Annotated in this window: 39 protein-coding genes; 20 read left to right on the plus strand and 19 right to left on the minus strand. The window is 69.9% G+C overall.

Annotation, left to right across the window (positions count from 1 at the left end; genetic code table 11):
* A partial coding sequence (locus tag ABZ717_RS21515) for a helix-turn-helix domain-containing protein (protein ID WP_358513290.1) occupies nt 1-420 on the minus strand: 420 nt, incomplete at its 3' end.
* A 17-nt stretch (nt 421-437) separates the two neighbouring features.
* On the opposite strand from ABZ717_RS21515, the gene ABZ717_RS21520 reads away from it, so the two are divergent.
* A complete protein-coding gene (locus ABZ717_RS21520; RefSeq protein ID WP_358513292.1) occupies nt 438-2,084 on the plus strand; it encodes an FAD-binding oxidoreductase in 1,647 nt (548 codons plus the stop codon).
* Nucleotides 2,085-2,138: 54 nt separating this feature from the next.
* Here the strand turns inward: ABZ717_RS21520 and ABZ717_RS21525 are convergent, their stop codons facing one another.
* Nucleotides 2,139-2,813, minus strand: a complete 675-nt coding sequence (locus ABZ717_RS21525; RefSeq protein WP_358513294.1) for a hypothetical protein — start codon at nt 2,811-2,813, stop codon at nt 2,139-2,141.
* A gap of 91 nt (nt 2,814-2,904) precedes the next feature.
* Nucleotides 2,905-3,813 (minus strand): hypothetical protein, encoded by a 909-nt coding sequence (locus ABZ717_RS21530; protein WP_358513296.1) that lies wholly within the window; start codon nt 3,811-3,813, stop codon nt 2,905-2,907.
* 242 nt (nt 3,814-4,055) lie between these two features.
* Between ABZ717_RS21530 and ABZ717_RS21535 the strand changes: the two genes are divergently transcribed.
* Nucleotides 4,056-6,599 (plus strand): ATP-binding protein, encoded by a 2,544-nt coding sequence (locus ABZ717_RS21535; RefSeq protein ID WP_358513298.1) that lies wholly within the window; start codon nt 4,056-4,058, stop codon nt 6,597-6,599.
* Nucleotides 6,580-7,257, plus strand: a complete 678-nt coding sequence (locus tag ABZ717_RS21540; protein WP_358513300.1) for a response regulator transcription factor — start codon at nt 6,580-6,582, stop codon at nt 7,255-7,257. Before ABZ717_RS21535 ends, ABZ717_RS21540 begins: the two co-directional genes overlap by 20 nt.
* A 44-nt stretch (nt 7,258-7,301) precedes the next feature.
* Here the strand turns inward: ABZ717_RS21540 and ABZ717_RS21545 are convergent, their stop codons facing one another.
* Nucleotides 7,302-8,222, minus strand: a complete 921-nt coding sequence (locus ABZ717_RS21545; protein ID WP_358513302.1) for an aminoglycoside phosphotransferase family protein — start codon at nt 8,220-8,222, stop codon at nt 7,302-7,304.
* Between the two features lie 253 nt (nt 8,223-8,475).
* Nucleotides 8,476-9,153, minus strand: a complete 678-nt coding sequence (locus tag ABZ717_RS21550) for a CbiX/SirB N-terminal domain-containing protein (protein ID WP_358513304.1) — start codon at nt 9,151-9,153, stop codon at nt 8,476-8,478.
* An 844-nt stretch (nt 9,154-9,997) separates the two neighbouring features.
* On the opposite strand from ABZ717_RS21550, the gene ABZ717_RS21555 reads away from it, so the two are divergent.
* The 3 genes from ABZ717_RS21555 to ABZ717_RS21565 all read left to right on the plus strand — a co-directional run bounded on the left by ABZ717_RS21555 (nt 9,998) and on the right by ABZ717_RS21565 (nt 12,668).
* Nucleotides 9,998-10,810 carry an aminoglycoside adenylyltransferase domain-containing protein gene (locus tag ABZ717_RS21555; RefSeq protein WP_358513306.1) on the plus strand — a complete coding sequence of 271 codons (813 nt, stop codon included), beginning with the start codon at nt 9,998-10,000 and terminating at the stop codon, nt 10,808-10,810.
* An 86-nt stretch (nt 10,811-10,896) separates the two neighbouring features.
* On the plus strand, nt 10,897-11,454 hold the full coding sequence (def, locus tag ABZ717_RS21560) for a peptide deformylase (RefSeq protein ID WP_358513308.1): 558 nt from the start codon (nt 10,897-10,899) through the stop codon (nt 11,452-11,454).
* Between the two features lie 257 nt (nt 11,455-11,711).
* The gene (locus ABZ717_RS21565) at nt 11,712-12,668 is read left to right on the plus strand and encodes a hypothetical protein (protein ID WP_358513310.1); all 957 of its coding nucleotides are present in this window, start codon (nt 11,712-11,714) and stop codon (nt 12,666-12,668) included.
* A 77-nt stretch (nt 12,669-12,745) separates the two neighbouring features.
* On the opposite strand, the gene ABZ717_RS21570 is transcribed toward ABZ717_RS21565, so the two are convergent.
* Genes ABZ717_RS21570 through ABZ717_RS21580 form a run of 3 tightly spaced genes read right to left on the minus strand, consistent with a single transcriptional unit; the run spans nt 12,746 to nt 16,253 of the window.
* Nucleotides 12,746-13,993, minus strand: coding sequence for an MFS transporter (locus ABZ717_RS21570; RefSeq protein WP_358513312.1), 1,248 nt, complete (start codon nt 13,991-13,993; stop codon nt 12,746-12,748).
* 32 nt (nt 13,994-14,025) lie between these two features.
* Nucleotides 14,026-14,844: an alpha/beta fold hydrolase gene (locus ABZ717_RS21575; RefSeq protein WP_358513314.1), complete on the minus strand. Its 819-nt coding sequence runs from the start codon at nt 14,842-14,844 to the stop codon at nt 14,026-14,028.
* Nucleotides 14,845-14,864: 20 nt separating this feature from the next.
* On the minus strand, nt 14,865-16,253 hold the full coding sequence (locus tag ABZ717_RS21580) for a CPBP family intramembrane glutamic endopeptidase (protein WP_358513316.1): 1,389 nt from the start codon (nt 16,251-16,253) through the stop codon (nt 14,865-14,867).
* Between the two features lie 182 nt (nt 16,254-16,435).
* Here ABZ717_RS21580 and ABZ717_RS21585 point away from each other — a divergent pair, with 182 nt between their 5' ends.
* Nucleotides 16,436-18,583 carry an elongation factor G-like protein EF-G2 gene (locus ABZ717_RS21585; protein ID WP_358513318.1) on the plus strand — a complete coding sequence of 716 codons (2,148 nt, stop codon included), beginning with the start codon at nt 16,436-16,438 and terminating at the stop codon, nt 18,581-18,583.
* A 6-nt stretch (nt 18,584-18,589) separates the two neighbouring features.
* Here ABZ717_RS21585 and ABZ717_RS21590 read toward each other — a convergent pair whose 3' ends face one another.
* On the minus strand, nt 18,590-19,309 hold the full coding sequence (locus tag ABZ717_RS21590; RefSeq protein WP_358513320.1) for a M48 family metallopeptidase: 720 nt from the start codon (nt 19,307-19,309) through the stop codon (nt 18,590-18,592).
* A gap of 84 nt (nt 19,310-19,393) precedes the next feature.
* A complete protein-coding gene (locus ABZ717_RS21595; protein WP_358513322.1) occupies nt 19,394-21,322 on the minus strand; it encodes an amidohydrolase in 1,929 nt (642 codons plus the stop codon).
* 481 nt (nt 21,323-21,803) lie between these two features.
* On the opposite strand from ABZ717_RS21595, the gene ABZ717_RS21600 reads away from it, so the two are divergent.
* Nucleotides 21,804-22,970 carry an acyltransferase family protein gene (locus ABZ717_RS21600; RefSeq protein ID WP_358513324.1) on the plus strand — a complete coding sequence of 389 codons (1,167 nt, stop codon included), beginning with the start codon at nt 21,804-21,806 and terminating at the stop codon, nt 22,968-22,970.
* A gap of 60 nt (nt 22,971-23,030) precedes the next feature.
* Here the strand turns inward: ABZ717_RS21600 and ABZ717_RS21605 are convergent, their stop codons facing one another.
* The gene (locus ABZ717_RS21605; protein WP_358513326.1) at nt 23,031-23,954 is read right to left on the minus strand and encodes a CDP-alcohol phosphatidyltransferase family protein; all 924 of its coding nucleotides are present in this window, start codon (nt 23,952-23,954) and stop codon (nt 23,031-23,033) included.
* Between the two features lie 244 nt (nt 23,955-24,198).
* Between ABZ717_RS21605 and ABZ717_RS21610 the strand changes: the two genes are divergently transcribed.
* Nucleotides 24,199-25,638: a GuaB1 family IMP dehydrogenase-related protein gene (locus ABZ717_RS21610; RefSeq protein ID WP_358513328.1), complete on the plus strand. Its 1,440-nt coding sequence runs from the start codon at nt 24,199-24,201 to the stop codon at nt 25,636-25,638.
* 63 nt (nt 25,639-25,701) lie between these two features.
* Here the strand turns inward: ABZ717_RS21610 and ABZ717_RS21615 are convergent, their stop codons facing one another.
* Entirely contained in the window at nt 25,702-26,478 is a 777-nt protein-coding gene (locus ABZ717_RS21615) for an endonuclease V (RefSeq protein ID WP_358513330.1), read from the minus strand.
* 87 nt (nt 26,479-26,565) lie between these two features.
* Nucleotides 26,566-27,402 (minus strand): M23 family metallopeptidase, encoded by an 837-nt coding sequence (locus tag ABZ717_RS21620; RefSeq protein WP_358513333.1) that lies wholly within the window; start codon nt 27,400-27,402, stop codon nt 26,566-26,568.
* 191 nt (nt 27,403-27,593) lie between these two features.
* Between ABZ717_RS21620 and ABZ717_RS21625 the strand changes: the two genes are divergently transcribed.
* The 4 genes from ABZ717_RS21625 to ABZ717_RS21640 are packed head-to-tail and all read left to right on the plus strand — an operon-like array spanning nt 27,594 to nt 31,492.
* Nucleotides 27,594-28,292 (plus strand): ATP-binding cassette domain-containing protein, encoded by a 699-nt coding sequence (locus ABZ717_RS21625; protein WP_358513335.1) that lies wholly within the window; start codon nt 27,594-27,596, stop codon nt 28,290-28,292.
* A 52-nt stretch (nt 28,293-28,344) separates the two neighbouring features.
* Nucleotides 28,345-30,387, plus strand: a complete 2,043-nt coding sequence (locus ABZ717_RS21630; protein ID WP_358513365.1) for a YhgE/Pip domain-containing protein — start codon at nt 28,345-28,347, stop codon at nt 30,385-30,387.
* 12 nt (nt 30,388-30,399) lie between these two features.
* Nucleotides 30,400-31,044: a TetR/AcrR family transcriptional regulator gene (locus tag ABZ717_RS21635; RefSeq protein WP_358513337.1), complete on the plus strand. Its 645-nt coding sequence runs from the start codon at nt 30,400-30,402 to the stop codon at nt 31,042-31,044.
* Between the two features lie 43 nt (nt 31,045-31,087).
* Nucleotides 31,088-31,492: a DUF3592 domain-containing protein gene (locus tag ABZ717_RS21640; protein ID WP_358513339.1), complete on the plus strand. Its 405-nt coding sequence runs from the start codon at nt 31,088-31,090 to the stop codon at nt 31,490-31,492.
* Between the two features lie 3 nt (nt 31,493-31,495).
* Here ABZ717_RS21640 and ABZ717_RS21645 read toward each other — a convergent pair whose 3' ends face one another.
* Nucleotides 31,496-32,596: an antibiotic resistance protein VanZ gene (locus tag ABZ717_RS21645; protein ID WP_358513341.1), complete on the minus strand. Its 1,101-nt coding sequence runs from the start codon at nt 32,594-32,596 to the stop codon at nt 31,496-31,498.
* Nucleotides 32,597-33,054: 458 nt separating this feature from the next.
* Here ABZ717_RS21645 and ABZ717_RS21650 point away from each other — a divergent pair, with 458 nt between their 5' ends.
* The 5 genes from ABZ717_RS21650 (at nt 33,055) to ABZ717_RS21670 (ending at nt 38,156) form a co-directional block, all read left to right on the plus strand.
* Nucleotides 33,055-35,604, plus strand: a complete 2,550-nt coding sequence (locus ABZ717_RS21650) for a nitrate- and nitrite sensing domain-containing protein (protein ID WP_358513343.1) — start codon at nt 33,055-33,057, stop codon at nt 35,602-35,604.
* A gap of 2 nt (nt 35,605-35,606) precedes the next feature.
* Nucleotides 35,607-36,047 (plus strand): roadblock/LC7 domain-containing protein, encoded by a 441-nt coding sequence (locus tag ABZ717_RS21655; protein WP_358513345.1) that lies wholly within the window; start codon nt 35,607-35,609, stop codon nt 36,045-36,047.
* Nucleotides 36,048-36,055: 8 nt separating this feature from the next.
* Entirely contained in the window at nt 36,056-36,490 is a 435-nt protein-coding gene (locus ABZ717_RS21660) for a DUF742 domain-containing protein (RefSeq protein ID WP_358513347.1), read from the plus strand.
* Nucleotides 36,471-37,055, plus strand: coding sequence for an ATP/GTP-binding protein (locus tag ABZ717_RS21665; protein ID WP_358513349.1), 585 nt, complete (start codon nt 36,471-36,473; stop codon nt 37,053-37,055). The genes ABZ717_RS21660 and ABZ717_RS21665 overlap by 20 nt, the downstream gene beginning before the upstream one ends.
* A gap of 153 nt (nt 37,056-37,208) precedes the next feature.
* Entirely contained in the window at nt 37,209-38,156 is a 948-nt protein-coding gene (locus ABZ717_RS21670) for an oxygenase MpaB family protein (protein WP_358513351.1), read from the plus strand.
* 67 nt (nt 38,157-38,223) lie between these two features.
* Here the strand turns inward: ABZ717_RS21670 and ABZ717_RS21675 are convergent, their stop codons facing one another.
* Nucleotides 38,224-38,934 (minus strand): TetR/AcrR family transcriptional regulator, encoded by a 711-nt coding sequence (locus ABZ717_RS21675; RefSeq protein ID WP_358513353.1) that lies wholly within the window; start codon nt 38,932-38,934, stop codon nt 38,224-38,226.
* A 110-nt stretch (nt 38,935-39,044) separates the two neighbouring features.
* Here ABZ717_RS21675 and ABZ717_RS21680 point away from each other — a divergent pair, with 110 nt between their 5' ends.
* The gene (locus ABZ717_RS21680) at nt 39,045-40,475 is read left to right on the plus strand and encodes a DHA2 family efflux MFS transporter permease subunit (RefSeq protein ID WP_358513355.1); all 1,431 of its coding nucleotides are present in this window, start codon (nt 39,045-39,047) and stop codon (nt 40,473-40,475) included.
* Nucleotides 40,476-40,478: 3 nt separating this feature from the next.
* Here the strand turns inward: ABZ717_RS21680 and ABZ717_RS21685 are convergent, their stop codons facing one another.
* The 4 genes from ABZ717_RS21685 to ABZ717_RS21700 form a co-directional block, all read right to left on the minus strand.
* Nucleotides 40,479-41,231 carry a decaprenylphospho-beta-D-erythro-pentofuranosid-2-ulose 2-reductase gene (locus ABZ717_RS21685; RefSeq protein ID WP_358513357.1) on the minus strand — a complete coding sequence of 251 codons (753 nt, stop codon included), beginning with the start codon at nt 41,229-41,231 and terminating at the stop codon, nt 40,479-40,481.
* A gap of 29 nt (nt 41,232-41,260) precedes the next feature.
* On the minus strand, nt 41,261-42,619 hold the full coding sequence (locus ABZ717_RS21690) for an FAD-binding oxidoreductase (protein WP_358513359.1): 1,359 nt from the start codon (nt 42,617-42,619) through the stop codon (nt 41,261-41,263).
* A complete protein-coding gene (locus ABZ717_RS21695) occupies nt 42,616-43,494 on the minus strand; it encodes a decaprenyl-phosphate phosphoribosyltransferase (protein WP_358513367.1) in 879 nt (292 codons plus the stop codon). The genes ABZ717_RS21690 and ABZ717_RS21695 overlap by 4 nt, the downstream gene beginning before the upstream one ends.
* A 175-nt stretch (nt 43,495-43,669) precedes the next feature.
* Nucleotides 43,670-44,584, minus strand: a complete 915-nt coding sequence (locus ABZ717_RS21700; RefSeq protein ID WP_358513361.1) for a DUF3068 domain-containing protein — start codon at nt 44,582-44,584, stop codon at nt 43,670-43,672.
* Between the two features lie 159 nt (nt 44,585-44,743).
* Here ABZ717_RS21700 and ABZ717_RS21705 point away from each other — a divergent pair.
* Nucleotides 44,744-45,961 (plus strand): acyltransferase (locus ABZ717_RS21705; RefSeq protein WP_358513363.1); only part of this gene is annotated, 1,218 nt, incomplete at its 3' end.

Below are 45,961 nucleotides of genomic sequence, written 5' to 3' on the forward strand. Positions count from 1 at the left end.
GCCGTCCGCGATGGCGGGTTCGACCAGTTCGAGGGCGGCCTTGTGGCTACTACCGAGCCGGTGGAAGGTGTAGGTGGCCAGGAGTTCCGGTTCGGTGTCGATGATCCGGCCGACGAGGGGGTGGGCGAGCATCGCCCGGGCGGCCCCGGTGGCGTGTCGCACCAGGCCCGAGCGGACGCTCTCCTCGGCGACGTCGCTCCCGGCCGCCATCTCCTCGGCGATGAGGATGTGGCGGAGTTCGCGGGTGAGCAGGTCCGCGACGAGCGCGGTGACGTCGGGCCAGCGGCGGTACACGGTGGGCCGGCTGACCCCGGCGCGGCGGGCCACGTCGGTCAGGGTGGTGCGTCGTACACCGAACGACTCCACGCAGGCGCGGGCCGCGTCCAGGATCTCGTCCTCTACGTTACGTTTTGACGCCATGTGTAAAACTGTAGAGCATGACCCACGATGCGCAAGACTCCCCCGCCGGAACGACCGACGCCACCGGGAGCACCGACACCGCACCGGAGATGAGCTGGTTCGCCTGGGGCGACCCCGGGCGGGCCACCCGATTGGACCCCGGAACGCGCGACCTCATCACACAGGTCCTGCGCACCCGCACCGAGGACATGCCCCCGGTCCCGGAGGAGGACGTCGTCCTGCCCCCGACCCGCCTGGACGAACGTCTCCGTGACGCGTTCGCAGAGGTCGTCGGCGCCGAACACGTGCGAACCGACGGGCCCACCCGGCTGCGTCGCAGCGGCGGCAAGAGCACGCCCGACCTGCTCGCCCGCCGTTCCGGTCGGACCGACCTCGCGCCCGACGCGGTGCTGTCACCCGCCGACCACGAACAGGTGGAACGGCTCCTGGCGCTGTGCTCGGCCGAGCGCGTGGCGGTGGTCCCCTTCGGCGGTGGCACCAGCGTGGTCGGCGGCCTCACCCCGATCCGCGGTGACTTCCGGACGGTCGTCTCCCTGGACCTGCGACGGCTCGACCGGTTGGTGTCCCTGGACACCACCTCCCTGACCGCCGTGCTGAGCGCCGGTGTGCGCACCCCGCACGCCGAGGCGATGCTGGCCGAACACGGCCTGACCCTGGGACACATGCCGCAGAGCTACGAGTACGCCACCATCGGCGGGTACGCCGCGACCCGCTCCAGCGGCCAGGCCTCCTCCGGTTACGGCCGGTTCGAGGACATGGTCGTGGGCATGCGGGTGGCCACACCGCGCGGCACCCTGGAGTTGGGAGGGCCGCCCGCCTCCGCCGCCGGCCCCGACCTGCGTCGGCTCATGGTGGGTTCGGAGGGCACCCTGGGCGTGATCACGGAGGTCGCCGTGCGCGTGCGGCCCCGACCCGAACGCGTCCTGGACGAGGCCTGGTCCTTCCCCGATTACACGACCGGCGTGGCGGCGCTGCGCACGCTCGCCCAATCGGACGTGCGCCCCACCATGGCGCGGTTGTCCGACGAGACCGAGACGTTCGTGAACGCCGCGTTGGCCGGTCGTGAGGCCACGCCCGGCTGCCAGGCGGTGTTGGGCTTCGAGGGCACCGACTCCGACGTGACGGCGCGCGCGGCCGCCGTGCGCGAGGTCATGGTGGCGGCCGGTGGCACCCCGTTGGGGTCGGCCCCGGTGGCACACTGGCGCGAGACCCGGTTCACCACTCCGTACCTGCGCGACTCCCTGCTGTCCGCGGGCATCCTCGCCGAGACACTGGAGACCGCGGCGACCTGGAGTGACCTGGAGACGCTCTACCGGGCCGTGGTGGACGCCCTGACGGGCGCGCTGGACGACGACGTGAGCGGCGTGGTGGTGCTGTGCCACGTCTCGCACACCTACCCGACCGGGGCGTCCCTGTACTTCACGGTGGCCACGGGTGCGGGCGAGGACCCGTCGGCGCGCTGGGCCGAGGCCAAGCGAGCGGCTTCGGACGCGATCGTCGCCAACGGCGGCACCATCACCCACCACCACGCGGTGGGCACCGACCACCGGCCCTGGATGACGGACGAGTTGGGCCCGCTCGGCGCCGACGTGCTCCGCGCGGTGAAGTCCGCGCTGGACCCGGAGGGCGTGCTCAACCCCGGCAAGCTCATCCCCGACGCCTGACCCCGCTCCCGCGGGACCGGTGAGCCCGGAGCGGGTGGGGCCCCTCGCGGGGCCCTACCCGCCCAGCCGTTCGGTGACCTCGACGGCCAGGTCCTCCAAGGCGTCCAGGTCCTCCACGGGATCCACCGGACCATCCGTGCGGTGGAAGAGGCTCACCCGCGCGTTGTCGAACGAGTACTCCAGGGAGGACCACAGCTCGTCGGTCCCTTCCTCGTCCACCGGTCCGGACGCCGTGGCGTATCCCCCGTCGCCCACCGACAGAGAACGCCACTCCACCGCGCGCATCGGCGGGTCACCGTACTCCGACTCGAAGTCGTCGTCCTCACGGGCCAGTCGTCCTTGGGCGACGGACTCCCGCATGCGGCGCACGCTCTCCTCCTCGGCGGGGTCGTACAGCACCACCTGGAGGCTGAAGTGCGCGGTGTCACCGTCGACGTCGTCGGCCGCCTCGCAGTGGGCGACCTTGAGCACGTCCTCTTCCTCCACCGTGTCCCGGATCTGGCCGCCCAACTCGATCTCCCCCGCCCCGGGCAGACGTTCGGCCAGATCCACCGGGAGCAGGTCGGCGCAGTCCCCGGGCAGGGAAACGCCCTCGTCCCGGGTGTCGTTCGACCACACGTACAGCCCGCCCAGGGCCAGTGCCACCGCCGCGCCGACGCCGGCCAGGGCGAACGGAAGGCGGCGGCTCCGCTCGGGTGAGCGGCCGGATTCCGGAAGGGGCGTGTTCACTCGTGGGTTCCGTCTGTCTCGGTGGTCGGTCGGGATACTCGTTCGGTGGGCCCGGAGTTCGAAGACCCTCGGACCCGCCGAACGGAGGGGGTCACTTCTCGGCGACCCTCGAAATACGGCTTTGCAGGTCGGACGCGCTGCTCTCGATGGTGGCGTACACGGTCTCGATGTCGACACCGCCACTGTTCGTGCCGATCACGACCGCGCCGGCCGCGTTGCCCGACAGGAACACGCTCGCGCCGAAGCCGCCGCCCTCACCGAACTCGCCACCGTCCATGATCGAGACCACGGTCATGCCGCGTTCACCGATGCTGCTCTCGTCCCACAGAACCTGCCCCTCGGGGCCGTAGTCCAGGTCGAGGTCGCTGACCACACCCGGTTCGGTGGCATCCGCTCCGAACTCCTCCGCCGGGTCGAACTCCTCCTCCAGGATCTCCTGGAGCTGTTCCTCGGTGTCGGGGTGCTCCATGTCGAAGAGCTCGACGTGGAAGGAGACCATCAGGTCACCGGACTCGCCCTCACACGACATCTCACCGTAGGAACCGTCGGACGAGCCGCCCTCCGGGTCGAAGCCACCGTCGAAGGAGGGCATCGGACCGAAGTCGGAGTCCTCCAGCGAGTTGCCCTCGAACACGAGTGCGCAGTCGTCGGGCATGGAGACGTACTCACCACCGGAGGCCGCCCACGCCGCGATCCCGCCGATCGCCGCGATCAGTACGACCGCGCCGATGGCGCCGCCGACGATCAGACCGGTCTTCTTCTTGGGCTGCTCCGGGCCGCCGGGACCCTGCGGCCCGTACCCGGGCGGCGGACCCTGCGGCGGGTACTGCCCGTGCCCGGAGGGCGGACCTTGTGGGGGCTGCTGCCCGTACCCGGGCGGCGGGCCCTGTGGCGGATACTGCCCGTATCCGGGCGGCGGACCCTGCGGCGGCTGTCCGGGTTGTCCGGGTTGTCCGGGGAATGGTCCCTGCGGACCGGGTTGGGGCGGGGGCTGACCCATGGGGGAACCTCGTCGTCCTCGTGTCGGCTGTCGTGATCCGGAATGTTCCGGGGGAACTCCAGTCTTATCCGACACGGGAGACAGCCGGCCCCATACCGACGGTGATCACCGTCATTGGCCGGAACAGGCCGATGTCCCGACCGAGCAGGCGCGCTCGCCCTCCAGGACGAGCCACCCGCCGCGGGTTCCCCGCACGCGGATCATGGCCGTTCCCGCACCCCGCGCCCCCGAACCCGTCGACAATGGGTGGCGTGAAAGGACGACTCCGCATCCACCTGGGTTCGGCACCCGGGGTGGGCACCACCCACCACGCCCTGACCGAAGCCCGTCGCCGGGCCGAACGCGGCACCGACATCGTGATCGGCGCGGTGCACACCCACCGCAGAGTCGACACGGCGGCCCTGCTGCGTGGGCTCGAAACCGTTCCCGAGCACACCTCGGGGGCCATGGACACCGCCGCCGTCATCACCCGCGCCCCCGAACTCGTCGTCGTCGACGACCTGGCCAGGCCCAACCCACCGGGGGCGCCCAACCCGACCCGCTGGCAGGACGTGGAGGAGCTGCTCGTCGCCGGAATCGACGTTCTCTCCACCGTCGGCATCCACCACCTGGAGTCGCTGTACGACGTCGTCCACCAGATCACCGGGGTGCGCCCCGAGCACACCGTGCCCGACCGGGTGGTGCGTTCGGCGGAGGAGATCGAACTGGTCGACGTCACCCCGCAGGAACTGCGCCGACGTATGGCCCGCGGCGACCTGCACCCCGCCGAACGAGTGGACGCCGCCCTCGCCGACTTCTATCGCGAGGGCAACCTGGCGGCGCTGCGGGAACTGGCGCTGCTGTGGACCGCGGACCGGGTGGAGGAAGGACTCTCCCGGTACCGGGGCGAGCACAAGATCCGGGACACCTGGGAGGCCCGGGAACGGGTCGTCGTGGCACTGACCGGCGGACCCGAGGGAGAGACGCTGATCCGACGGGCGGCACGGGTCGCCGACCGGTCCCGCGGCGGTCGTCCGCAACCCAGCGATCTGATCGCGGTGCACGTGATCCCGCCCAGCGGCCTGGGAGAACGACCCACCGGAGAACTCCTGCGCCAACGTCGACTGCTCGCGGAACTGGGCGGCACCTACCACCAGGTGGTGGGGACGGACGTGCCGTCGGCGCTGTTGGAGTTCGCCCGGGGCGCGCACGCCACCCAGATCGTCCTGGGTTCCTCCCGCAGGCGCGCCTGGCAGTACGTGTTCGGTCCGGGTGTGGGCGCGATAGTGGCCCGCGAGTCCGGCGACATCGACGTGCACATCGTCACACACGAGGAGGTGGGCGGCGGCCGGTGGCTGCTGCCCGCTCCGGGTCGGGGGCTGAACGAACACCGCCGCGTGTGGGGATGGACGCTTTCGTTGATGGCTCCGCCGCTGGTCACCCTCATCCTGGCGCTGCCGTTCTTCTCGGAGGTCGGCCCCGCCTCCGACCCGCTGTTCCTGCTGCTCATCACGGTGGTGACCGCCGCGGTGGGCGGTCTGCCTCCCGCGATCGCCTCCGCGTTGTGGAGCGCGGTGCTGCTCACCGTGCTGTTGTCACCGTTGCACGACAGACCCTCGGTGTCGGTCGACAACTTCCTGGCGATGACCGCGCTGCTCCTGGTCGGGTCCCTGGTGGCGGTGATGGTGGAGATGGCCGCCCGCCGCTCGGCGCAGGCGGTGCGCGCCCGCGCCGAGGCAGACGCCGTCGCGGTGCTGGCCGCGAGCGTACTGGCCGGGAACGAGCCCCTACAGGCGCTGCTGCGGCGGATCCGGGAGACCTTCGGACAACGTTCGGCGACCCTCCTGGAACGGTTGGACGACGACCGTTGGCATCCGGTGCACAGCGTGGGCGCCCCGGCGTGTGACTCACCGGAGGACTCGGACGCGTTGGTTCCGGTGTCCGACAGCATCGTTCTGGCGTTGCGGGGCCGGGTCCTGCCCGCCGCCGACCGCGGGGTGCTCGGCGCGTTCGCCACCCACGTGGGCATCGCCCTGGAACAGCAGCGCCTGGCCTGGGACGCGGCGGAGGCCCGCGCCCAGGCGGCCGGGAACCGGATGCGCACCGCGCTGCTCGCGGCGGTCTCGCACGACCTGCGCACCCCGTTGACCTCGATCAAGGCGAGTGTGTCCAGCCTGCGCGCCACCGACATCGAGTTGTCCGACGAGGATCGGTCCGAGCTGCTCGAAACCGTGGAGGAGTCGGCGGACCGGCTGAACCGGCTCATCGGGAACCTGCTGGACATGAGCCGGGTGCAGACCGAGAGTGTGATTCCGCGCCTGCGGCCGGAGAACCTGGACGACGTCCTGTCGGCGACCCTGCTGGGGATTCCGGGCGATTCGGTGGTGGTCGACGTGCCCCACGAACTGCCTCGGGTGCGGGTGGACGCGGGGCTGTTGGAGCGGGCGATGGCCAACGTGGTGACCAACGCGGTGCGCTACAACCCGGCCCCCGGCTCCCCGGTGCTGGTCTCGGCCAGCGCGCACGAGGGGTACGTGCAGTTGCGGGTGGTGGACCGGGGCCCGGGGGTGTCGGACGAGGCCAAGCAGCGGATGTTCGAGGCGTTCCAGCGGTTGGGCGACGCGCCCCAGGGCACGGGCGTGGGTCTGGGGTTGGCGGTCGCCCGTGGTTTCGTTGAGGCGATGCACGGCACCCTGGCCCCCGAGGACACGCCGGGCGGCGGATTGACGATGGTGATCACGTTGCGTGCGGTGACACCGGTTGACGAGGAAGACGAGAGGCGGGCCGATGCGGGTCCTGGTCGTTGACGACGACGTGCAGATCATCCGCGCGATGCGGATCAACCTGCGAGCCCGAGGTTATGACGTGGACACCGCCAAGGACGGGGCGAGCGCGCTTCGCCTGGTGGAGGACCACCTGCCCACGGTGGTGTTGCTGGACCTGGGACTACCGGACATGGAGGGTGTGGAGGTCATCCAACGGCTGCGCGGGTGGACACAGGTGCCGATCATCGTGCTGTCGGCCCGGCATTCGGCCGGTGAGAAGGTGCGCTGCCTGGACCTGGGCGCGGACGACTACGTGACCAAGCCGTTCGGGATGGACGAGCTGCTGGCCCGAATGCGCGCCGCCGAACGCCGTGCCGTTCAGGTGGAGGAGGCCCCGATCGTGCGGACCGAGGCCTTCGAGGTGGACCTGGGCGCCAAGCGGGTGCTGCGCGACGGCGCAGAGGTGCGCTTGACCCCCACGGAATGGCACATCCTGGAGATCCTGGCCCGCAACGTCGGCCGCCTGGTGAGCCAGCGCCATCTACTGCACGACGTGTGGGGACCCGCCTACCAGAACGAGACCAACTACCTGCGGGTGTACCTGGCCCAGCTGCGTCGCAAGCTCGAACCGGACCCCTCCCGCCCTCGCCACCTGATCACCGAGGCCGGCCGCGGCTACCGCCTCGAACGCGACACCTGACCGCCCCCTGGACGCGCGTCCCCGAGTCCGGTGCGGCGGGGGTGTCAGGCGGGCACGTGGCACAGGTTCATGAGCAGCTCGAACTCGGGTGTTCCGACCTGACCGCGGTTGGCCTTGGCGACCGCCATGCACGGAGCGAACGCGCGCGCCCACTCCAGCAACCGGTCGCCGTCCACCTCCATGGTCTGGGAGAGCACGCTCACGCGGCGCTCCACCTCGGCCATGTCGGTGGCCTTCCACAGGGTCCAGTCGACGGCGTCCACGGCACCGTCGCCCAGGCAGGCGTGCGGGTCCAGGACCACCAGTCCCCGTGGGCCGCCGTCGATGACGTTGCCCGGGTGCAGGTCACCGTGGAGGGGGACGACGTCGACGTCACCGTTGGCGAGGTCACGGCCCTGGGCACTGGCTCGGTGCATCAGGGCGGCGGGCACGATCTCGGCCGCCGGTCCCTGCAGGCGCTCTCGGCTCCACCGGTCGAAGAGGAACTGCACGCGCGCGGTGAGCGGGCGCAGCTCCGCGCGCTGGTCCGGGCTCACCTCCACGCCGTGCAGCCGCGCGATGAGACCACCGATGGTCTCCATGGGCGGGACCACGCCGCCGGCGGCGACCGTGTCGCCCTCCACACGTTCCATCAGGATGGCACCGTGACCGGCGTCGAGCGCCCACACGTCGGGCACCCTCCGAGAAGCACCCCACATGCGCAGCAGACCCGCCTCGGCCACGGCCAGACCGCTGTCCGGGGAGAGCTTCAGGACGCCCTCGGTGTCGTCGGCGCGACGAACGTAGAGGACGACGGAGGTACGGCCGTGCGGAGCCGGTCCCTCCACCGTGAGTCGCCACTCCGCCGCCAGTCTCTCGACGACCGAGGGCAGCCCGGCCAGCCAGTCGACGACGTGGCCGCCGAAGCGCCGTATCAGCCGACGGCGTTGCCGTTCGTCGACGAACCGCGCTGTGACGTCGTTCATGGATCCACCTTAGATTCGGCCCCCTCGACACTTGTCGAGGTCCGAGCGCCGAGCCGCCGCGTCCGCCCTGCTTCAGGAAGGGAGCCGCCCGGACCGTCGCCGCACCGCGTGGGTGTCGACACGGCGGCGGGGAGCATGCCGCGGGCACGGGGAGTTCCCGCCCCTGAGGCATATACCCATCTCGACGGTCCGGGTAACGGAAATCTCGACGCTTCGTATTCTTTTCGTCATCGAGGGTGTTCGTCCGTGCACGTCAGGTGAGGCGGCCCTTGGCGGCCCGGTGCTGGGCCAGCAGGGTGTCCACGACCAGGTCGGACGGCCACAGCGGCGCGGTGAGGGCGGTGACGTCGAGCTCGCGGAGCAGGTCGAAGTCCGGTCCCTCCACCAGGTGCCAGGCGGCGACGGCGACGCGGTCGCGCCCGTCACGACGCAGTCGGTCGACGGCGTCGTGGACCGACGGCGCCCAGGTGCGCAGGTAACCGACCTGGACCGGGGAATCGAGGCGCCTGCTCAACATCCGGGCCACGTCCATGACCACCTGGCGTTCCTCGGCACCGGTGGTGCCGTCCGCGGCCAGGACCACACCGTCCTCGGCTCGCCGACCGGACTCGGCGAGGCGGCCGGCCAGGTCGGCGACGATCGAAGGGACCGCACCGAGTGGCGTGGTCCGGCAGGAGTCCTCCAGCCGGGTGAGGTCGAGCCGGGAGAACATGTGGGAGCTGGCGACGTCCCCACCGGCGACGAAGGCGGGGACCACCACCTTGGGTCCGCTCACGGAGCGGATCCTCTCGTCGACCTCGGCGGGACTTCCGAAGGCCGCCGTGACGGGCACCTCACCTCTTTCGGCGACCGCTTCGGCCAGCCCGCGCAGGGCCTCCCGGCGCTGCGCGTCACTCGAATCATCGGCTACGAGGACCATCGTGGGGACCATCCATGGCTCCTTGGAATCGCTTCATGAACCGCCGTTGCCCACCGAACGTAATGAGGTGTGGTTTCAGGGAGGTTCTCCGGTGTTACGCCGCGAAGAACAGTGAGCAATGGCTGCTATGGTTATCACCAGGGGATTCATTGGTGAACCATAACAATCCTCTAAAACCGACGCCCTGTCCACTTCCGGGAAAGTGACGCCGGTCGCCCCCTCTCCACCCGGGCGACCCACGGATCACCCATCCGAACCCCTGACAACAGGGATGATCTGCGGCAACACCTTTGTTCCGGGAAAAACCCGTCGATCCGCCAATCGCCGGAAGTTGTCGAACACCACACCCCCTCACCCACGGGCGACGGCGAACACAACTTCAGTGGGGACTTCTCCAGAGAAATCACCACATGTCCGCGCAAATGCAAATGCACGGCACATTTGCACGTGCCAGGGAATGCTCGGGGAAATTCCATCGGCCCGGGGACCTGCGATCACGCTCGGTGCGCACGCCGCCGGCACCCCGTACCCCCCCGAGAACCGCCACGCGCCCGCCCGAGACGAGCCAACTTCGACTACCACGCGTGAAAGAGCCGTGTCAAGGGTGCGAACTCCCCCACACCCCCATACCCGCACACCACTTGACGTGGGGAGACAGGGTGCGAGTCCGGTGTCATCACTTGCCAACCCGCCCCGACGCCGGCCACACTTGAACTCGACGGGGTGACTCCCCAGGGCCTCGATCGCCCCCGGTCCACCTCCGTCGCCGCGAGCCGGCGCCGCCGACAGGTGTACCGTCGCATCCCCCACATCCGTAACGCCTCGCGTCCGCAGAGCCGTCCAGACTGGAGTGAGCATGGCCGTCCACCCTCGGGTGCAGACGCTGACCCAGGCCTTTCTCGCCAATGCCGACCAAGAGGCCCCCGGTCTCGTCCAGGGCCTGTACCTGACCGGCTCGGTCGCTCTCGGCGATTTCCGCCCGCACACCAGCGACGTCGACTTCGTCATCGTCACCGAACGCCACCCGGTGGGGGAGGAACTCGACGCGCTGCGCCGCATCCACCACCGGACCAGACACCAGGTGTCCGCTCCGCAGTTCAACGGAATCCACGTCACCTGGGGCGAGCTGGGACGCGACCCCTCCGAGTGCGGCCCCGTCCCCTCCGTCATCAACGGTCGTTTCCGCACCCGCGCGAGCGCCGACGTCAACCCGGTGACCTGGCACGTCCTGGCCGAGCGCGGCGTCACCGTCCGCGGACCCCACCCGGCCGAACTGGACGTTTGGGACGAACCCGAGAGCCTGCGCACCTGGTCCCTGGGGTCGTTGGACGAGCAGTGGCGCCGCTGGCGGGAGAAGGCCGGGCGCCTGGTCACCCCCCGCGGATTGGCCGTCCTCGGCTCCCTCGCCCCGTCCTGGAGCGTGCTCAGCGTGAGCCGCCTGCACTTCACCCTCAAGACCGGCGAGATCACCTCCAAGTCCGGCGCGGGCGCCTACGCACTGCACGCCTTCCCCGAGCGCTGGCAGCGCATCGTCAACGAGTGCCTACGGGTGCGTCGCGGCGCCCGGTCGCCCTCCCTGTACGAGAGCGCGCTGGCCCGTCGTCGCGCCGCCCTGGACTACATCGAGATGGTCCTGGACGAGTCCTTGCGCCCCGGTCTGGTCACCTGAGCCAGGGCGCCCCTTGAGGCACCTTCCACGCCGTGGTCCTCTCCCTCGGTACCCCTCGGTCATGCCCCACGACTATTCTGGGTCGTATGACCATGCGCCCCATCGTCCGATTCGGCGATCCAGTCCTCGTCACCAAGACCACCCCCGTCACCACCTTCGACCAGCGCACGGAGAAGCTGGTGCGGGACCTGCTCGACACCGTCGACGCTCCCGGACGGGCCGGGGTGGCCGCCACCCAGATCGGCGTGGGCTCGCGGGTGTTCAGCTACGCCGTCGAGGATCGCATCGGGTACGTGATCAACCCCGAGATCGTGGAACTGTCCGAGGAACTCCAGGACTGCGACGAGGGCTGCCTGTCCATCCCCCGCCTCTGGTACCGCACCGAGCGCGCCCAGAGGGCCGTGGTCAAGGGCGTGGACCTGCGCAACGAGCCGATCACCGTGGAGGGCACCGGGCTCATGGCCCAGTGCCTACAGCACGAGACCGACCACTTGGACGGCATGCTCTACATCGACCGGCTCTCCCCCGAGGACCGCAAGCGGGCGCTGCGCGACATCCGTCATTCGGATTGGTTCCTGCCCGCGGAGAAGCCCGCGCCGACCACCGCGGTGCGCCTGCCCAGCGCCTTCGGCGGCAATTCCTGACCCTCGCTTGACCCGCCTCGGGGCCACTCCGGCCCCGGGGCCGCTCCCCTACCGGCCGGTACGTGCCGTTGTGGTCGTACTCCCCGGGTATCTTCGGACAGACCCCGCTCTCTCCTCCTCATCCTCACGAGTCAACTCACAGTGCACATAACACCACGATCTCGTATGGTCGGCTGAGGCACCTCTGCCCCTCCCGTGACGGAAGACGGACCGTCCTCGGGCATGGCCGACGCCCTCAGACCATCGCCGGAGCCCACATGACTTCCACTCCTCGCAACGCCTCACGACGCGCCCTGCCACTGGCCGCCGCCACCGTCGGCGCCGCGACCCTCCTGAGCCTGTCCGGGGTGGCCCACGCCGACCCCGACGACGTGGACATCGACGAACTGACCGAGCGCGCCGAAGAGCTGGAGGAGTCCTACGACGGCGAACTGCTCCAGTTCACCGAGATCAAGGACCGGGTGGACGAGGCCGAGGAGACCCTCGAAGAACTCGAAGGGCGCCTGGAAGGCTCGCGGACCGGGGTGTCCGCCATCGCCGCCGCCCAGTACAAGAGCGACGGCTTCGACCCGACTCTGCAGATCGTGTTCTCCAGCGAGCCGGAGGAGATGTTCGCCGACGCCGCGACCGTCAGCTACCTGGGCGAGAGCCAGGCCGAGGAGATCACCGACCTCATCGACCTGCGCGACGACCAGGCCACGGTCACCGAGGAGCTCCAGGGCGAGCTGGCGGAGGCCTCCGACCTCATCGACACCCTTGAGGAGGAGCGCGAGGAGGTCACCGAGCGCATCGCCGAGTACGAGGCGGAGCAGGTTCCCGAGACCCCCGGCGACGGCACCATCCCCGACAGCGCCCGCGGCGGCGGTTGGGACCAGACCCAGCCCCGGATGGCGGCCATCCGCGACGAGATCATCATGGAGTTCGGCGCGCCCTTCCCCGTGGGCTGTTTCCGCCCCAGCGCCGACGACCACGGTGATGGCCGGGCCTGCGACTTCATGATGAGCGCCAACGGCGCCTCCCCCTCCGAGGCCAACCGTCAGCTGGGAACCCAGATCGCCGACTACGGCATCGCCAACGCCGACCGACTGGGCATCAAGTACATCATCTGGGAACAGCAGATCTGGCAGTCGACCTCACGCCAGTGGACGTTCATGAACGACCGCGGCGACCTGACCCAGAACCACTACGACCACGTGCACATCAGCTCATACTGATCATTTCTTAGCGGCGCAGACCCCCGGCTTCAGCCGTGGGGAGGAAGTCAACGGATCGTTCGCACGCCCCATGCCGGTCAGCGGGATCGGCGAAGGGCCAAGGGGACGACGGCGGCGAGGGCGACGGTGACCACCGCGAACGCCGGCCCGTAGCCGAGCAGCTGGATCACCAGACCCAACCCGACGGAGCCCGCGCCGGTGCCGGCGTCGTATCCGATGTTCCACACCGCGCTGGCCCGGCCGTGTCCGGTGGGACCGGCCCGCTCCAGCATCACGGTGACGGTCTCGTTCTGTACCGCGCCGAAGCCCAGACCGAACAGGGCGGCGCCCGACAGCACCAGCGCGGCCGTCATCACGCCGGGGGCCGCGTCGCCGTTGCTCCACAGACCCGCCGCGAGCAGCCCCATGCCCAGCACCGCGACGATCGCTCCGGGCAGCAGCAGGATCGTGCGGCCGTGCCGGTCGAACAGCACCCCGGCGGTCCAACGCCCGGTCACCAACAACAGCGCGTACCCGGCCAGCAGGGCGCTGACCAGCCAGGCCGACTCCTCCAAGGGGATGGCGAGGAAGGTGACGATCCCACTGGCCGCCGAGGACAGCACCAGCATCAGGACCAGCGGCGCGGCCAGGGCGGCGAACAGGGGCAGGCCACGGGGTGCCGGCCGCGCGTCCTGGGGGGCCTCCCCCGCGTAGCGGAGCACGGCCCGGTTGCGGCCGCCGTCGGCGAACAGGATCCCCGAGGACAGCGCGGCGGCCACCACTCCGCAGATCCCGGTGAGCCAGAACGCGGTGTCGAAGCCGAACTGCAGGGCGAGCGCCACCCCACCGGGCAGGATGACGACCTGTGGCAGTCCCACGGCCAGACCGTAGTAGCCGGTGGCCCTGCCGACCTGGGCCGGGGGCACCAGGCGGGCGGCCAACGCGGTGCCGGCCACGCTCACCATGCCGAACCCGACACCCCGAACCGCCGACACGGCGATGAGCGGGCCGAGGTCGGTGGTGAGGGCGAACAACGGCGTTGGCAGGCCCATGATGAGCGCGCCGACCGGGAACGCCCACTGGTAACCGGCGGCCCGATCCAGCAGCCAGGGCATGCCCAACTGGGTCAGGACCGTGGTGAGCATGAAGACGGCCGTGGTGGCCCCGGCGCCGAACTCGCCGGCGCCACCACGGGAGGCCCACAGGGGTACCAGCGGTAGCACCGCCGCGAAGCCGCACAGGCCCACCGCCGTGGCCAGGATGAGGAGCGTGAATCCGCGGCCCCTCAGCCCAGGGATGTCAGCGGAGGAGGTGACGCTCCCAGAGGGAGAACCGGATCGGATCATCCCCCCTTTGTACCGGGGTCGACACGTACTGTCTAAACACCCTCTTCGTCCCGGTTCGCTCCGTCGCTCCGTTCGTGGAGCCGTTCGTCGAGCCATTCGCGCAGACGGGACACGAGGTCGGGATCGACCGCCCGTTCGGCGTGCCCCATGCCGGGGATGATCCACAGGTCCTTGGGGTGGCGCGCCGCGTCGTAGATGGCCGTGGCGTGGGTGACGGGGAAGTAGGCGTCGGAGTCGCCGTGCACCACCAGCAGGGGCGCGGGCGCGACCTGGCCGGCGATCTCTCGCGGTTCGGCCGGGATGGGGTTCCAGTGCCGGTCGGTGACCCTGACCTTGCGGAAGCGTCGGAGGATGGCCCTGCCCAGCGTTTTCTCGATGGCCAGGTGAAGCAGGCGCATGGCCCGGGTGCCCCGGTAGTACCAGCGACTGGGGCCGCTGACCGAGACCACCGCGGTGCTTCCGCCGTAGATGGCGGCGTGGCGGATGGCCACGGCCGCGCCCATGGAGAACCCGACGGTGGCGATCCGGTGGTAGCCGAGCTCGCGCAGTCGACCCACGACGGCCTCCAGGTCGTGGATCTCGGCGTTGCCGACGGTGCTGTGTCCCCCGGAGCCGTGATGCCCTCGGAAGTCGAAGGTCATGACGTCGCCGACGGACATCAGTCCCTCGGCGATGCCCCGGGTGGGCGGGCTCTGATGGCTGCCGGTGAAGCCGTTGGCCAGGACGACGGCGGTGGTGCGGGGTTCGATGCCGCGCAGCAGCACGGCGTCGATTCCCACCCCGTCGGAGGTGGTGAGTCGGTAACGGTGCTCCCGCGAACGTGCGGTGTGATGGTCGGTGGTGTCGGACACCGTTCCATCGTGCCCGATCATCACCGGCCGGTCGGTCCCGACCCCGGTGTGTCGTCCCCGGGCCGATAGCGCCGATCGATCCACTCGTCCGGGTGGAGTCGGCGTCCGTCCTGGTCACGACCGGCCCCCGGATAGGGGGTCGGGTCGTCGGAGAGGAAGTCGCCGGGGACGTGCCCGGGCGGGGGTGGAGGGGCGCCGTAGGGAGTGCTCGGTGGCGGGCCCTGCCGGTAGGGCGGTTGGGGCTGTTGTGGCTGTTGGGGCGGCAGAGGCGGCTGCGGGGGTCCGGGCCTCCCGGGCCAAGGCTCCTGATGGGACGGCGCGCCATAGGGGTTGCCTGGAACACCGGGAGGCGGACCCTGCGGAGCGGGCGCTCCGAGAGGCCCGGGGTTCCCGAACGGCGGGGTACCCGCGGGCGGACCCTGTCCCGGCGTCACCCCGGTGGCCTCCTGGGGTTCCGCCGCGCCCTCGACCGCCTCGAACTCGCCGGTGTACCCCTCCTCGCACTCGTCGTCGTAGTAGTCGTCCTCGTAGGCGGCGTACTCGTCGGCCTTGGCCAACTCCGAGGCCGGTGGGAAGACGATCGAGCGCAGGTTGAGGGCGACGTGTACGAGGATCGGCACGACCAGACTGCCCGTGCCCAGGTACAGGATGGTGAAGAGCGTGCCGGAGAAACCGGCACTGACCAGCCCCCACCAGCCCTGGTAGAGGTGGGCCAGGGAGAACAGCACCACCGACAGGACCGCGGCGATCCACAGCGGTACGTCCATGCTCGCCACCAGGACGATGAACAGTCCGCGGTAGAGCAGTTCGGCGAACACACCACCGGTGACGGCCATGCCCGCGGCCAGGGCGCGTTCCTTGGTGGTGCGCGGCAGCAGCAGGTACTGGCGACGACCCGGGTCGGGCAACGTCATGGGCTTGGCGGGCGCCCGGCGGCCGCGGTGACCACGGTGGCCCCTGCGCCCGCGCGACTCCTCCGAGGCGTCGTCGCCGCTCCCCTTCTTCCTGTTCCTCTTGCCGAGCGCCGGCAGCTTCCCAAGGGCCGGGAACCGCTCCTTGGTGGGCATGCCGTTGACCAGTAGCCAGAAGGCGAGCAACGCCACCAGGCCACCGAGGGCACCACCCACGATCGGACCCCACGCGTCGGGGAAGCGAAGCCCGAGGTCCACCGGGTGCAGCTCCGGCGAGGTGAGCACCACCGCGAGCACGAGCACGCCCCACAGGATGTGGACGCCCATCGTGACGGCGTACAGCAGTTCCAGGGCGCGGCCGTCGCCCTCGCGGCGGGACAGCCACGAGAACGCGCGTCTCCCGAGAAGCGGCTCACCGACCGCAGCGAAGAACAGGAGCAGGACCGTCAACAGGGTCCCGGTGAGACTGAACTGGGGAAGGATCTCCGACCAAGGCACGGGGCATAGCCTAGAAGACCATCTCGGGTCATAGCGCCCCGAAGTCTCCATCCGTGGATGATCATCGGTCCTCCCCTTGTGATCAGGCCGGTGAACCGCGACCGTAGAGAGTGTCACAGGTCACACTTTCGGTGGTGGCTCTGGAGACCACCACCCGGACCCCGAAGGGCTGGGTAGCAGGGATGGTAGATCGAGCCGTAGCAGCACCGAGGGCCGACCGGCCCCAGAACATCCGCAACGTCGCCCTCGTCGGCCCGACCGGGGCCGGCAAGACGAGCCTGGTCGAGGCGCTCCTCCTCACCGCCGGGGAGATTCGACGCCCCGGCAGCGTGGAAGAGGGCACGACCGTCAGCGATCACGACGACGTCGAGATCCGCCGCCACCGGTCCGTGCACCTCACGGTGAGCCCGGTGATGGTGGACGGGGTCAAGGTGAACCTGCTGGACACCCCCGGATACGCCGACTTCATCGGGGCGATGCGCGCCGGCCTGCGCGGCGCCGACGCCGCCCTGTTCGTGATCTCCGCCCTGGACGGGGTGGACGGCCGCACCCGACTGTTGTGGCGCGAGTGCGCCGCCGTGGGCATGCCGCGAGCGGTGGCCGTCACCAAGATCGACCACCCGCGCGCCGACTTCGAGGGCGTGGTCGCCCAGTGTCGAGAGTCCTTCGGTTCGGGGGTGCACGCCGCCTACGTCCCCGCGTTCGAGGGCGATGGTGACCGACGCTCGCTCGTGGGCCTGTGGGGACTGGTCTCCGAGCGTTACTACGACTACTCCGATGGGGGCGGGCCCGGGTCCGCCCCCATCTCGCGTCTCGCGCCGGACCGGTTGGTCGAGGCCGCGGGGCCGCTCCGCGAGACCCTCGTCGAGGAGGTCATCACCGAGAGCGAGGACGAGGCGCTCATGGAGCGCTACATGGAAGGGGGAACCCTCGACCCGGACCTGCTCATCGCGGACCTGAAGCAGGCGGTGGCGGCGGGCGGGTTCCATCCGGTGCTGGCGCTCAGTCCCACCCGTGGCGTGGGGGTCCGGGAGCTGCTGCGCGAACTTCCGCTGTCCTGCCCCGATCCACTCCGGCGTCCCTTTCCGACGGTGGTCCGGCCGGACGGGCGCCCCGTGGAGGGGTTGTCCTGCGACCCGGACGGCCCTCTGGTGGCGGAGGTCCTGAGCACCACCGGCGACCCGTACGTGGGCCGGATGAGCCTGGTCCGGGTGTTCTCCGGCACCCTGACCCCGGATTCCGCAGTGCACCTGCACGGCCACGGAATGGGTTCGAGCCTGGGCCGCTCTGACGAGCTCGACCGCACCGGCGACGACGCGCGGATCGGCGCATTGTCGGTTCCGTTGGGCCGCGAGGCCCGCCCCGTCGACGCGGTGATCGCCGGTGACCTGGGCACGGTCGCCAAGTTACCGGCCGCGCGCACCGGCGACACCCTCTCCTCGCCGGAACTCCCGCTGCGGGTGTCCCCGTGGGCGTTCCCGGATCCGATGATGCCGGTGGCGCTCACCGCCGCCTCCTCTTCGGACGAGGACAAGCTCTCCCGGGCGGTGTCCCGACTGGTGGCCGAGGACCCCTCGCTGCGGGTGGAGGTCGACCCCGAGACCCACCAGATGGTCCTGTGGAGCCTGGGGGAAGCGCACCTCGACGCGGCCCTCGATCGGTTGGAACACCGGGACGGCGTGCGGGTCCGCACCGACGACATCCGCGTCCCGCTCCGGGAGACGTTCTCCATGCCCGCCCAGGGCACCGGCCGCAACGTGAAGCAGAGCGGTGGCCACGGTGAGTTCGGGGTCTGCCGGATCCGGGTGGAGCCGCTGGAGTCCGGTGCGGGGTTGGAGTTCGTCGACCGGATCGTGGGCGGTGTGGTGCCGCGCCAGTTCATCCCATCAGTGGAGAAGGGCGTGCGCGCACAGATGGCCGAGGGGGTGGATGACGGCCACCCGCTGGTGGACCTGCGGGTCACGTTGTACGACGGCAAGGCCCACTCGGTGGACTCCTCCGACATGGCCTTCCAGAAGGCTGGGCGTCTGGCCCTTCGCGACGCCGCCTCGACCTGTGACCGCACGGTGCTGGAACCGGTGGACAGCGTGACCGTGGAGGTGGACGAGGCCCATCTGGGAGCGGTGCTCAGCGACCTGTCGGCCCGGCGTGGCCGGGTGGTGGGCACCGAGGCGGTCGACGGCGGCCGGGTGAGCGTCCGGGCGCAGGTCCCGGAGTTGGAGATCGTGCGCTACGCGGTGGAACTGCGGTCGGTCTCGCACGGCACCGGCGAGTTCACCCGCGACTACCTCCGCCACGAACGTCTGCCCGATCACATACGCCGTCGTTAGGGCGTGTCAAAGGACGCGGCCGGGTCGGGTGCGGTCGGCCAGGGCGTCGAAGCGGAACGTGTTGACCGGGTGGCTGGAGAGCAGGTTGACCAGCATGACGAAGAACCCGGTGTCGGTGTGCGCGCGTGCGGCGATGTCGTCGAAGTCCACGTCCCGGTACAGGTACTTGCCCGCGGCCAGGATCCGCAGCCCTTGGACCCCTTCGGGGCAGTACTCGTAGGCGTGGTTGTCGGCGGTGTACTCCTGGGCGCGTCCCAGGGTGCTGCCCACCCCGGGGATGATGTTGGCGACCGAAACCCCGAACTGCCGCCAGAACGACGTGTGTCCGGCGGCGATGTGGCCCACCTCGTGACCGATCACGAAGCGCAGCGCGTCCGGGTCACGGGCGCCCACCTCGAACAGGTCGCTGTTGACGGCGACGTAGCGGCGGAACCCGTGGCCGGACGCGAACGCGTTGACGACGCCGTTGCCGAGCACCACGTAGGCGTCGGGCACCTGGTGCATGCCGAAGCGTTCGGCGGCCTCGGTCACCATCCGGTACGCCTCGGGGAACTGTTCCTCGGTGATGCGCACCCCGTTGACCCGCTGGCGGGCGTAGAGCTGGCCCCGCACGAAGTACACCAGCGCGGGGATGCTCAGCAGCAGCAACGGCTCGTTGGGGTCACCGGACAGGGCACGGCTGACCGCGCCCGCGATGGTGAACAGCGTGACCAGGACACATCCCATCAGAATGGGTGTTTCCCGGTGATGTCGCAGGGACCGGCGCACACGGGGGTCACCCCATCGCCACGGGATGGCCCCCACGCGCGGTCAGTACCGGTACTGGGAGCCGGGCCGATCGTCGTCGACCCCGGGGGGCGGGGGTGCGTCGTGTGCTCCGCCCGCCGGAGGCGGACCGCCGTAGGCCGGACCGGCCGGGGGACCGGAGGGCGGCGGAGGCGCCCCCTCCTCGTCCATGAGGGCGGCCATGTCCGCGGACAGGGTCGACTCCTCTCCCCTGCCACCGTGCCACTCGTCGCGCGGCTCCCGATCCTGTTCGCCCATGACCGCGCCCATGTCGGCGTCGGCGGTGGACTCCACGGCGGGCTCGTCGGGCGCCGGCCAGGACGAGGCGAGGAACGCGCTGTCGTAGGCGTCGTTGCTCTCACCGAACGGCGATCCCGTGGGGGGCGGTCCGGTGAGCGGGTCCGACCCGCTCTCGGAGGGCGGCGGGAAACCCGCATAGGCGTCCTGCGGCCCCGAGGGCACAGCCATGTATCCGTCCGCCACAGGGTCCGGGGCGGCGTAGCCCCCGGAGGAGGCCATGCTCTCGCCGCCGCCGGTGTGGGCGCGCGGGTCCGCCGCCTCGGTGGGAGCGGGTCCGGCGAAGGCCGGTCCGGCCGGAACCTCGGTCGGCGGCAGGCTCGGCGTCGACGGGTTCTGGTTGTCGCTGCCCAGGTAGGACAGGGCGGCCACGGTCATCGCGGCGAGCCCGGCACGCAGCGTGGGTTCGCGGGCCGGCGAGAAGAACGGCGAGTGGTTGCTCGGGACGTTGCCCATCTTCTCGTAGGGCGTGTCACCGGGGGCCGCCTCCCACACGTCGTGCGGGGTGGCGCCCACGAACCAGAACACGTACGGGATGGGCTGCGGGTCCTCGGGCAGACCGAAGCGGCAGAAGTCCTCGGTGGCCGGGGAGGGATCCGGCAGGTGGATGACGTACTCCTCGCCGAAGTAGGCGAGGTGCGCGGAGGCGACGTCGGAGGTGCTCGTCGGGTCGTTGTGGGTGACCCCACTGCCCTGGAAGCGCTCGACCCGGGGTTCGCGGCCGGCGCCGGAGGCCGCGGCCTCGGCGCGCACGATCCGCTCGATCGCCTGTTCCAGCTGCTCGGTGACGTTCTCGTTCAGCGCCCGGGTGCTGATCTCCAGGTACGCCTCGTCGGGGATGATGTTGGCCTTGGTGCCGGCCTGGATCCTGCCGACGGTGAGGACCGCCATCTCGCTGGGGCTGATCTCTCGGGAGACCACGCCCTGGAGGCGGCTGACGATGTTGGCCGCGATGAGCACCGGATCGACGGTGGTGTGCGGTTGGGAGGCGTGTCCGCCCTCGCCGAAAACGCGCACCCGGTAGGCGTTGGCGGCGCCGAGGATGATGCCGGCGCGGTGGGAGATGAGTCCTGCGGGCTGCGGGCCGAGGTGCTGGCCGAGGATGACGTCGGGGCGCCCGAACCGGTCGTACAGACCGTCGTCGATCATGCCCTGGGCGCCGTCGAGGGTCTCCTCACCCGGCTGGGCCACGATCATGAGGGTGCCGGCCCACTCCTGGCGGGTCTCCGACAGCAGGTCCGCGACACCGACCAGGCAGGCGGTGTGCGCGTCGTGGCCGCAGGCGTGCATGACGGGCACCTCGACGCCCTCGTCGTCCACAGCCTTGGCCGTACTGGCGTAGGGCAGCCCGGTCTTCTCCTCCAGGGGAAGCGCGTCCATGTCGGCCCGCAGCATCACCGTTGGCCCGGGGCCGTTGCGCAGGATGCCGACCACACCGGTTCCGCCGACGCCCTTGTGGACCTCGTAGCCGGTTCGGGTCAGCCATTCCGCGACGACACTGGCGGTGCGCTGTTCGGAGTGTGAGAGCTCCGGGTTCTTGTGCAGATCGACGTAGACCCCCTCCACGAGCGGGAAGATCTCGTCGAGGAGTCTCATGACCACGCTTCCGTGCTGAGCGGCACGGTTGGGGTCCACCGCGTGCGGCACGGTTTCCACCGCCTTCTTCGTTCTCGTCCTGGCAGAGGCTGCAAGGGGAACAGCCGCCTTCCTGCACCTTATCTTTGGGAGGGTCGCGGATTCACACCGGCGCGTCCCGTCCATAGGTCCGATGATGGGCACCTTGGGTGCACCGGTAAGTGCCATGGGTTAGGGTCTGCACACGGTAAGCCATCTCCGGTCCGCCTCCGCGCGGGCCCGTCGGGGCCCGCCCCACACCGCTTTCGGGGGATGCGACCGGCTCTGTGAACTTTTGCCGGATTCGTGCGAACCACTGGCGGACATGTGCATGTCTCAGTAAGGTAACGGATCATGTTCGCCGACACTCCTTCGGTGCCCCCGACGCGCGCCACGCGGCACCGGACCGGCCGGTCTCCCGCAACACCTGGCAGGTCGGTGCCCTCCCCCCGACCGACGAGTCCGGGGCGACGAAGAACAAACCCCACATCCCCGTACGACGGAGTCCCTAGTGGCCTCATCCTTGACCAGTCCGACGACCCCGCGAGCGAAGGGGGACCGGCGCGGCGCGAGCTCTGGTTCACCGAACGCCCGTCCACCGGAGAACGCGCCCGGTCGTGACGCCCGTCTGGACAACGCCAAGTTCATCCTGATCGCCCTGGTCGTCATCGGCCACGCGATCGAACCGCTCAGCGACTACAGGCCCTCCAGTGCCCTCTACTACTGGATCTACTTCTTCCACATGCCCGCGTTCATCATGATCAGCGGCTACCTCTCGCGGTCCTTCGACGCGTCGTCGAAGCGAGTGGAGAAGCTGTTCCTGTCGTTGGCGGTGCCCTATCTCATCTTCTGGACCCTGCACCAGACGTTCTACGCGGTCGAGCGCGGTGGTCTTCCCGACACCCTGTCGATCCTCAAGCCCACCTGGACCCTCTGGTTCCTGGTGGCGCTCTTCGTGTGGCGGCTGACCGTTCCGGTGTGGCAGCGGTTGCGTTGGCCCGTGGCCATCTCCCTGGCCATCTCGCTCTTCGCCACGACGACGGACCTGGGCACCACCCTGTCCGTGGGTCGTGTGCTCAGCCTGCTGCCCTTCTTCGTGCTGGGACTCAGCCTGCGCCGTGAGCACTTCGCCCATCTGGACCGGCTCTGGGTACGAATCTGCTCCGTGGTGGTCATGTTGGTGACGGCCGTCCTCGCCGTGCCGGTCTCCGACCGCTTCAGCCGGGACTGGCTGTTCTGGCGGGACAGCCTCACCGACCGCGACATCGATCCCCTCATGCCGAGCATCCTCATCCGGATGATCTTCATGGCCATCGCACTGGCCATGACGTTCGCGATGCTCGCGCTCACCCCCAAGCGGCGCACCTGGTTCACGTCGCTGGGCGCCTACACCCTGTTCGTGTACCTGGGTCACTCCGTGATCCTGCTCGTGCTCAAGGCGTCCCCCTGGCACGACGTGATGTCCGGAGCCGTGGGCCTGGCCACCACCGTCGCGCTCGGCGCCGGGATCACCCTGCTGTTGTGCACCCCTTGGGTACGCAAGGCCATGGGGTGGGCGGTCGAACCCCAACTCACCTGGCTGCTCCGTCAGGACGACAAGGGGCTCGCCGGAGCGAAGGCCGACGCCGCCCGCGCGGCACCTGAACCCGGACCCGAGGAGAAGAACCCGGCCCCCAAGACCTCGGTCTAAAAGATACGAAAGAAGGGGCGGTGCGCACCGCCCCTTCTTTCATGCCGGAAGGTCCCGGGCTCAGTCCTCGGTTCCGGCCGAAGGAGCCGCGGTGAGTTCGCGACGACGCACCTCGAAGCGGCGCGTCTCCTTCCACAGCCGCAGTACCAGGACCACCTCGAAGAGGGCCAGAGCCAGGACGGAGAAGACCGCCACCGGGATGATGAGGCTGTTCAGCGGAGTGAAGAACGCCACGATCACGGTGATCGGGGCGACCACGCACAGGAACATCTCGAACTCGATGCCGCTGAACAGGTGCGGACGCACGCGGTGCCGCATCAGCAGGCCGCGGGCCCGCGGGTACAGGCCCTTGGACGACGCGGAGGTCGCCTTGCTCTCGGACTCGGCGGACTCGTCGTCCTCGGGATCGGCGGCCTGGGAGGAGGTCGCGTAGTCGTGCACCCGGTCGGCGTCACCGGAGGCGATCGCCAGGGCCTGCCTCATGGACTTGCGGGTCTTGGCGACCTGGGAACCGTTGAGGTAGCGCAGCAGGTCGAAGAAGACCACCACGGGCGCGACGATCAGGTAGGCGGGGTCGTCGGTGATCAACCACTGCCCGATGAGCAGCGTCATCACGCAACCGAAGAAGCGGATGCGGTCGAAGACGAAGTCGACCCACGCCCCGAAGATCGAACCGTTGCCCTTCAACCGGGCGATCTTGCCGTCCATGCAGTCCAGCACGAAGCTCAGGTGGAACAGCAGGGCGCCGGCCACCAGCCAGATCCACCCGGTGTCACCGGCCCAGATCGGAGCGAGGAAGCACAGGGCGGAGAACAACCCCAGTACCCCGGCGCCCAGTGTGAGCTGGTTGGGGGTGATGTTCGTGCGGTTCGCCGTCCACACCACCAGCCGGCCGGCCAACGGGTCGACCAGGAAGACGGTCCACCAGGCATCCTTGGCCTTGTAGGTCTCTTCCTTGACTTGCGCGAGAGTGAAACGCGACATGCTGGATTTCTCCTGAAGGGATCTGGTGTCCCCTGCGCCCACCGGCGGCGGCGTCGTGTCACCGGCTCCGGGCATGGGTCAGGCACCGAGTCGAGGTGGGAATCGAGTCATCATTACAGACGGAGGTACCTCCAAGGTAGTCGGTCACGGCATACTTGAGTCGTAAGAGGGGGATCAACAGGGTGCCGCCGGCGCCTAACGGCGGAGTGGTCCACCCCCTTCGGTCTCGACCGAGGTAGAGGCATTGCGTTTTCTCAACGACCAGGTTCCCGATCAGGACCTGACGTACAGCGACGTGTTCATGGTCCCGGGCCGCAGCGCCGTGGGTTCCCGTCTCAGCGTGGACCTTTCGTCGCCGGACGGTACGGGGACCACCATCCCGTTGGTCGTGTCGAACATGACCGCGGTGGCCGGTCGGCGCATGGCGGAGACCATCGCCCGACGCGGCGGGATCGCCGTCATCCCACAGGACATCCCCATCGAGGTGGTGTCCGATGTCATCTCTTGGACCAAGCAGCGGAACCTGGTCTACGACACCGCCATCACCCTCAACCCGACGAGCACCGTCGGCGAGGCCCTCAACCTGCTGCCCAAGCGGGCGCACAACGCGGTGATCGTCGTCGACGACGACCGGCGTCCGCTCGGTGTGGTCACCGAGGCCGACTGCGCGGGCGTGGACCGCTTCGCACAGCTGCGCGACGTGATGTCCGACGAGTTGCTGACCATCCCCGCGGGCACCGAGCCCCGTGAGGCGTTCGGCATACTGCACGACTTCCGCCACCGGTTGGCCCCGGTCGTGGACGAACAGGGCGCCCTGGTGGGTGTGCTCACCCGCACCGGCGCGCTGCGCTCCACGCTGTACACGCCGGCCGTGGACTCGGAGAACCGGCTCCGCGTGGCCGCCGCCGTGGGCATCAACGGCGACGTGGCGGGCAAGGCCGCCGAGTTGCTGGCGGCGGGCGCGGACACGCTGGTGATCGACACCGCGCACGGCCACCAGGAGAAGATGATCGCCGCGATCGAGAAGGTCCGCGCGCTCTCTCCGAACGTGCCGATCGTGGCGGGCAACATCGTCACCGCACAGGGCACCCGCGACCTCATCGAGGCCGGCGCCGACATCGTGAAGGTCGGCGTGGGCCCGGGTGCGATGTGCACCACCCGGATGATGACCGCGGTGGGCAGGCCGCAGTTCTCCGCCGTGCTGGAGTGCGCGGCCGCCGCCCGTGACATGGGCGGACACGTGTGGGCCGACGGCGGTGTGCGCCACCCGCGCGACGTCGCGCTCGCCCTGGCCGCCGGCGCCTCCAACGTCATGGTGGGCTCGTGGTTCGCGGGCACCTATGAGTCTCCGGGCGACGTCCTGCGCGACGCGCAGGGCCGCCAGTACAAGGAGAGCTTCGGGATGGCCTCGGCCCGCGCGGTGAAGCTGCGCACCGCCGAGGACTCGCCGTTCGAGCGGGCCCGCAAGGCCCTGTTCGAGGAGGGCATCTCGACGGGTCGGATGTACCTGGACTCCGAGCGTCCGGGTGTGGAGGACCTCGTCGACCAGATCATCGCGGGTGTGCGCAGCTCCATGACGTACGCGGGCGCCACCTCGCCGGCCGAGTTCCACGAGCGTGCCGTGGTGGGCGTGCAGAGCGCCGCCGGCTACAACGAGGGGCGCCCCGTGGAGAACGGCTGGTAGACCCCGGCCACGGCGGACGACGAAGGGGGGAGGGGCTTCGGGCCCCTCCCCCGCTTCTCGTGTTCAGGCGCCCGTCGTCCCGCCCTTGGCCTTGTACTCCTTCCGGTACGCCCCGCACATGCGGTCGGCGTGCCGGATGGGTTCGGGGATGCGGTACTTGGGTGACATCCGCAGGATGAGGTCGGCGGCTCCGGCCAGGTCCACCCGGTGGCCCACGGACACGTACACCGGCTTGGTGCGGCTCCGGGTGCGCAGGGTGCGGCCGATCACCTCGCCGCCTTGTTCGGCGAGGGTCTCGGTGTCCTCGACGAGTTCGGAGCGTCCGGCCACCATGGGGGTCCAGGAACCACGTTCCTCGCCGGGCAGGGTGTTCCGTCCGTAGAGCACCGTCTTGGCGGAGCCGACCACGCGGGCGTCGAGGAGGACGCCGAGGTGGCTGGCGATCCCGAAGCGGCGGGGGTGGGCCAGGCCGAAGCCGTCGCTGACGAAGACGTCGGGGGTGACGTTCAACCCCTCGATGGCCTTGAGGACCGGCGGCAGCTCACGGAAGGCGAACAACCCGGAGATGTAGGGGAAGGAAGGGGTGTCGGCGACCAGGGAGGTGTCGACGACCTCCAGGGTGCGTGCGTCGAGGACCACCGCGGCGGCGGCGAGTTCGGTGTCGCCCACCCCGTAGCTGACGTCCAGGCCACAGACCAGTTCCACCGCGTCGGCGTCGAGTGGTTCGGAGCGCACGCGGTCGGCGAGCGACCGTTGGCGGGCCACCGCCTCCTTGGGGTCCATCGGCCAGTTCTCCGGGTCGTCCAGTGCCTTGGCCGCCCGTTCGGCGATCTCCGTCATCGGTCCCCCACCATCTTCCGCCTGTCTGCCAGGCGCAGTCTAGGCCGTACACCTCGGGCCATGCCCCCGTACACGGCCCGAGGTGGATCAGTGCGCGGCGCGTTCCACGGTGAACGGCTCTCCGTTCGCAGGGACCCCCACCCCGGCCCAGGTGAAGGGGAGACCGCCGGCCCGGTCCGGGTCGGCGTGGTCCATCAGTTGGAAGTGCAGGTGCGGTTCGGAGGAGTTGCCGGAGTTCCCGCACTCGCCGATCTTGTGGCCCGCGACGACGTGGTCGCCCTCCCGCACGGCGACGGAACCCTGCCGAATGTGGGCGTAGGCGGCGTACACACCGTCGCCCAGGTCGAGGATCACGTGGTTGCCGAGGATGCGACCTGGTCCGCCCAGGGCTCGGACGAAACCTTCCAGGAAGAGGTAGAGCAACCCCGGATAGGAGTTGCGGCTGAGGTGGTCGCGCTGTCCGTCCGAGGTGTGCACGACCGTGGCGTCGGCGACGGCGAACAGGGGCGCCCCGAAGGACGGGAAGTCGGCGGCCGGGCGCATGACCGGCCGCCAACCGTCGACGATCGGGCGACCGGAGTCGATGAGGATGTCGATCGCGAAGGTCTGCCCGAGGCCGTGGGTGCCGTGGCTGGGCACCTTGTCGGAGGGTCCGTTGAGTCCGGTCCACTCGCCCTCCACCGGTGGCGCGACCTCGATGGGGGGCAGGTCGATGCGGCGCGAGGTCCGTCGTCCGGCGAGCGCCCCGCACGCCATCGCGGCGAGGTAGAGGGCGAGCGCCGGCACGGCGACCAGGAAGCCCGCGTAGCCGGGGATGGGCGCGCCCAGGTTCGACGCGATGACCAGCACGAACACCACGGCCGTCAGCACGAAGAAGATCCGTGTCAGCACGGCACCCGTCTTGCGCAGCCTCACTTCGTTCATGGCCCCTCCTTGTCTCGTCCGCCCTGTCCACAGGATTACGCAATTACGTATCTATTGCAATAGATACGGGAAAACGAGTGAACCTGTGCGGGAGACCACAGTCCCGGGCGATCGCGGCGCGGGTTCGACACAGTACGGTGGAACCCGAATTTGTACTGACTGGTCAGTTCAAAAATAGGAGGACACCAGGAATGCGTCGGGCCACCGGAGCACGCGTGCACGCCGAGGACGTCACGCTCACCACCCGTGAGGGCCCCGTCTACACGGGGGTCGACCTCACCGCCCGGCCGGGAACGCTCACCGTCTTCCAGGCGGACTCCGGCGGAGGCCGCAGCTCCCTGCTCCTCACCCTCACCGGGCGTATGCGCCCCACCGGGGGCGAACTGCACGTCGACGGCCACCCGCTGCCCGAACAGGCGCGCAAGGTCCGCCGCATCAGTGCCCTCGGCCTCATGGACGACGTCAACGTGCTCGACGAACGCCTGCGTGTACGCGAACACCTCTCCGAGGCCCGCCTGCTGCGACTACGCCCCGCCGCGAGCACCGTCGCCGACGAGGCCATGGCGGCGGTCGGCCTGTCCGACCTGGACCGGAGCACCCTCATCAAGGAACTACCGATGCCCGAACGCCGACGCCTGGGCATGGCCCTGGGACTGGTGCACGAGCCCCGCCTACTGGCGGTGGACGACGTCGACGGCGGGCTGAGCCCCCAGAACCAGGCCGCCATGTGGCGCACCCTCAAGGACCTGTCCGACGAAGGACTCACCGTCATCGCCACCTGCGCCGACGCCCGGGAACTGGCCACGGTGGCCGATCACGACACCCAAGGACCGATCCCCATCCGGCAGCGCGACCGCCGCGAGGGAGGCGCCCACCGTGTCCAGGACTGACCGGACCCCGCGCCCGCGCCCGCTGGCCGTCCCCCGCCTCGGGCTGCTCACCATGCGGTCCTTCCTGCGGTCGCCCCTTCCCACCGCCGCGCTGGCCGCCCTGACGCTCATCCCCCTGCTCTACTCGGGGATGTACCTGTGGTCCTTCTGGGACCCCTTCGACCGCATGGAACACCTGCCCGTCGCCCTCGTCGTCGAGGACGAGGGGGCCGAGGTGGACGGTGAGCGGATCAACGCCGGCGAGGAACTCTCCGACACCCTCCTGGAACGCGGTGACCTCGACTGGCGCCTCGTCGACGCCGACGACGCCGCCCGAGGCCTCGCCGGTGGCGACTACTACGTCACCCTCACCGTCCCCGACCACTTCAGCGAGTCCCTCACCTCGCCCTCGCGCGAGCGGGAGGACCCCACCACCGCCCTGCTCGTCGCGAACTACAACGACTCCAACAGCTACATCGTCCGCCAGCTGGCCGGCAGCGCCTTCAACGAGATCCGCCAGGCCGCCGCCTCCTCCGCGATCAGCGACTACCTCGACCAGATCTTCCTCGGCTTCAACGAGATCCACGACAAGACCGAGGAGGCCGCCGACGGGGCCGACCGGCTCTCCGAGGGCGCGGGCGACGCCGAGAGCGGTTCCGGTGAACTCTCCGACGGCATCGACGACGCGCACACCGGAGCGGGCTCCCTCGACGAGGGGATCGGCGACCTGTACGAGGGTTCCAAGACGCTGGCGAGCGGCGCCGGCGACGCCTCCGAGCAGGTCTCCGCCAAGGTCGACGAGCTGGACACATTGGCCGACGACGTCCTCCCCCGGGTCGAGGAGGACATCCCCGACATCCAGGAGCGCGCCGAGCTGATCGCCGACGTGGCCGCCGGGGTGAACGACGCCCTCGACGAACTACCCGAGGAGATCGACGTCTCCGGCATGGAGGAGGTCGACGGCCGCCTCACCGCCTACCTGGAGGAGAACCCCGAGCTGGAACGGGAACAGCCCGAACTGCACGTGCTGCTGACCGACCTCCAGGACGCCATGGACACCGCCCTGGACGTGGCCGGGTTCGTCGACGACAACCGCGCGCAGATCGACGCGACCGCCGACGACGCCGCCGCGCTGAGCGAGCGCGCCACCGAGATCGCCGACGACCTGCCCGACATCGTGGGCCAGGCCGAGGACGCCCGCGATCAGATCGACGAACTGGACGAGGGATTGGCCGACCTGGCCGAAGGCGCCGGGAAGCTCCGCGACGGGCTGTCCACCGCGTCCGAGGGCGCGGGTGAGCTCAACACCGGTCTGGGCACCATCGGCGACGGCGCGGGCGACCTGCACGACGGGCTCGGGGAACTGTCGTCGGGCTCCGACGAGCTCGCCTCCGGCCTGGCCGATGGGGTGGAGGAGATGCCCACCTACTCCGACGACGGGCGGACCACCGCCGCCGAGATGATGAGCGACCCCGTCCGGCTGGACAGCGAGGTCGACAACGAAGTGCCCGACTACGGCACCGGATTCGCCCCGTTCTTCGTACCCCTGTCCCTGTGGGTGGGCGCGATGGTCGTGTTCATGGTGTTGCCGGCCCTGTCCGACCGCGCCCTGGCCTCGTCCGCGCCGTCCTGGCGGGTGGCGTGGGCCGGTCGGGTGGCGCCCATGGTGCTCGGCTGGGCGCAGGTGGCGGTCATGATGGCCGTCCTGCACCTGGGGTTGGGCCTGGAATCGGTGAACTGGCCGCTGATGCTGGCGTTCCTGTTGCTCACCGCGTCCGCGTTCGCCGCCACCGTGCAGTTCCTGACCGTTCGGCTCAAGGCGGCCGGTCGTGTGGTGGCGCTGGGGCTGCTGGTGCTCCAGTTGACCTCCGCCGGTGGCACCTATCCGATCGAGACCAGCCCGGGCTTCTTCCAGGCCATCGGGCCCTACCTACCGTTGTACTGGGGTGTGACCGCGATGCGGCACCTGATCGGTGGCGGTGACATGGCGTTGGTCGCACAGGCCTTCGGGGTGATGTCCCTGTGGTTGGTGATACCCCTGTTGTTGACGTGGCTCGCCGTGGCCCGCAAGCGCTCATGGACGATGTCCACGCTCCATCCGGCCTTGAGGATTTGACCGGCGGGCACAATGGAGGCGATGAACGTGCAGACCCCGGGCCCGGCCCGACGTGTGGGAGGCCGCCGCGAGGCGACCCGACGCAAGCTCTTCGAGGCCGCCGTGACCCTGGTGTCCGAACAGGGATACGGCGCCACCACGGTGGACGAGATCGCCGAACGGGCGGGAGTCGCCAAGGGCACCGTCTACTACAACTTCGGGGGCAAGGACGAGTTGTACGCCGCCCTGCTGGAATGGGGCGTGACCCGGCTGGCCGACACCCTGCGGCAGGCCGTCCCAGGTCCCGAGGTCGAGCCCCGCCAGGCGCTGACCGAAGTGCTGCGGGCCGGTGTGGTGTTCATCGGCGCCCACGAGGCGCTGGCCCGGCTGCTCATGGCGGAGACCTGGCGCACCAACCGCTCCTGGTACACCACCGTCCGACAGATCCGCACCCAGGCGATCGGGGTCATCACCGAACAGCTCGACGCGATGGTCGAACGTGGTCTGACCCGGCCGGACCTGGACACTTCACTTGCGGGATCCGCCCTGTTCGGCATGGTGGTGACCGTGGCACTCGACTGGCGGACGCTCCAACCCGAACGTCCCGTGGAGGAGATCCACACCACCCTTGCGCACGTGGCCGACGGATTGATCGGCTCCCCCACCCCGACGCGCTGAGCGTCACCCCCACCCCGCGCGAACCCGGAAGGACTCCCCCGACATGGCCGACCTCTATCCCCTGTTGCCGGCTCTGGCCGGAGCGATCATCCTGTTGGTCGTCGCCCGGGACACCCGAATGGAGCTACGCCTGATCAGACACGGCGTGCGGGCCAAGGCCCGGGTCATCGGCTACCACGAGACCTCGGTCGCGTCCCGGATGATCGTGCAGTTCCAGACCGAGGACGGCAAGGAGGTCCACGCCGAGCACGAGAACACGGGGTGGACCGCCTCCCGCGCGGGGGAGATCGTCACCGTCTCCTACGACCCGGACAGCCCCGAGCGGGCCCGGATCGTCTCCGCCCCCTGGTTGAGCCACTACGTGCGGGCGCTGTTCGGCACCCTGGGTCTGATCCTGGTACTGGCCGGGATGTTCCTCGGTTATCTGAACTGGAACGAGACCCCCTGAGGCTCATACGGGGGTGGGCCGCCGCTCCGGTGGGCCGGGGTGTTCGGTGTCGGGCGCCGAGTAGCGCACCAGACGTCCGGGCAGCCCGCCGTCCAGGGTGGCGCGGGTACGGACCCGGGTCCCGCAGACCAGGTCGACCAGTCCCGTGCCGTCGGAGCGCACCAGCGCGGTGCAGGCGTGCAGGGCGACCACGATCAGTGACCACCACCCCAGGCCGAGGGCGATGAGCGCCACGATGGGCGCGTGCAACAGGAGTGTGCGCGCCAGGACGCGGTGCCGGGCGGCCGGGCGGGCCGCCGTGGGTTCGGTCAGCGCGAGACGGACGGCGGAGCACCCCGGGGTGGACCGATCGCGACGCAGCAGGGGCAGGAAGAGCGAGAACACCACCGCCAGGCCGAGGAGCATGGCGGCGCGCACCTCGTTCTCGGCTCCGGGTTCGACCACTCCATAGGCGTGCGCCAGCGCGACGACGAGGGCCGATCCGTACCACCACGACCCCAGGTCCAGCAGGACGCCGAGAACCCGGCGGGTGAGGTCGGGGAGGCCGCGGTCGGGCACCGCGCCCGGCCAGGAGCGATGCGGACCCCACGGCCACAGCGCCGGCACCAGGCGGGCCAGGAGCCACCCGAGGAGGACCCCGGCCACGGCGATCCCCGTGAGCGCGCTCGCGTCGTCGGCGTAGGAACAGGGGTAGAGGCCCAACACTCCGGTCGCCCGGATCGCGGTCACCGCCAACGCCAGTGCCGTTCCCAGGGCGATGGTGACCAGGAGACCTCGACGGAAGCGGGCGCGGGCCAGGATTCCGACCGGGAGGAACACCCCGAGGGCGAGCAGGGCCGAGCCCACGTCCAGGGCGGGTGCCGGTCGAGGCACTACCGGGCACAACCCGTCGATGGAGGTCGGCAGGGGCCAGACCGCGTAGGCGGCCAGACCGATTCCGCTGAGCAGCGCGGCCAGTGTGAGCTGTCCGGGCCAGCCGACCAGGCGACCGTAGCGCCGGTGTTGTCCGCGTAGGTAGAGGGCGGACCCGATCACCATCAGCAGTGGCAGGCCGACCACCGCCACGTCGATGGCGGCCTGTCCCCCGCCGAACGCCTGCCCCATGGTGTCCCTCTCCCCGTTCCCGCGCCTCCGGGCCGCAACGCTAGTACGGACGAGGGCGAGGTGGGCGCGGTACCGAGTTTTTGGAACCCCATACCCATTGGTACGACGGTCGTATGTACCGGTGAATAACTGTTGTCGTACCCCTATGGCCGCATGTGACCTTTGTCCTATAGTCGTGCGCAACATCAGCACCATACTCACCAGTAGGTGGCAGACCAGCACTTGTATGAACATTTCACCGGTTCATGGCAGACTGCCTCCACCCCCGGATAATCCGGCGTTTCCCAGCCGAGATACGATCCCCAAAGCCGAAAACCCCCATATGTGGTTACTCTGCGGCAAGACCGTGTCACCCACACCCCAGGAGGGGCACGGCGTCTGGGCGGGAGGCGGTGTGCACACGCCGGTCGCGAAGAGCGACGAGGCGGACACGCCCCCGAGCCCGAATGACTCACCCCATGACGCGGAGCGACAGGAGCATCGTGCAGGCAGTACCGAGAAAACGTGGGCGTACGATCACCGCCCGTATCCGCGCCATGGTCATGATCCCCACGACCGCCCTGCTCGTGCTGTGGCTGGCCCTCACCATCGTTCTCAGTGGTGACGCGGCCTACCAGATCATCCGGGCCAAGGGCACCGAGGATCTGCTCACCCCTGCCGCGGTCGGCCTCGTGGACGCCATGACCGAACGCTCGGCCACGATCGCCTATCTGGAGAACCCCGACGACGCCGACCTCTCCCAGAGGATGGCCGAGGCCCGGCAGAGCACCGACGAGTCCCTCGGTGTGATCGTCGAGGACCTCATGGGCTTCGCCGACCTGGCCCCCGGTGACGGCGGCATGCACATCGAGATGCTGTACGGCATGTACCAGGACATCGACCAGACGCGCGAGGCCATCGACTCCGGTGACGCGGGCCGCGACGACGTCCTGGACTACTACAACGAGCTCATCCAACACGGCTCCGACAGCTTCGACAGCCAGGGCCGCACCGGTAACGACGGCGACGCGGTCAACCCCGGCTTCAGCGCGGTGTACATGTTCCGCACCGTGGACATCCTCGCCCAGGCCGACGCCCAGATCGCCCGAGGCTTCGCCACCGACGAACTCAGCGTCGAGGACCAACGCGAGTTCACCGCCATGATGGGCTCCTACGAGGCGTTTCTGCACGCCAACGCCCCCTACCTGGGGGGTCCCGGCCAGCAGGAGCGCTACGAGGCCGTCCTGGAAAGTCCCGAGTACGCGGCCCTGCAACAGATGCGGGCCGAGATCTCCGGTCGTGAGGTCGAGACCGAGACCACCACCGACCCGGTCACCCTCGCCCCGGAGACCGTCGACGACCTGTCCATGCCGGTGGACGAGGCCGCGTGGGACCAGGCCTACGGGCACGTCCTGACCGAACTCACCGCCCTGGGCGCCGACGAGGCCGACTACACGGCCACCGTGATCCGCAGGGACGCCAACCGAGCCGTGATGCTCGCGGTCGGCGGCAGCCTCAGTGTGGCCGCCGTGGCCGGTGCCGCCTTCTACCTGGCACGGCGTTCCTCCCGCAACCTCACCGAACGCCTGCTGACGCTGCGAGACGAGTCGCAGTCGCTGGCCGAGGAGCGTCTCCCCTCCATCATGGGGCGCCTGCACCGCGGCGATCGGGTCGACACCACCACCGAACTCCCCGAGCTGCGTGTCGAGGACGACGAGATCGGTGACGTCGCCAAGGCCTTCAACACCGCCCAGCGCGCCGCTGTCGATGAGGCCGTGCAGCAGACCGAACTGCGTCACGGCATCAACCGCGTCTTCCTCAACATCGCGCACCGCAGCCAGACCCTGGTCCACCGCCAGCTGCGCCTGCTGGACAAGATGGAGCGCGAGCAGGAGGACCCGGAGCAGCTCTCCCAGCTGTTCAAGCTGGACCACCTGGCGACCCGTTCGCGTCGTAACGCCGAGAACCTGCTGATCCTCGGCGGTGAGGCCCCCGGTCGCACCTGGCACCGCCCGATGCCACTGATCGACGTCCTGCGCGGCGCGATCTCCGAATCCGGTGACTACACCCGGGTCAAGCGCGAGCGCATCGCCCGGGTCGACCTCAACGGCCCCGCCGTCGCCGACGTCATCCACCTCGTCGCCGAGCTGGTCGACAACGCCGCCATGTTCTCGCCCCCGCACACGAACGTCCGGCTGAGCAGCGATGACGTGCCCAACGGCGTGACGGTCGAGATCGAGGACCGCGGCCTGGGCATGACCGAGAGCGAGCTGGAGTCGGCCAACTCCCTGTTGGCCGAGCCGCCCGAGTTCGACGTCATGCGGCTCAACGAGAAGATGCGTCTGGGTCTGTTCGTGGTCTCGCACCTGGCCCACCGCCACGGCATCCGTGTGCACCTGCGTCCCTCGCCCTATGGCGGTGTGCAGGCCATCGTCCTGCTGCCGCAGGAGATCATCTCCGGTGACCGCACCCCGCTGACCTCCTCCCAGGACTCCAAGGAGGACATCTGGGAGGTGCGCGAGATCGTCGATCGCACCCCCGAGGCCGCCCTGGAGTCAGGTCGGACCGACGGTGAGGGAGACACCGACAAGCCGTTGCTGACCTCGGTCGCCACTCCGGTCGAACCGAGCACGGGTGAGGACGTCCTGGCCGGGCCCGGGGACGAGCGTCCTCCGCTGCCCACCCGCGGCTCCCGGATCAGCGCCGTGCCCGACACCTCGACCGAGGCCAAGGCGCCATCGACCCCGTCTGCTCCTTCGGCCCCGGAGACGGTGCCGTCCGGCGGTGGCCGACCGGCGCTGCCCAAACGACGCCCACAGGAGAACCTCGCACCCCAGTTGGCCGACGACCCCTCCTCCGAGGGCTCGGGCGGACCCGCCTCCGGCTCACGGGACGTGACCCCGCACGCGCTCGACAGCTCGGAACGGCTGGAACGTCTGCGCAAGAACATGTCCGCGTTCCAGAGGGGGACGGACCGTGGACGACGTGAGGGCCGGCAGAACACCAACGACACCGACAAGGACTCGTAACCGTGACCAGTATCGAAAGCGCAGGCGGGACCGCCGGCAAGAAGGACATCGACTGGCTGCTCGACGAGCTGCTGGACCGCGCGGTCGGTTCCCGGCACGCGATCGTCCTCTCGGCCGACGGCCTGCTCATCGGCCGTTCCCGTGACCTGGTCAAGGAGGACGCCGAGCACCTGTCCGCCGTGGCCTCCGCGTTCCAGAGTCTGGCCCGGGGCACCGGCCGCCACTTCGGCGGCGGCGAGGTACTCCAGACGGTCGTCGAAATGGAGCAGGCCTACCTGTTCGTCACCGGTGCGGGACGTGGCGCCTGCCTCGCCGTCCTGGCCGAGGAGAGCGCCGACGTGGGACTCATCGCCTACGAGATGAACGTCCTGGTCGAGCAGGTGGGCCGTTACATGGACGCCGCGCCTCGCCACGAGGGCGCTACTCCCGAAGCCAACCGATAGGGGTCGGTATGCAAGCGCATGACGAGTTCCCGGGCGGTATACGTCCCGTCCCACCCCAGCGTGACGTGGTGGGCGACTACGGCGAGGATTCCGCCCCCGAGGAGGCCGGCCCGCTCGTACGCCCCTACGTGATCGCGCAGGGCCGCGACCACGCGGACACCGTCCAGTTGGACATGATCAGCGTGGTGATCGCGGCCAAGCGGGCCGAGGTCGACGAACTGGCCCTCGAACCGGAACAGCTGCGCATCCTGGAGCTGTGCCGAAGGCCGCAGTCGGTGGCCGAGGTCTCCGCTCACCTGGACATCCCGGTCGCCGTGGTCAAGGTGCTGATCAGCGACCTGCTCAACCGGGGCCTCGCCCTGGCCAGAGCCCCCTACAAAGCAAAGAGCCCGGTGAGCCGGGACGTACTCCAGGCGGTACTCGATGGCATCCACAGACTCTGACCCTGGCACCGAGGCCCCGGTTCCCTCGGCCCTGAAGATCCTGGTCGCCGGTGGCTTCGGCGCCGGAAAGACCACCTTGGTCGGTGCGGTCAGCGAGATCGCCCCGCTCAGCACCGAGGAGGTGATGACCGAGGCCAGCTACGGGGTCGACGACCTGTCCGGGGTGGAGTCCAAGTCGACCACCACGGTGGCGCTGGACTTCGGCCGCATCACCATCAACGAGAGCCTGGTGCTGTACCTGTTCGGCACACCCGGCCAGGAGCGTTTCTGGTTCATGTGGGAGGAGCTGTCGGAGGGCGCCCTCGGCGCCATCGTCATCGCCGACACCCGTCGCCTGGAGACGTGCTTCGCCGCGGTGGACTTCTTCGAGCGTCGCGGCGTGCCTTTCGTGGTCGCGGTGAACTGCTTCGAGGGAGCCCACCTGTACGAACCGGAAGAGGTCCGCGAGGCGTTGAGCCTGAACCCGGAGATCCCGGTCGTCCTGTGCGACGCCCGCGACCGGAAGTCCGCCAAGGATGTGCTGCTGACCCTGGTCAACCGCGTCGCCGAGAGCGTCAGCGCCTGACGGCCCCGGATCGTTAGGCGGTGGACACCCCCCACTTCCCCTGTACACGCGGGCCTTCCGGGTAAAGTCGGGGCGACGAAACGGAGTGACGTTTCGTGTACCCGACGACCCTGGATCCGTCTCGGGCGGGCCAGGACGAAGGTGGGAGTTCCCATGAGACGTTTCGACCTGCACGACAAGATCCAGAAACTGGACGCCGAAGCGGACTGCGAGGAGATCGTCCGCCTCCTGGGAACGCGGGAGTTCCCCTGGGACATCGAACAGGCTCTGGGCCTGGCGCTGTACCGCACCTACGCCATGCCCAGCGTCGGACAACTGCTCGGTGACACCCATGAGTTCACCGAACGCACCCAGCACCGCTACGACGACACCGCGCTGATCCTGAACGACATCATGGAGCACGGTTTCGGCCCCGGCCGCGGCCGTGACGCGCTGCGTCGGATGAACCAGATGCACCGCTCCTACGAGATCAGCAACGAGGACTACCTCTACGTCCTGAGCACCTTCGTCGTCATGCCGGTCCGCTGGCTCAACGACTACGGTTACGGATGGCGCCGCCTCACCGACCACGAGATCGCCGCGAGCACCAACTACTACCGCAAGCTCGGCAAGCACATGGCGATCAAGGACATCCCGGAGACCTACGAAGAGTTCCGCCGGCTCATGGACTCCATGGAGGCGGAGCACTTCGCCTACACCGAGGGCGGCCGCGCGGTCTCCGACGCCACCCTCGAACTGATGGTGAACTTCTACCCGTCCTGGCAGCGCCCGCTGGTCCGTCCCTTCACCAAGGCCCTGTTGGAGGACGGCCTGATCAAGGCGTTCGACTACCCGGAACCGTCCGCCTTCTGGCGCAAGGCCAGTGACCTGGCGATGAAGGGCCGGGCCAAGGTGGTGCGGCGGATGAAGCCGCGCGAGGAACCGCGTTGGGCCCGGATGAGCCCCAACATCCGCATGTACCCCGACGGCTACGACCCCTCCCGCATCGGCACCTTCCCCAAGGGTTGCCCGGTCCCCCACGACATGCTCACCCAGGAGGTCGCCGCCACCGGAGCGAAGGTCCCCGCTCCCGGCCAGGCCATCGCCCCCGAACGGCGTTGACACCCCTCCCCGGAGGACCCCTGAGACATGAGCCGGGCCCTGGGCCGGGCATCGCCTCGCACCGGACCTACGCGGTCCCCGGCCTCGGTGAACTCCTCGATCGGACCGATGGGTTCACCGAGGCCTGAGCGACCGCCGCCGCGTGGATGCGCAGGAAGGCGTCCACTCCCGACCGGACCACCGCGCGCACCTCTTCCTCCGGCAGCGGCAGCGCCCCGAAGAACGCCCGGTTGTTGACGGGACTGCGCACCAGGGCCATGTAGTGGCCCGCCGCCTCGTCCTCCTCATCGGGTTCGAGTGCCAACAGGCCGCGGTCGGCCATGCCCCTCAGGTACGTGGCCAGGGTCCGCAGCGAAAGGCCGGGGCCGCGCGCCGTCCACACCCTGGCGGCGTCCGGGAAGTGCGCGGCCTCGGAGATGAGCAACCGGACCAGGGCGCCGTGGTCGGGTCGGCGTCCGTTCGGGGAGAGCCACTCGTCCCCGAAGGCGATCAGCGCGGTCCGGGCGTCCTCGGCGTCGGCGAGGTGGCGTTCGGCGATGCGGGCGTGGTCGGCCGCCAACGCGGCGCTGCTGCGCTCCACGATCGTGACGAACAGTTCCCGTTTGTCGGCGAAGTGGTTGTAGATGGTGCGTTTGGAGACCCCGGCGTCGGCGGCGATGGCGTCCACCGAGGCTCGGGTGTAGCCCTCATGGAGGAACACACGCAGCGCCGCCTCCACGATCGCCTCGCGTTTGACCTCGGAACGGCGTGCGCGCGCCTCATCACAGGGGTCCGTCATCGCCCACCTCCACCGTGGCCGCACCGATCCGTCTACCCCCACCAGTCTGGCGCACCTTCGGTGGTCCCCGACCGTCTCCTCGGGAAACTGCACCGTGTAGTTTCCTTGTGATGGCCGAGCACGATACCTCCCAGACCACGCCGGACCCCTCCCTGGCTCCCGCCCCCATGCCCGCTCCCACCCGACTCGACCCCGCGTTGTGGAAACTCGCCGGGGTCCTCCTCGTCGGGGCGATGGCCGCGCTACTCGACACCACCATCGTCAACGTGGCGGTCGACCACCTGTCCCACGCCCTGGACGCCCCCGTGTCCACCGCCCAATGGGTGGCCAGTGCCTACCTGCTCTCCACCGCCTCCGTCATCCCGGTGACCGGTTGGGCCGTGGACCGGTTCGGACAACGCGCCACCTGGATGATGGCGCTGGGCCTGTTCGGTCTGGGGTCGTTGCTGTGCGCGACGGCCTGGTCGATCGAGAGCCTCATCGCGTTCCGCGTGATCACCGGGTTGGGCAGCGGCATGGTCCTGCCCCTGGTCATGACGGTGCTGGTGCAGGCCGCCGGACCGCAGCGCCTGGGGCGGGCCATCGGGCTACTGAGCGTGCCGATCCAGATCGCGCCCGCCATGGGCCCGGTCCTGGGCGGTCTGGTCCTGGACTCGCTGGGGTGGCGCTGGATCTTCCTGGTGTCGATCCCCCTGGTGGTGCTCGCCATGATCCTGGGCGTGCGCGGTGTGGAGCGCGGTGATCCGCGGTCGAGTGAGCGGCTGGACGTGCTGGGGTTGGCGTTGCTCTCCCCCGGGATCGCGACCATGCTCTACGGGTTGTCGGTGCTGGGCGACGTCCGGTTCGCGCCGGTGTTCGTCGCCGTGGGGCTGCTCCTCATCGCGGGTTTCGCGGTGCACTCCCTGCGTCGTCGCTCCGGCGGCCCCGCCCCCGTGATCGACCTGCGGCTCTTCGGTGACGTGCTGTTCCGGTTGGGCGCGATGCTCATGTTCGTGTTCGGGCTGTGCATCTGGGCGGGCATGTTCCTACTGCCGTTGTTCTTCCAGCAGGTGCAGGGGACCACGGCGTTGACGGCGGGGCTGTTGATGGCCCCGATGGCGGCCGGGGTGGCTCTGGTCAACCTGTTCGTCGGCCCGATCGCCGACCGCAGCGGCCCCCGCTACCTGGTCGTGGGCGGGTTGCTGGTGGGCGCCGTGGCCACCGCGCCGTTCGCCGTGGCGGGACCGGACACCTCGCAGGCGCTGCTCGCCTCGGCGATGTTCGTACGCGGTCTGGGTCTGGGTACCGCGATGGTCCCGATGTTGGCCACCGCCTACCGCGGGTTGCCCTCCGACCAGGTGCCCCGTGCCAGCAGCGCCCTGAACGTGACCCAGCGGATCGGCGCCGCGGTGGGCACGGCCGCGCTCGCCCTGTTGCTGTCATCGCTGCTCGCCGGCGGCACCGTCCCCACCTTGGCGTTCCAGGCCACCTTCTGGTGGATGACCGGGCTGACGGCGCTGGCGCTGATCCCGGCGATGTTCCTTCCCAAGGCCCGCCCCTGACCTTCAGCGCCCCAATCTGCGCCAGATCGGCCGCGGCATCAGCCGCATTCCCGTGAACACCGGCCGCAGAACGCTCGGCGCCCACACGGTGGTCGCCCTGCCCCGCAACCCCTTGGCCACGGCATCGGCGACCTGGCCCGGCGTGGCGGGGAAGGGCGCCGGGTCCACGTGCGCGGACATGCGGGTGGCCACGTACCCCGGGCGCACCACCAGAACGCGTGCGCCGCTGCCGTGCAGAGAGTCCGCCAGCCCTTGCGCGAACCCGTCCAGGCCGGCCTTCGCGGACCCGTAGACGAAGTTGGCGCGGCGCACCCGGACCCCCGCCACGGACGACAGCACCACGAGCGTGCCGTGGCCCTGTTCGCGCAGCCTGGCGGCGACGGCCAGGTCGACCGACACGTGTCCGGTGAAGTTCACCGCCGCCGAACGGGCGGCGGCGTGCGGGTCCCCGTCGTACTCGGCCTGCTCCCCCAACACACCGAACGCGTCCACCACCACGTCCAGGTCGCCGACCAGCTCCACGGCGGCGGCCACCGTGTCGGCGTGGGTGTCGGTCGCCTCGGCCTCGAACTCCAAGGAATGGACGGTGGCGCCCAACGCCTTCAGGACGCTCGGCGGTTCGGCGACCCCGCCACGGGCGGCCAGGACCACCTCGCGGGCGCCCTCGCGCACCAGTCGTTCGACCACGGCGAGGCCGATCTCGCTGCGCCCGCCGAGCAACAGCACGGTGCGCACCTTTCCCAGCGAGTCGCGCATGGGGTTTCCTTCCGGTCCGGGTGGGTGGTTCAGAGGAGCCGCAGCCGGCGGGCCAGGTCGGAGACGAGGACCCCGTCGGGGTCGACCCGTTCGCGCACCTTCCGCCAGGCGGGCAGGTCGGGGTACATGGCGTGCACGGCCTCGGCGTCCGCCCGGCTGTCCTTGGCCAGGTACAGACGTCCGCCGGCGGCGAGCACCCGTTCGTCGAAACCTCGCAGCAGCCCGGCCAGACCGGGGAACTCGGCGGGCAGGTCCAGGGCGAGCGTCCACCCGGGTCGGGGGAACGAGAGCGGCCCCGGGGTGGGCGCGCCCATGCGTTTGAGGACCGCCAGGAACGAGGGCGCGCCGGCCTTCGACAACCCCTCCACGACGTGGCGCAGGGTGCCCTCCTCCCCGAAGGGCACCACGAACTGGTACTGCACGAACCCGTGCGGACCGTACATGCGGTTCCAGCCCCGCACCTTGTCCAGCGGGTGGAAGAACCCGCCCAGCGGTCGGGCCTGCCCCCGCCTGCGCTCGGGCGCAGCGTGGTGGTAGGCGGTGTTGAAGGCGCCGACGGTCGCCCGGTTGAGCAGGCGCGGCGGCGCCCACGGCGGTGCGCTCAGTGGAGCACTCGGGCGGTACCGGAGGGGTTCGCGGCGCAGCGGCGCGGGCAGGTCGGTGACGCGGGCGTGGTGGGCCCGGGTCAGCACCCCGCGACCGGTGGCGGCCCCCCGGGCGAGCAGGTCCACCCAGCACACCGTGTACCGGTAGTCCTGGTCGGTGCGCTCCATCAGGTCCAGCGTGGAGTCGAGGTCGCCGGTCCGGTCGGTGTCCACCCGCATGTGCGCGGTCTCCACGGGGATCACCCCCAGACGCACGGAGGTGATGACCCCGGTCAGGCCCATCCCGCCGACGGTGGCCCAGAACAGTTCGGTGTCACCGTGGTCGGGACCGATCTCCAGGGCCTCGCCTCGGGGCGTGAGGAGGGTCAGGGAACGCACGTGGGCGCCGATGGAGGAGTCGACGTGATGGTTCTTACCGTGGACGTCGGCGGCGATCGCCCCGCCCAGGGTCACGTGTCCGGTCCCGGGGGTGACGGGTGGGAAGTACCCGCGCCGCAGCAGGTGCGCCATGAGTCGGCGCAGACTCGTACCGGCCGGCGCGGTGACCTCGCCGAGGTCGGGATCGAGCCGGGGCGGTCCGGTGAGTTCGGTGCAGTCCAGGACGAGTCCTCCGGCGGCCTGCGCGGCGTCGCCGTAGGAACGGCCCAGTCCACGGGCCAGTGCGCCGCGCGGCCCGGCCTGGGCCAACGCCTCCGCGGCCTGTTCGGCGGTGCGCGGGCGCACCACGGTGGCGGCGGTGGGGGCGGTGCGGCCCCACCCGGTGAGGAGGGTCGGTCGACTCACAGGTAGATCCCCAGTCCGACCAGGAGGACGAGGGCCACGAGGACGAGCTGCAGGGGGCGGTCCCGCAACGCGATCTCCTCGGGTTCCTCGCCCGCGCCCCGGTCCACGAGCAGGTTGTAGCGGAGCACGAACATGATGAACGGAACGATACTGGCCGCGTGGAACGGGGACTGCGGTCCCGCGGACTGTTCCAGGGCCCAGAGACAGTAGGTGACGATCATGGCGCCGGAGGCGATCGTGCGCATCTGGGCCAGGTAGCCGGGCGTGTAGCCGAGCAGGGCGGCCCGGGTGGGGCGGGTCTCCTCGGGGGCCTCCGCGAGACCCCGCAGTTCCGCCTCTCGTTTGCCGACCACCACGAGCAGGGCGGCCAGCGACACCACGATCACGAACCACGAGGTCAGCGGCACCCCGACCACGTAACCGCCGGCCATGGCGCGCAGCACGTGACAGCCCGCCACCGCCACCAGGTCGACGATGACCATGTCCTTCAGAAACCAGGTGTAGGTCAGGGTGAGGACCACGTACACGCCGAGGACCACGCTCAGCCCCGGGCTCCCCAGCGCGAGGGAGGCCAGGGGCGCCACGGTCACGAACAGGACCCCGGCCACGACGGCCACGGGCACCGGGAGGGCTCCGGAGGCGATCGGGCGGTGACGCTTGCGCGGATGCCGCCGGTCACCGTCCACGTCACGGACGTCGTTGAGCAGGTAGGTGCCGCCGGCGGCCACACAGAACAGGGCGAAGGTCGCCGCGCACAACAGCAGGGAACGAGGATCGGTGAGCGCGCCGGCGGCGGCCGGGGCGGCGAAGACCAACAGGTTCTTGAGCCACTGTCGCGGGCGACAGGCCCGCAGCAGGGCCGAGGGCAGTCCCACGACGTCACTCCGCCCGGGTCGGTTCTCGGTCTCGGGGGCCGTGGTCACGCGTTCCCCCTCTGGGTCCGGCGATGGTACGTGGATGCGGGAACCGGACCGCCCACGGGGGTGGCGGGCGGTCCGGTGGGATGGTCCGGCTCGGGGCAGTGGCCGGGGGGATGGGGGGCGGTGGGGTCTACTGGGCGGCGCGGCGTCCGGTGACGAGCAGGACGACGGCGATGCCGATGAAGCCGACGCCGGCCACGAGCGAGACGATCGGCAGCGTGGTGTTCAGCAGCGGCAGGACCGCACGGGCCTGGTCGGTGTTCTCGATGGCGGCGGCGCGGGTGGCGTCGTCGTAGACGAGTTCACCGCTCATCATGGTCAGCACCTCTTCCCCGTCCACGACGACGACCTGGTGGTGGTCCTCGCTGACGTTGATCGGCGAACCACTGACCGGTTCGATCCAGTAGGTGCGGGTGATGGAGAAGGTCACGTCACCGACGACGTCGCCCTCACCGTCGAGACCGGCGACCTCACGCGGGATCTCCCGCTCACCGATGACGGTCGGGTCGACGGTCTGGACGAACTTGTAGGCCTCGACCCCGTCGACGTCCTCGACGCCCTGGAACTCCATGGGGACGACTTCCTCGACGGTCGTCTCGAAGAAGTCGTAGTCCCGCTGTTCGGTGTTGAACGGGAACTTCCAGGCCTGGCCGCTCTGGGTGACGCGCTCTTCGTTCACCATGGCGTCGCAGCAGTCGACCGCTTCACCCGTGACACGGTCGTGCCCGGTGCGCCGGCTACTGGAGCTGATCCCGAAGTCCGTGTCGGAGTCCTTGATCCAGGTGAACTGGTCCCACACCACCACGTCGTCGGTGCTGGAGGCCACGTCGGCACGCAGGGTGGAGTGCGCCTCGACCTGGGCGTTCTCCACCTGCTCGACGTCTTCGATGTTGAAGTAGGTGGCCTCGCCATTGAGGACGGTGGCGTTGTAGTAGTCCAGTGGAGTCTTCATCAGGGAAGTGGCCATCCACATGCGCATCATGGGTGCCAAAGCGAGACAGAAGACCCCCAGCGCGATGAGAACGACCGCAACGGTACGGCGCATGTGTGCCCTCCTGGGCGGATGAGAGTCCGGATCTGGAACTAGGTTCAGTTCCGGGTAGAGTACTGCCCAGTAGTGAACGACGTCACCTGGGCGTGTCTGAATTTTTATAACACGTTCTAGTGAAACGTGTTCTGGCTCCCTCCCGCCCAGGAAGGCCCCATGGCGCCCACGCCCACCGCGCCCGAGGACCCCACCTCCGGCAGCCCCCGGACCGACGCGGCCGACCCCGAGCGCACGCTCCCCCAGGTGAGCGGGCGCCACCACGCCCTCGACGGGATCCGCGCCCTCGCCTGCCTGATGGTCCTCATCGTGCACGTGTCGACCGAGACCGGGGACGCTCTCGCGCCCGGGATCCTCGGCGGGGTGCTCAGCGCGACGGCGCTCGCCGTCCCCCTGTTCTTCGCCCTGTCCGGAGTGCTGCTGTACCGCCCGTGGGCCCGCGCCGCCCTGGACGGCACCCGTGGCCCGAACGTGCCCTCCTACCTGTGGCGACGCGTGATGCGCGTCTTCCCCGCCTACTGGGTGGTGGCGACCACCGCGCTGGTGCTGTGGGCCGGGGAGCACCGCGATTCGGTGGTGCACTGGATCGAGGTCCTGACGCTGTCCTTCCCGTTCAACACCAGCCCCCACTGGGCGGGACCGGGACCCTACGGACTCGGACAGATGTGGAGCCTTTCGGTCGAGGTGTCCTTCTACCTCACGCTTCCGCTGTTCGCCGCGGTGCTGCACCTGTGGGCGCGCGGCGGCGCGACGGTGAACGCGCGCGGGAAACGGCTGCTCATCGGCCTGGCCACGATGACGGCGCTGTCGTTCCTCGCGTTGATCCCGCAGTACTTTCCCGAACCCAGCGAGCACATGCACTCCTGGCTGCCGCGCTGCATGGGCATGTTCGCGGTGGGCATGGGGTTGGCCGTCCTGTCGGAGTGGGCCTGGCGCGAACCCGGCGCGGACGGTCCGGTTCGCAGGCTCTGCCGCACCATCGCCGCCTCCCCCGGCCTGTGCTGGCTGGTGGCGGCCGCGTTCTTCCTGTTGGAGGCGACCCCCGCCGCGGGCGGCCGCTTCTTCGAGCCGGGCAACCTGTGGATCTCCGCGGTCGAGAACCTCACCAACATCGGCTTCGCGCTGTTCATGGTCGCCCCCGCGGCTCTGGCGCCCCGACCGAAGGAGGGGCCACCGCCGGCCCTGCGCACCGCCCAGGCGTGGCGGGACGGCGCGTGGCTGGACGCCGTCATGCGACACCGGGTGATGGTGTTCTTCGCACCGATCAGCTACGGGGTGTTCCTGTGGCAGTTCGTGGTGCTGTACCTGTGGCGCGACTTCACCGGGCAGGAGATCTTCGCCGGGTCGTTCTGGCTGGACATCATTCCGGTCCTGATC

The sequence above is a fragment of the Nocardiopsis sp. NPDC006832 genome, assembly GCF_040635885.1.
Lineage (GTDB): Bacteria > Actinomycetota > Actinomycetes > Streptosporangiales > Streptosporangiaceae > Nocardiopsis.

Excerpts from the sequence above, each read along its gene's own strand:
- ABZ717_RS21520 (WP_358513292.1), top strand. The coding sequence starts at position 438 with ATGACCCACGATGCGCAAGACTCCCCCGCCGGAACGACCGACGCCACC.
- ABZ717_RS21530 (WP_358513296.1), bottom strand. The coding sequence starts at position 3,813 with ATGGGTCAGCCCCCGCCCCAACCCGGTCCGCAGGGACCATTCCCCGGA.
- ABZ717_RS21535 (WP_358513298.1), top strand. The coding sequence starts at position 4,056 with ATGGGTGGCGTGAAAGGACGACTCCGCATCCACCTGGGTTCGGCACCC.
- ABZ717_RS21540 (WP_358513300.1), top strand. The coding sequence starts at position 6,580 with ATGCGGGTCCTGGTCGTTGACGACGACGTGCAGATCATCCGCGCGATG.
- ABZ717_RS21545 (WP_358513302.1), bottom strand. The coding sequence starts at position 8,222 with ATGAACGACGTCACAGCGCGGTTCGTCGACGAACGGCAACGCCGTCGG.
- ABZ717_RS21550 (WP_358513304.1), bottom strand. The coding sequence starts at position 9,153 with ATGGTCCCCACGATGGTCCTCGTAGCCGATGATTCGAGTGACGCGCAG.
- ABZ717_RS21555 (WP_358513306.1), top strand. The coding sequence starts at position 9,998 with ATGGCCGTCCACCCTCGGGTGCAGACGCTGACCCAGGCCTTTCTCGCC.
- def (WP_358513308.1), top strand. The coding sequence starts at position 10,897 with ATGACCATGCGCCCCATCGTCCGATTCGGCGATCCAGTCCTCGTCACC.
- ABZ717_RS21565 (WP_358513310.1), top strand. The coding sequence starts at position 11,712 with ATGACTTCCACTCCTCGCAACGCCTCACGACGCGCCCTGCCACTGGCC.
- ABZ717_RS21570 (WP_358513312.1), bottom strand. The coding sequence starts at position 13,993 with ATGATCCGATCCGGTTCTCCCTCTGGGAGCGTCACCTCCTCCGCTGAC.
- ABZ717_RS21585 (WP_358513318.1), top strand. The coding sequence starts at position 16,436 with ATGGTAGATCGAGCCGTAGCAGCACCGAGGGCCGACCGGCCCCAGAAC.
- ABZ717_RS21590 (WP_358513320.1), bottom strand. The coding sequence starts at position 19,309 with ATGGGATGTGTCCTGGTCACGCTGTTCACCATCGCGGGCGCGGTCAGC.
- ABZ717_RS21605 (WP_358513326.1), bottom strand. The coding sequence starts at position 23,954 with ATGTCGCGTTTCACTCTCGCGCAAGTCAAGGAAGAGACCTACAAGGCC.
- ABZ717_RS21615 (WP_358513330.1), bottom strand. The coding sequence starts at position 26,478 with ATGACGGAGATCGCCGAACGGGCGGCCAAGGCACTGGACGACCCGGAG.
- ABZ717_RS21620 (WP_358513333.1), bottom strand. The coding sequence starts at position 27,402 with ATGAACGAAGTGAGGCTGCGCAAGACGGGTGCCGTGCTGACACGGATC.
- ABZ717_RS21625 (WP_358513335.1), top strand. The coding sequence starts at position 27,594 with ATGCGTCGGGCCACCGGAGCACGCGTGCACGCCGAGGACGTCACGCTC.
- ABZ717_RS21630 (WP_358513365.1), top strand. The coding sequence starts at position 28,345 with ATGCGGTCCTTCCTGCGGTCGCCCCTTCCCACCGCCGCGCTGGCCGCC.
- ABZ717_RS21635 (WP_358513337.1), top strand. The coding sequence starts at position 30,400 with ATGGAGGCGATGAACGTGCAGACCCCGGGCCCGGCCCGACGTGTGGGA.
- ABZ717_RS21640 (WP_358513339.1), top strand. The coding sequence starts at position 31,088 with ATGGCCGACCTCTATCCCCTGTTGCCGGCTCTGGCCGGAGCGATCATC.
- ABZ717_RS21645 (WP_358513341.1), bottom strand. The coding sequence starts at position 32,596 with ATGGGGCAGGCGTTCGGCGGGGGACAGGCCGCCATCGACGTGGCGGTG.
- ABZ717_RS21650 (WP_358513343.1), top strand. The coding sequence starts at position 33,055 with ATGACGCGGAGCGACAGGAGCATCGTGCAGGCAGTACCGAGAAAACGT.
- ABZ717_RS21660 (WP_358513347.1), top strand. The coding sequence starts at position 36,056 with ATGCAAGCGCATGACGAGTTCCCGGGCGGTATACGTCCCGTCCCACCC.
- ABZ717_RS21665 (WP_358513349.1), top strand. The coding sequence starts at position 36,471 with ATGGCATCCACAGACTCTGACCCTGGCACCGAGGCCCCGGTTCCCTCG.
- ABZ717_RS21670 (WP_358513351.1), top strand. The coding sequence starts at position 37,209 with ATGAGACGTTTCGACCTGCACGACAAGATCCAGAAACTGGACGCCGAA.
- ABZ717_RS21675 (WP_358513353.1), bottom strand. The coding sequence starts at position 38,934 with ATGACGGACCCCTGTGATGAGGCGCGCGCACGCCGTTCCGAGGTCAAA.
- ABZ717_RS21680 (WP_358513355.1), top strand. The coding sequence starts at position 39,045 with ATGGCCGAGCACGATACCTCCCAGACCACGCCGGACCCCTCCCTGGCT.
- ABZ717_RS21685 (WP_358513357.1), bottom strand. The coding sequence starts at position 41,231 with ATGCGCGACTCGCTGGGAAAGGTGCGCACCGTGCTGTTGCTCGGCGGG.
- ABZ717_RS21700 (WP_358513361.1), bottom strand. The coding sequence starts at position 44,584 with ATGCGCCGTACCGTTGCGGTCGTTCTCATCGCGCTGGGGGTCTTCTGT.